Source organism: Ruminococcus sp., from assembly GCF_024684275.1.
Genome location: NZ_JAIKXF010000133.1, coordinates 1 through 57,332 on the forward strand (window position 1 = coordinate 1; position 57,332 = coordinate 57,332).

General features: G+C 47.5%; 60 protein-coding genes, 1 pseudogene and 1 other annotated feature (1 of these 62 running past the window's edge). Of the genes and pseudogenes, 24 read left to right on the plus strand and 37 right to left on the minus strand.

The features are described 5' to 3' along the window. From K5677_RS13870 to K5677_RS14485, 11 genes and pseudogenes are all read left to right on the plus strand, one after another. A partial coding sequence (locus K5677_RS13870) for a hypothetical protein (protein WP_296729133.1) occupies positions 1 to 187 on the plus strand: 187 nt, incomplete at its 5' end. A gap of 20 nt (positions 188 to 207) precedes the next feature. Beyond that, positions 208 to 1,005: a class I SAM-dependent methyltransferase gene (locus K5677_RS13875; RefSeq protein WP_296729135.1), complete on the plus strand. Its 798-nt coding sequence runs from the start codon at positions 208 to 210 to the stop codon at positions 1,003 to 1,005. 317 nt (positions 1,006 to 1,322) lie between these two features. After that, positions 1,323 to 1,480 (plus strand): annotated as a pseudogene (locus tag K5677_RS13880) (ZIP family metal transporter); the annotation flags it as partial. Positions 1,481 to 1,512: 32 nt separating this feature from the next. Then, positions 1,513 to 1,818, plus strand: coding sequence for a DUF6796 family protein (locus K5677_RS13885; protein ID WP_296729138.1), 306 nt, complete (start codon positions 1,513 to 1,515; stop codon positions 1,816 to 1,818). A gap of 287 nt (positions 1,819 to 2,105) precedes the next feature. Further along, entirely contained in the window at positions 2,106 to 2,870 is a 765-nt protein-coding gene (locus K5677_RS13890; protein ID WP_296729141.1) for a nitrogenase iron protein NifH, read from the plus strand. Then, entirely contained in the window at positions 2,867 to 4,141 is a 1,275-nt protein-coding gene (locus K5677_RS13895; RefSeq protein WP_296729144.1) for a nitrogenase component 1, read from the plus strand. Before K5677_RS13890 ends, K5677_RS13895 begins: the two co-directional genes overlap by 4 nt. Further along, positions 4,138 to 5,271 (plus strand): nitrogenase component 1, encoded by a 1,134-nt coding sequence (locus K5677_RS13900; protein WP_296729147.1) that lies wholly within the window; start codon positions 4,138 to 4,140, stop codon positions 5,269 to 5,271. Before K5677_RS13895 ends, K5677_RS13900 begins: the two co-directional genes overlap by 4 nt. Before the next feature lie 24 nt (positions 5,272 to 5,295). Continuing rightward, the gene (locus tag K5677_RS13905) at positions 5,296 to 6,504 is read left to right on the plus strand and encodes an ABC transporter substrate-binding protein (protein WP_296729149.1); all 1,209 of its coding nucleotides are present in this window, start codon (positions 5,296 to 5,298) and stop codon (positions 6,502 to 6,504) included. A 1-nt stretch (position 6,505) separates the two neighbouring features. Then, on the plus strand, positions 6,506 to 7,525 hold the full coding sequence (locus tag K5677_RS13910; RefSeq protein ID WP_296729152.1) for an iron ABC transporter permease: 1,020 nt from the start codon (positions 6,506 to 6,508) through the stop codon (positions 7,523 to 7,525). Continuing rightward, the gene (locus K5677_RS13915; RefSeq protein ID WP_296729155.1) at positions 7,522 to 8,307 is read left to right on the plus strand and encodes an ABC transporter ATP-binding protein; all 786 of its coding nucleotides are present in this window, start codon (positions 7,522 to 7,524) and stop codon (positions 8,305 to 8,307) included. The genes K5677_RS13910 and K5677_RS13915 overlap by 4 nt, the downstream gene beginning before the upstream one ends. 375 nt (positions 8,308 to 8,682) lie before the next feature. Continuing rightward, entirely contained in the window at positions 8,683 to 8,832 is a 150-nt protein-coding gene (locus K5677_RS14485; protein WP_366849503.1) for a YgjV family protein, read from the plus strand. Here K5677_RS14485 and K5677_RS13920 read toward each other — a convergent pair. From K5677_RS13920 to K5677_RS13935, 4 genes are all read right to left on the minus strand, one after another. Next, a complete protein-coding gene (locus tag K5677_RS13920) occupies positions 8,769 to 8,975 on the minus strand; it encodes a hypothetical protein (protein ID WP_296729157.1) in 207 nt (68 codons plus the stop codon). The genes K5677_RS14485 and K5677_RS13920 overlap by 64 nt on opposite strands. 66 nt (positions 8,976 to 9,041) lie before the next feature. Next, complete coding sequence (locus K5677_RS13925; protein ID WP_296729160.1) at positions 9,042 to 9,221, minus strand: hypothetical protein; 180 nt, start codon at positions 9,219 to 9,221, stop codon at positions 9,042 to 9,044. 274 nt (positions 9,222 to 9,495) lie between these two features. After that, positions 9,496 to 10,377 (minus strand): hypothetical protein, encoded by an 882-nt coding sequence (locus K5677_RS13930; RefSeq protein ID WP_296729164.1) that lies wholly within the window; start codon positions 10,375 to 10,377, stop codon positions 9,496 to 9,498. A gap of 15 nt (positions 10,378 to 10,392) precedes the next feature. Beyond that, the gene (locus K5677_RS13935) at positions 10,393 to 12,156 is read right to left on the minus strand and encodes an AAA family ATPase (protein WP_296729166.1); all 1,764 of its coding nucleotides are present in this window, start codon (positions 12,154 to 12,156) and stop codon (positions 10,393 to 10,395) included. Between the two features lie 190 nt (positions 12,157 to 12,346). Between K5677_RS13935 and K5677_RS13940 the strand changes: the two genes are divergently transcribed. The 11 genes from K5677_RS13940 (at position 12,347) to K5677_RS13990 (ending at position 24,660) form a co-directional block, all read left to right on the plus strand. Beyond that, positions 12,347 to 12,781 carry a hypothetical protein gene (locus K5677_RS13940; protein WP_296729169.1) on the plus strand — a complete coding sequence of 145 codons (435 nt, stop codon included), beginning with the start codon at positions 12,347 to 12,349 and terminating at the stop codon, positions 12,779 to 12,781. Positions 12,782 to 12,930: 149 nt separating this feature from the next. Beyond that, positions 12,931 to 13,530 (plus strand): helix-turn-helix domain-containing protein, encoded by a 600-nt coding sequence (locus tag K5677_RS13945; RefSeq protein ID WP_296729171.1) that lies wholly within the window; start codon positions 12,931 to 12,933, stop codon positions 13,528 to 13,530. A 529-nt stretch (positions 13,531 to 14,059) separates the two neighbouring features. Further along, a complete protein-coding gene (locus K5677_RS13950; protein ID WP_296729173.1) occupies positions 14,060 to 15,142 on the plus strand; it encodes a GntR family transcriptional regulator in 1,083 nt (360 codons plus the stop codon). Positions 15,143 to 15,177: 35 nt separating this feature from the next. After that, the gene (locus K5677_RS13955; protein WP_296729176.1) at positions 15,178 to 15,870 is read left to right on the plus strand and encodes an AraC family transcriptional regulator; all 693 of its coding nucleotides are present in this window, start codon (positions 15,178 to 15,180) and stop codon (positions 15,868 to 15,870) included. A gap of 152 nt (positions 15,871 to 16,022) precedes the next feature. Then, complete coding sequence (locus K5677_RS13960) at positions 16,023 to 17,063, plus strand: ABC transporter substrate-binding protein (RefSeq protein ID WP_296729178.1); 1,041 nt, start codon at positions 16,023 to 16,025, stop codon at positions 17,061 to 17,063. A 156-nt stretch (positions 17,064 to 17,219) separates the two neighbouring features. Then, on the plus strand, positions 17,220 to 18,731 hold the full coding sequence (locus tag K5677_RS13965) for a sugar ABC transporter ATP-binding protein (RefSeq protein WP_296729181.1): 1,512 nt from the start codon (positions 17,220 to 17,222) through the stop codon (positions 18,729 to 18,731). Beyond that, positions 18,731 to 19,828, plus strand: a complete 1,098-nt coding sequence (locus K5677_RS13970; RefSeq protein ID WP_296729183.1) for an ABC transporter permease — start codon at positions 18,731 to 18,733, stop codon at positions 19,826 to 19,828. The genes K5677_RS13965 and K5677_RS13970 overlap by 1 nt, the downstream gene beginning before the upstream one ends. Before the next feature lie 29 nt (positions 19,829 to 19,857). Continuing rightward, entirely contained in the window at positions 19,858 to 20,949 is a 1,092-nt protein-coding gene (locus K5677_RS13975) for a sugar ABC transporter permease YjfF (RefSeq protein WP_296729186.1), read from the plus strand. Beyond that, positions 20,946 to 22,535 carry an FGGY-family carbohydrate kinase gene (locus K5677_RS13980; RefSeq protein WP_296729188.1) on the plus strand — a complete coding sequence of 530 codons (1,590 nt, stop codon included), beginning with the start codon at positions 20,946 to 20,948 and terminating at the stop codon, positions 22,533 to 22,535. Before K5677_RS13975 ends, K5677_RS13980 begins: the two co-directional genes overlap by 4 nt. Before the next feature lie 15 nt (positions 22,536 to 22,550). After that, positions 22,551 to 23,984 carry an L-arabinose isomerase gene (gene araA, locus K5677_RS13985; protein WP_296729191.1) on the plus strand — a complete coding sequence of 478 codons (1,434 nt, stop codon included), beginning with the start codon at positions 22,551 to 22,553 and terminating at the stop codon, positions 23,982 to 23,984. Further along, positions 23,974 to 24,660, plus strand: coding sequence for an L-ribulose-5-phosphate 4-epimerase (locus tag K5677_RS13990; protein ID WP_296729193.1), 687 nt, complete (start codon positions 23,974 to 23,976; stop codon positions 24,658 to 24,660). The genes araA and K5677_RS13990 overlap by 11 nt, the downstream gene beginning before the upstream one ends. Positions 24,661 to 24,746: 86 nt before the next feature. Here K5677_RS13990 and K5677_RS13995 read toward each other — a convergent pair whose 3' ends face one another. The 21 genes from K5677_RS13995 to K5677_RS14095 all read right to left on the minus strand — a co-directional run bounded on the left by K5677_RS13995 (position 24,747) and on the right by K5677_RS14095 (position 45,988). Then, the gene (locus K5677_RS13995; protein ID WP_296729195.1) at positions 24,747 to 25,517 is read right to left on the minus strand and encodes a type III pantothenate kinase; all 771 of its coding nucleotides are present in this window, start codon (positions 25,515 to 25,517) and stop codon (positions 24,747 to 24,749) included. 17 nt (positions 25,518 to 25,534) lie between these two features. Further along, positions 25,535 to 27,052, minus strand: coding sequence for a sialate O-acetylesterase (locus K5677_RS14000; RefSeq protein ID WP_296729197.1), 1,518 nt, complete (start codon positions 27,050 to 27,052; stop codon positions 25,535 to 25,537). A 36-nt stretch (positions 27,053 to 27,088) separates the two neighbouring features. Further along, a complete protein-coding gene (locus K5677_RS14005) occupies positions 27,089 to 28,033 on the minus strand; it encodes a hypothetical protein (protein WP_296729199.1) in 945 nt (314 codons plus the stop codon). Positions 28,034 to 28,230: 197 nt separating this feature from the next. Further along, positions 28,231 to 29,268 carry a [FeFe] hydrogenase H-cluster radical SAM maturase HydE gene (gene hydE / locus K5677_RS14010; RefSeq protein WP_296729201.1) on the minus strand — a complete coding sequence of 346 codons (1,038 nt, stop codon included), beginning with the start codon at positions 29,266 to 29,268 and terminating at the stop codon, positions 28,231 to 28,233. Position 29,269: 1 nt separating this feature from the next. Then, positions 29,270 to 30,202: a quinolinate synthase NadA gene (nadA, locus tag K5677_RS14015; RefSeq protein ID WP_296729202.1), complete on the minus strand. Its 933-nt coding sequence runs from the start codon at positions 30,200 to 30,202 to the stop codon at positions 29,270 to 29,272. A 103-nt stretch (positions 30,203 to 30,305) separates the two neighbouring features. After that, a complete protein-coding gene (gene tsaD, locus K5677_RS14020; protein ID WP_296729204.1) occupies positions 30,306 to 31,316 on the minus strand; it encodes a tRNA (adenosine(37)-N6)-threonylcarbamoyltransferase complex transferase subunit TsaD in 1,011 nt (336 codons plus the stop codon). A 16-nt stretch (positions 31,317 to 31,332) separates the two neighbouring features. Further along, positions 31,333 to 31,791: a ribosomal protein S18-alanine N-acetyltransferase gene (rimI, locus tag K5677_RS14025; protein WP_296729206.1), complete on the minus strand. Its 459-nt coding sequence runs from the start codon at positions 31,789 to 31,791 to the stop codon at positions 31,333 to 31,335. A gap of 106 nt (positions 31,792 to 31,897) precedes the next feature. Further along, on the minus strand, positions 31,898 to 34,435 hold the full coding sequence (gene polA, locus K5677_RS14030) for a DNA polymerase I (RefSeq protein ID WP_296729208.1): 2,538 nt from the start codon (positions 34,433 to 34,435) through the stop codon (positions 31,898 to 31,900). 281 nt (positions 34,436 to 34,716) lie between these two features. Beyond that, positions 34,717 to 35,094: a RidA family protein gene (locus K5677_RS14035; RefSeq protein WP_296729209.1), complete on the minus strand. Its 378-nt coding sequence runs from the start codon at positions 35,092 to 35,094 to the stop codon at positions 34,717 to 34,719. A gap of 12 nt (positions 35,095 to 35,106) precedes the next feature. Continuing rightward, positions 35,107 to 36,180 (minus strand): 3-isopropylmalate dehydrogenase, encoded by a 1,074-nt coding sequence (gene leuB / locus K5677_RS14040; protein ID WP_296729211.1) that lies wholly within the window; start codon positions 36,178 to 36,180, stop codon positions 35,107 to 35,109. A 144-nt stretch (positions 36,181 to 36,324) separates the two neighbouring features. Further along, the gene (ilvN, locus tag K5677_RS14045; protein ID WP_296729212.1) at positions 36,325 to 36,828 is read right to left on the minus strand and encodes an acetolactate synthase small subunit; all 504 of its coding nucleotides are present in this window, start codon (positions 36,826 to 36,828) and stop codon (positions 36,325 to 36,327) included. Positions 36,829 to 36,838: 10 nt separating this feature from the next. Continuing rightward, positions 36,839 to 38,548 carry a biosynthetic-type acetolactate synthase large subunit gene (gene ilvB / locus K5677_RS14050; protein ID WP_296729214.1) on the minus strand — a complete coding sequence of 570 codons (1,710 nt, stop codon included), beginning with the start codon at positions 38,546 to 38,548 and terminating at the stop codon, positions 36,839 to 36,841. Between the two features lie 55 nt (positions 38,549 to 38,603). After that, positions 38,604 to 38,984: a hypothetical protein gene (locus K5677_RS14055; protein ID WP_296729216.1), complete on the minus strand. Its 381-nt coding sequence runs from the start codon at positions 38,982 to 38,984 to the stop codon at positions 38,604 to 38,606. A 75-nt stretch (positions 38,985 to 39,059) separates the two neighbouring features. Beyond that, positions 39,060 to 39,551, minus strand: coding sequence for a 3-isopropylmalate dehydratase small subunit (gene leuD / locus K5677_RS14060; RefSeq protein WP_296729218.1), 492 nt, complete (start codon positions 39,549 to 39,551; stop codon positions 39,060 to 39,062). After that, positions 39,548 to 40,816 carry a 3-isopropylmalate dehydratase large subunit gene (leuC, locus tag K5677_RS14065; protein WP_296729220.1) on the minus strand — a complete coding sequence of 423 codons (1,269 nt, stop codon included), beginning with the start codon at positions 40,814 to 40,816 and terminating at the stop codon, positions 39,548 to 39,550. The genes leuD and leuC overlap by 4 nt, the downstream gene beginning before the upstream one ends. A gap of 20 nt (positions 40,817 to 40,836) precedes the next feature. After that, on the minus strand, positions 40,837 to 42,501 hold the full coding sequence (locus tag K5677_RS14070) for a 2-isopropylmalate synthase (protein WP_296729222.1): 1,665 nt from the start codon (positions 42,499 to 42,501) through the stop codon (positions 40,837 to 40,839). 70 nt (positions 42,502 to 42,571) lie between these two features. Continuing rightward, positions 42,572 to 42,821 (minus strand) — a binding site (T-box leader). Between the two features lie 207 nt (positions 42,822 to 43,028). Continuing rightward, positions 43,029 to 43,289, minus strand: a complete 261-nt coding sequence (locus K5677_RS14075) for a hypothetical protein (RefSeq protein ID WP_296729224.1) — start codon at positions 43,287 to 43,289, stop codon at positions 43,029 to 43,031. 10 nt (positions 43,290 to 43,299) lie between these two features. After that, positions 43,300 to 43,443 carry a hypothetical protein gene (locus K5677_RS14080; protein WP_296729226.1) on the minus strand — a complete coding sequence of 48 codons (144 nt, stop codon included), beginning with the start codon at positions 43,441 to 43,443 and terminating at the stop codon, positions 43,300 to 43,302. Positions 43,444 to 43,446: 3 nt separating this feature from the next. Next, a complete protein-coding gene (locus K5677_RS14085; RefSeq protein WP_296729227.1) occupies positions 43,447 to 44,121 on the minus strand; it encodes a TIGR00266 family protein in 675 nt (224 codons plus the stop codon). 49 nt (positions 44,122 to 44,170) lie between these two features. Then, positions 44,171 to 45,157, minus strand: a complete 987-nt coding sequence (locus K5677_RS14090; RefSeq protein WP_296729230.1) for a biotin--[acetyl-CoA-carboxylase] ligase — start codon at positions 45,155 to 45,157, stop codon at positions 44,171 to 44,173. A 369-nt stretch (positions 45,158 to 45,526) separates the two neighbouring features. Then, positions 45,527 to 45,988, minus strand: coding sequence for a hypothetical protein (locus K5677_RS14095; RefSeq protein WP_296729231.1), 462 nt, complete (start codon positions 45,986 to 45,988; stop codon positions 45,527 to 45,529). 130 nt (positions 45,989 to 46,118) lie between these two features. Between K5677_RS14095 and spoIVB the strand changes: the two genes are divergently transcribed. Then, a complete protein-coding gene (gene spoIVB, locus K5677_RS14100) occupies positions 46,119 to 47,342 on the plus strand; it encodes a SpoIVB peptidase (RefSeq protein ID WP_296729234.1) in 1,224 nt (407 codons plus the stop codon). A 49-nt stretch (positions 47,343 to 47,391) separates the two neighbouring features. On the opposite strand, the gene K5677_RS14105 is transcribed toward spoIVB, so the two are convergent. The 12 genes from K5677_RS14105 to K5677_RS14160 form a co-directional block, all read right to left on the minus strand. Then, positions 47,392 to 47,664 (minus strand): HPr family phosphocarrier protein, encoded by a 273-nt coding sequence (locus tag K5677_RS14105; RefSeq protein WP_019679940.1) that lies wholly within the window; start codon positions 47,662 to 47,664, stop codon positions 47,392 to 47,394. Positions 47,665 to 48,044: 380 nt separating this feature from the next. Beyond that, a complete protein-coding gene (gene trmD / locus K5677_RS14110) occupies positions 48,045 to 48,743 on the minus strand; it encodes a tRNA (guanosine(37)-N1)-methyltransferase TrmD (RefSeq protein WP_296729236.1) in 699 nt (232 codons plus the stop codon). A 55-nt stretch (positions 48,744 to 48,798) separates the two neighbouring features. Continuing rightward, a complete protein-coding gene (locus K5677_RS14115; RefSeq protein ID WP_296729239.1) occupies positions 48,799 to 49,518 on the minus strand; it encodes a hypothetical protein in 720 nt (239 codons plus the stop codon). A 51-nt stretch (positions 49,519 to 49,569) separates the two neighbouring features. Beyond that, a complete protein-coding gene (locus K5677_RS14120) occupies positions 49,570 to 50,154 on the minus strand; it encodes a hypothetical protein (protein WP_366849518.1) in 585 nt (194 codons plus the stop codon). Between the two features lies 1 nt (position 50,155). Then, positions 50,156 to 50,659 (minus strand): ribosome maturation factor RimM, encoded by a 504-nt coding sequence (gene rimM, locus K5677_RS14125; RefSeq protein ID WP_296729241.1) that lies wholly within the window; start codon positions 50,657 to 50,659, stop codon positions 50,156 to 50,158. Positions 50,660 to 50,706: 47 nt separating this feature from the next. Next, complete coding sequence (locus K5677_RS14130; protein WP_296729244.1) at positions 50,707 to 51,312, minus strand: helix-turn-helix transcriptional regulator; 606 nt, start codon at positions 51,310 to 51,312, stop codon at positions 50,707 to 50,709. A 152-nt stretch (positions 51,313 to 51,464) separates the two neighbouring features. Further along, positions 51,465 to 52,904 (minus strand): adenylosuccinate lyase, encoded by a 1,440-nt coding sequence (purB, locus tag K5677_RS14135; RefSeq protein WP_296729246.1) that lies wholly within the window; start codon positions 52,902 to 52,904, stop codon positions 51,465 to 51,467. A 156-nt stretch (positions 52,905 to 53,060) separates the two neighbouring features. After that, entirely contained in the window at positions 53,061 to 53,723 is a 663-nt protein-coding gene (locus tag K5677_RS14140) for a hypothetical protein (RefSeq protein ID WP_296729249.1), read from the minus strand. A gap of 34 nt (positions 53,724 to 53,757) precedes the next feature. After that, complete coding sequence (locus K5677_RS14145; protein ID WP_296729250.1) at positions 53,758 to 54,129, minus strand: hypothetical protein; 372 nt, start codon at positions 54,127 to 54,129, stop codon at positions 53,758 to 53,760. 65 nt (positions 54,130 to 54,194) lie between these two features. After that, the gene (locus K5677_RS14150; protein WP_296729252.1) at positions 54,195 to 54,431 is read right to left on the minus strand and encodes a hypothetical protein; all 237 of its coding nucleotides are present in this window, start codon (positions 54,429 to 54,431) and stop codon (positions 54,195 to 54,197) included. Positions 54,432 to 54,447: 16 nt separating this feature from the next. Further along, positions 54,448 to 55,215, minus strand: coding sequence for a serine/threonine-protein phosphatase (locus K5677_RS14155; protein WP_296729253.1), 768 nt, complete (start codon positions 55,213 to 55,215; stop codon positions 54,448 to 54,450). 21 nt (positions 55,216 to 55,236) lie between these two features. Beyond that, positions 55,237 to 56,331 (minus strand): FHA domain-containing protein, encoded by a 1,095-nt coding sequence (locus K5677_RS14160; protein ID WP_296729256.1) that lies wholly within the window; start codon positions 56,329 to 56,331, stop codon positions 55,237 to 55,239. 317 nt (positions 56,332 to 56,648) lie between these two features. On the opposite strand from K5677_RS14160, the gene K5677_RS14165 reads away from it, so the two are divergent. Continuing rightward, on the plus strand, positions 56,649 to 57,332 hold the 5' portion of the coding sequence (locus tag K5677_RS14165; protein WP_366849524.1) for a SecD/SecF family protein translocase subunit. It continues 747 nt past the right edge of the window; the window shows 684 of its 1,431 coding nt (coding positions 1-684); it begins with the start codon at positions 56,649 to 56,651; its stop codon lies beyond the right edge, outside the window.

The window sequence follows — 57,332 nt, forward strand, 5'->3', positions numbered from 1 at the left end:
ACGTGTACCATTGCAGGCAATGATGGACTCCAACGGCGACGCAGTTGACTGGCCGTGCTATATTGCACCGACAACATATATAATTGCGGCAATATTTGTAATGACTGTATCCGTACTTGTCAGCTTTATGTTCTCGCGCAGAATAAAGAAAATAGACATGGTAGAAGTGCTGAAAGGCATGGAATAAATATTAAAGGAGTAATTATTATGGAATTAAGATTAGGCGATGTGCAGACTACTGCACTTATTCCCCTTGCTGTGAAGGCTAATGAAACACTCAGAAAAAACGCTCGTATCAAAGACAGGAAAGCAGTGGAGATCATAAAGGCGCTGAATATAGATACAACTCCGTATGATAAGTTCATGTCTCATGAAGGAGTAATTGCGCGAACGATCATGCTTGACCGTCAGCTGAAAGAAATAATAAAAAACGCGCCTGATACTGTAATTGTAAATGTAGGCGCAGGTTTTGACAACCGATTTGAAAGAGTAGATAACGGCAAGATAGAGTGGTTTGATCTGGACCTTCCGGATTCTATTGCTGCAAGAAGAAAGGCTTTTCCTGAACGTGAACGTGTAACTATGATTGCAGGAAATGCACTGGAAAGCGACTGGTGTAAAACGGTACAGGCAGTGCTTGCGGTCAGAAGATCCAAGCCTGTTTTTATCGCTGAGGGCTTATTTATGTACCTGACACTTGATCAGATCCGTATTTTTCTTGAAGTTCTGAAGAATAACTTTCCTGACGGCGGTATACTGATCGCTGAGCAGAACTGCAAGGCAATGCAGAAAAGCGAAAAGCATCACGATACAGTAAAAAATACAAATGCGCACTTCATGTCCGGCACTGATTCGGGACAGGAGATCGCTGATCTGACAGACGGTATACGGTTTGTGGAAGAACACAGCTTCAATGAAGAGATGAAGAAATACAGCATACGAGCAAAGCTTTTTGCACTGTTATTGCCTAAGATGAATGATCGCTGGGCAACTTTCAGATGGTAACGTTACGAGTATTTCAGAGAATGACCATACACAGAGGAAAGGAACAGTAATGAAAAAAGTACGCTCATTATCAAAAGAGAAAATAGATGAAATATCCGCGCTAATCGGAGCTTCGTTCTGAAATTTTCCCTATGAACCCAATGAAGGCGGATTGAAGCCTTTCTTTCCGTCAAAAGCAGCGATGACCGAATACATGAAGTCATTTGTTATTGCAGGTATCGAAAGCGGAACGTTTTACTGTACCGATAACGGAGAGGGCTATATCCTCATCACCGATATGAAAGGCAATCACACGAATTTCCGAAGCATTGTCAAAATGGTACGGCGAATTCTTTTTCTTTTGCTGCTTGATAGTCTGATACCACATCTGCACATGAATGAAGAAAAAGCGGAGGGGGTGCCGTCAAAGCTGACACGTACAACGATGATGGTACTTGCAGTTACGTTACATAATATCCCCGAAGGAATGCTTTTGTTTGCCTGCAGGCGCTTATTTACAAAGGTGCAATGATACACGGTAATCTGCAAATCGCCGATGATATTCTTGAAAAGCTCTATAAACAGATAACACCTACATTCTTCACAGGCTATATTTCATTGTTAGTACCGACAGTTCTTGTGATAATCGCTATTCTGAACGGCGCACTTGATGTACCAAAGATATGTGTACTGCTGAATCCAATTGTATTCCTGATATTTGGCGTGACCTGCCGAAAAATTGATCCGGTTAAATTTCAGGATCTCCCCGGAATCATCATGCCGAGCTTAGGGCTCTCTATGTTCGGACTAATCGGGATACTCAATCTGATCTGATAAAAGCAGCAGGATACGACAAAAAATGATATATCTCCAAAAATCAGATTCAAAACAGGCGCATACGAGATGGATAGAGGTTTCTCCATTTGTCATAAGCAATTTGAATATAAATTTTTAGGACGAAAAAGATTAAACTGTTTCTGCATACAAAGTTTTCAGATAATAAATGACTATTTATTGACAAATCAGTTTTTAAATGTTAGTATATACTTACAAAGTTTGCTTCAACAGCAAACTTATATTTTTGATATTGAGTTAGTAATATATAACAAGAAGGGTATTAAATGAGAAAAATAGCAATATATGGAAAAGGCGGTATAGGAAAGTCTACAACGACTTCAAACCTGTCCGCAGCTTTTTCTGCTCTCGGATATAGCGTTTTGCAGATAGGGTGCGATCCGAAAGCAGATTCCACCAAAAACCTCACCGACGGAAAAAGGATAAGCTCTGTACTCGACGCTATTCGTGAAAAAGGTGAGAACAATATCACCGCCGAGGATGTCCTTTTCCGCAGTCCAAGCGGAGTATGGTGTGTTGAGGCAGGTGGTCCGACTCCCGGTATCGGCTGTGCAGGACGCGGTATAATAACAGCTCTTGAAAAGCTTGAAGAACTTGGTGCTTATGATATATGCAAGCCTGATATAATTCTCTATGATGTTCTCGGAGATGTAGTCTGCGGCGGTTTCGCAATGCCTATACGTGACGGCTATGCAAAAAATGTTTTTATCGTCACTTCAGGGGAGATGATGTCGTTGTATGCGGCTTCAAATATTGCTTCTGCTGTCAGAAATTTCGGCAAGCGCGGCTATGCAAGCTATTCGGGAGTTATACTGAATTCGAGAAATGTTCCTGATGAAGTTGAGATAGTACAAAAAGCACTTGACGATATAGGCGGGGATATAGTATCGGTGATACCGCGTGACAGTGCGGTACAGGAAGCTGAAAATCAGGGCAAAACAGTCATTGAAGCCCTTCCGCATTCAGAAATGGCGTCATGCTACAGGGAACTTGCAAGTCGGATAATCAAACTTACGGAGGACGAACAATGAGCAAATGCAGTAAAATAAACTTTAACTGTCCTTCTGCGCCGAGTCTTCATTATGTTTCTCCTGCGCACGGCGGTTGGGGAGTTGTAAGGATAGCCGCACTTGTCCCTGAAAGCCACCAGCTTTTTGTATGTCCCTTTGCCTGCGGCAGACACGGAGCGCTCGGAGGCGCTCAGAACGGTATAAAGGACCGTATCTCCTATCTTTTTATTAACGAAGCAGATATAATTTCGGGTGATTTCGAGCAGCTTATAATCAACAGTGTAGGAGAACTTTTTGAAGCTCTGTCGAAAGTACCAAAGGTTCTGTTTATATTTACATCGTGCCTTGACGATCTTCTTGGCACAGACCATGAAGCCATACTCGCAGAGCTTGACAGTAAGTATCCAGACGTTAAGTTCAGGCACTGCACCATGAACCCGATATCCCTTGATACTCCTTATCCGCCGGGCGTTACTATTGAGATGAATATGTACGGACTTCTTGAAAAAAGCAATGTCAAGCGCAGTCAGATCAATATTCTCGGCAGCAATGTTTCGTTCAGTGAGGAATGTGAGCTGAAAAAGCTTCTTCATTCAAAGGGCTGGAGCGTCTCTCACATTTCCGACCACAAGGACTTTAAGAGCTTTCAGACCATGTCGGAAGCAAAGCTGAATATCGTGACAGCTCCCATAGCGCTCAAAGCGGCACAGCAAATGGAAAAAGAGCTTGTCATACCGTACATGACAGCCTACGTAAACCACACTCCCGAAGTGATAGAGCAGTTTTACGAAGACCTGTCGGAATTTATAGGAGAGGATATTGTTACGCCTTCAAAGGAATACCGTATAAAAGCCGAAGAAAAGCTGGAACAGGCTCGTTCTTTGATAGGAGATTATCCCATAGCAGTGGACTTTCAGGCTGTAATAAAGCCCTTTTCTCTTGCGCTTACCCTTTCGGAATACGGCTTCAATATTGGCATGATAGCTTCAAACGGTATACCGGCACATGAAAAAGGAGCTTTTGAGCTTCTTTCAAAAAAATACCCTGATATACTTGTGGAAGATCCGCTCTGCCACGAAGCTGTTACTTTTCCGTTTGAGGGCAGGCAGTACCTTTGCATAGGATTTGACTGCGGCTATATGACAGGTTCTGACAAGGTCGTGAATATCATGGAAGACGAAGGTCTTTTCGGCTACGACGGCATAGTCCGCCTCATGGATATGCTTGTTGAAGCATACACGGAAAAAGCAGATGTACAGGAAATGATAAAGGAGGCAGGACTTATAATATGAGCAGACTTTGTATTGATCTTCCACCTCTTGCACCTGATTATTCGGGAGCTGCTTCTGCATTGTTCGACCTCGGCGGGATTGTTGTAATGCATGATGCTTCGGGCTGTACAGGCAATTACACAAGCTATGACGAACCGCGCTGGCTGGGCTCACGCTCGGCTGTGTTCTGTTCGGGGCTTCGCCGTATGGACGCTGTCATGGGAAATGACGATAAGTATATAAATAAGACGATAGCCGCTGCAAAATATCTTTCCCCTACTGTCATTGCATATCTCGGAAGTCCTGTACCAATGGTGATAGGCACCGACCTGAAAGGCATGGCAGCGGAAACGGAATACTCCACAGGAATACCGTCATTCGGATTCAACACTACAGGTCAGCGATTCTATGACAGAGGTGCCTCCGATGTCTTTACAGTACTTATAAAGCGCTTTACAAAGGAACGGAGCAAGGAGCGCGCTTTTGGGAAAAAAGTGAATATACTCGGACTTCTTCCAATAGACTTCGGCAGCAAAGGAAACTGTGAAAGAATATGCGAACATATATTATCACTGGGATATGAAATAGTATCCCGTTTCGCAGTCGGACTTACAGTTGAACAGATCGAAAGCTGTTCTGATGCCGACCTGAGCATAGTGGTATCGCGTTCGGGGCTTGCCGCCGCAAAACTGCTGCATAAGCTGTACGGAATACCATATATCTGCGGAGTTCCTATAAAAGGTGCTAACGGCTTTGAAAAGAAGCTCAACAGGGAATATGTTTCTGTCGGTTGTCCGTATTCCGATGTCGGTATACTCATCATACACGAACAGATATTTGCAAATTCACTTCGTGACATGATACATCAAAGCAGAGATATATCCGTAACCATTGGCAGTATGTTCGGGCTTGAAAATGAGCTGTCGCTCCCCTATGATAAGGAGCTCCCCGACGAGAGTGCGGTCAGAAGCGAAGTAAACAGCGGCAGATACTCTGTCATTATTGCCGATCCTATGGTGAAAAAGCTGATAAAGGACGAAAATGTCAGATTTGTCGGACTTCCGCACCCTGCTGTATCAAGCAAGCTTCACTGGGATGAGGTACCCGATTATCTCAGTGATGATATAAAAAACATAATATCCTGTCTGTGACATGGAAACGAAAGGACTAAAAATATGAGTTTAAAAAAGATACTGACAAGTACGCTGTCGGCAATGCTGATGCTGTCATGCTTTACAGGCTGCGGAAGTACGGCTGGCAACGGATCAGAAAACAGTGACGGCAAGCAGGAAGCAACAACTGCAAGCGTCACTGACGCAGCTTATAACGAAGCTGCAAAAGACGAAAAAGCAGATACCGAAAGTGATGAAACAAGAACTATCATCGACCATACAGGCGTCGAGGTTACTCTGCCGAAGGAAATGCACAGGATCGTTATCTCCTCCATACTTCCGCTGCCGTCAGTATACTGTCTGTTCAGAGGCTCTGCGGAGGATATAATCGGTATTCATCCAAGTTCTATGGCTGCTGCAAAGAATTCATACCTTATAAACGTATTCCCCGAGCTTGCAAACGCTGATACAAGCTTTGTGGAGAACGGCGAGGTAAATGTGGAACAGCTTCTCTCCATGAAGCCTGATGTAGTGTTTTATTCTGCCGCAAACACAGAGGAACGCGCTATGTATGACAATGCAGGCATTCCAGCGGTGGGCTTTTCAACAACTATCGCAGACTACGACTGCGTTGAGACTTATGCTGCATGGATCAAGCTTTTCGGTGAGATATACGGTGAGAGCGATACTGCAAATGAGATAATCGCTGACGGAAGGAAAACAGCTGAGGAGATAAAGGCTGTAACAGATAAGATACCCACAGACGAGCGTCCGGACGTGCTGATACTGTTCAGCTATGATGACGGAGTAATAAAGGCAGGCGGTTCTGATTTCTTTGCTAAGTACTGGATAGAAACAGCAGGCGGAAACAATGTTGCGGCTGCGCTCAAAGGCAGTGCGGAAGTAAATATGGAGCAGATATATGAGTGGGATCCCGATATCATACTCATCACGAATTTCAGCTCACATCTGCCTGAAGATCTCATAAATAACACTGTCGAGGGCAATGACTGGAGCAATGTCAAGGCTGTCAGGGATGGCAAGGTATACAAGTTCCCTCTCGGTATGTACCGCTGGTTCCCGCCTGCGTCTGATACTCCTCTTGTGCTGAAATGGCTTGCCAAGACCATACAGCCCGAGCTCTTTGCGGATATGGACATGGACGAGGAGATGAGGAACTTCTACAGCGAGCACTACGGCGTAGAACTTACAGACGAGGATATACAGAAGATATACCACCCTGCAAGGGCTGCTTCGGGCAAGAAATCGTAATATGACAAATGAAAAAAAGCGGCTGCCGTCATTTCTGACGGCAGTCATACTGATAATACTTCCTGTTATCGCAGCCATAGTATGCCTCGGAATAGGACGCTATTCCCTGAGCGTAAAAGAAACGGTCGATATACTTTTTTCGGGATTTACAGGCAAGACAGTTGACAAAACGGGATATACCGTAATTTTCAGCGTAAGACTGCCGCGTATTATTCTTGCGGCGGTTGTAGGCGCAGGGCTTTCCTGTGCAGGAGCTGCCTTTCAGGGACTTTTCTCCAATCCGCTGGCAACTCCCGATACTCTCGGAGTAGCAAGCGGAGCTTCATTCGGTGCAGTTCTGGCGCTTCTTATAGGCGGAGGACTTATAAGCGTACAGCTTTCGGCTCTTGCATTCGGACTTCTGTCATGCTTCATAACCTATTCTCTCAGCCGACGCAACGGCAAGAACAGTATCGTTATGATAGTTCTTGCAGGTATGGTCATATCAGCAGTATTTGAAGCACTTGTCTCGCTGCTGAAATACATCGCGGATCCTGAAGAAGAGCTGCCTGTAATAACTTACTGGCTCATGGGAAGTATGTCAAGAGCAACATACAATAATCTCATAATGGGAGTACCTTTCATCCTTGTGGGGACAATTGTGATCTATGCACTTCGCTGGAGACTTAATATACTTTCACTGAACGATGATGAAGCAAGCTCTCTTGGTATGAACGTGCAGATAATGCGTATCGTATTTATTGCGGCGGCTTCTATGATAACCGCCTCATGCGTATCAATGTGCGGACAGGTTGGCTGGATGGGGCTTCTTGTTCCTCATATAGCACGAATGATCGGAGGGAACAACAACCGCTCCGTAATACCGATAAGCGCGGGTGCAGGAGCATTTCTGATGATAGTTATGGACACCTTTGCAAGAAGCGCAACTTCCGCAGAGATACCTATATCCATACTTACCGCAATAATCGGTGCTCCCGTATTTATAATACTTCTTAGAAAAACAGGAGGTTCCTGGACATGAAATTCGAGGTAAAAAACGGCTGCTTCGGCTATAAAAATACAAAAATACTCAGAAATATCAATTTTGAAGTCAGGAACGGTGAAGTTTTATCCGTACTTGGTTCAAACGGTGTTGGAAAGACTACTATGCTGAAATGCATGATGGGACTTTTAAAATGGGAAAGCGGAGAATCACTCATTGACGGTATAAGTATAAAAAATATTAAAAACCGTGATTTCTGGCAGAAAATAGCATACGTTCCACAGGCAAAAGGCTCTGCTTTCGGATATTCCGCAATAGACATGGTAACGCTTGGAAGGAGTGCTCACCTCGGTACGTTCTCACAACCCAAAGCTGAGGACCGCGATGCAGCTGAACGTGCAATGGAGGATATGGGAATAACCTATCTTGCAGACAAACTCTGCACTGAAATGAGCGGCGGTGAGCTGCAGATGGTACTTATTGCAAGAGCTCTTACCATAGATCCTTCTATGCTTGTTCTTGATGAACCTGAGTCAAATCTTGACTTCAAAAATCAGTTGATAATACTGGAAACTATAAGAAAGTTATCAGAAAAAAGAAGTATATCTGCAATTGTTAACACTCATTATCCCGAACACGCCTTGAAAATATCAGATAAAGCACTCATCCTTAACAGGGACGGCACAAATATTTTCGGTAACGCTGAAGATATTGTAAACGAGGACAATATGAAAAGATCGTTTTCTGTTCAGGTATTCATTGATAATTTCAGTTATATGGGAAAGGAATACAAAAGCGTTACACCGCTTTATCTTGTTTAAATACCGCAATCTGGTCAAAAACTCTCCATATAAAAAACAGCCGATCTGTATTATTATGAGCGACTGTTTTTTACATTCAATTCCAGATTATTTATCATAATTTGGACTACTTTGCTTAAAAAGCAGTATGAAAATACGACGTAAGGAAGAATAATTACACAGAAATAAACAAGGCAGGGAAGAAAAATCCCTGCCTTGTTTTGTATATACGGAAGTATCAAGATGAGGTTATCTTTTTTATGAGCGGTATCATCATGCCTCCTATTGCATTACCTGCTGCAACTGTCAGTATGTACGGCATATCAATTGGAAAAGTTCCTGCCATAAACATATAAAATGTATCTGCGATTGAATGATTGAAGCCGCAGATTAGCCGTGCTGTTCACGGCTGTACTGATACTCACATGGAACGGACCTGTCAGCCTGCTTGCGTTTACTGCTTCGGTCACAAGCACCTTTGCTTACTGGTCAAACAGTCCGCGAAAGATACGAATGGTAAATCTGGTCTGCGCTTCGCCGTGCTGACTGGCGTATGATGTTATCGTATATTCGCTGGGAGGCATTGTAAGCGAGTCTATAACTATCATTTCGATACTTGTATCCTTTGTCCGTTTCGGCTGGAAGGGACTTGAACGTGATGCAAGTGCCGAGTCATAGAGAAATAACAAAAAATCAAGCCGCAGGGTAATTCCTGCGGCTATATTAAATGCCTTACGGCGGTTATTGAGGACACATTATTTATTATCATCATCTTCTACCCAGGGAGATGTATAGTGAAACTTGCCTGAATCCATATCAAGGGCGACATACTCATCTAATCGCCGCATAAGATTGCCTTTTGAATCAACGCCGATCTTATTGTTGAACGGTGTGATGAAATCATTATCATTATAATCAAAAATAGCTGCACACATAACAGATCCTCCTTATTATAGGCTTGAAATTGCCGTGTTCGGGGAGCTTGCACACTAATATCAGACTTTGTTATTCAAAGAACATCAGGATCACCTCTTTTAAGCTGAAAGCGTTATTTACTATACATTTATTATATCATATTTCAACACATTTGTCAACATATAGTTGAAAACATACAAAAGAATTTTGAGAGCATTTTATTTCAGGCGATAACAGTTGGCGGCTGAAATGATGTAACAAGAAAGCCGCAGGATTAAACTGCGGCTTTAAATATCATTTCCGTTTTCTCACTGCTTTCGCTCTCTTTTTCTGCGGAGCAGTTGTCTGAGCCTTATCAGCAGCAGCTTCTGTCGCTTCCATTTTATAGAGCTGAGCACACAGCACGTATTTTCCCGAAAAGGCGGTGCCCTCTTTTTTATCAAATAGCATTCTGCAAATATCAAGTACAGTGTTGTACTTTTTGGTATTTCGGGTGTTGATGCACTTGCTGAACTCCGCATTTATATCGTGAGGCATACGCGCATCTTCAAGATAAGACAGCGACTCCTTGAGAAGATGTGAGCTGTTAGGATTTGCAGTAAGCTTGATGAGCTTTGCTGCTGCTGCTTTGATAATACGGTTTTCGGCGCGGTCGGGAGTAAACACCTCATGCCGCACGAAAACGCGCTCGCGGTGAACAAGATTGCGGCGGATATTCTCAGAGAACAGGATAGTTCCCTGAACTGAGCTGAGATTTTCCTCGCGGCTTGCATAGGCAGAGAGAACTCCGCTTTTGATTATCTTCATTGTTTCCCCTGCAAACACAGAAACGAAATATTCCAGAAAATTCATATGGGGATCGAAGCTCATGGGGCGGAATTCATATCCGCACCTGTCGCAGAACTCCTCACAGAGGGCTTTTCTCGCGTTTTCAGCGCTGTTCCCGAGCTTGGGGAGTATCTCTGCAAGAGTTCCGTCGGCAAGGCAAATAAAGCCGCAGTATGAGCCTGCTGATATGTATTTCTTTCCGCCTTTTTCGCTGACAGAGACAGCCCTTCTGCCGTCAGCCTCGCAGACCTCTGCAAACTCGCTCAGCATCATGGCGAGCTCGCTGTTTTTTTCGGCAGAGTCCGCGATAATTTCATTGGCTGATACGCAAATATGTCTGGTATACATTATATTCTCCGTTCATCATGAAATATCCTTGTATATCCTTATGAAGTGCTCAGCATCCCAGTTTTCGGGCTTGCCGAGGCGGTAAAGCTTCTGTCCCGAATCGAATTTCCTGATATATTTCGGTGTAATGCATTCGATGAAGTAATTATCGTCGTTCAGTACAAGCTTTATCCTTTCGTAGTCATCGAAGAAGTACTCCTGAAGCAGTGGTATTATCTTTGCAGCAAAGACCTCTCTCAGCTCATCGAGAGTTTTTATGCAGCCGTCTGCGTTCATGAAATATGCGTGACCGATAGCGTGTTCGCGGTCATAGTAATACTCGATACGCTCATTCAGCGCTGTGAGCAGCTCGCACAGGTCTACGCCGCCGCAGTCGCCCAGCAGTGATGGCATAGGCATCATCTCAACGAAGTCAAAACGTCTTCTCAGAGCAGTGTCAAGCATAGCTATAGAGCGGTCTGCGGTATTCATAGTGCCCAGTATGTAAACATTTGACGGCACGAAAAAGTCAGACTGCGAATATGGCAGAATGACTGAGCTGCCGCGTTTGGTGTTCTCGATAAGGGTTATCAGCTCTCCGAATATCCTTGAAATGTTGCCGCGGTTTATTTCGTCGATGATAGAAACGAATTTCATATGAGGGCTCTTAGAAGCCTTTTCACAAAGAGACTTGAAAACGCCGTTGAAAGGTCTGTATACCACGGTGGTATCCTCATGAGCAACAGATGTATCGTTTCCGTATCTGTCAACTACAACGGGGCGGATACCCTCGACAAATTCCTCATAGCTGTAAGCCTGATGAAATGTGGTGAACTTTATCTGACCTGAATTGGTATACTTTTCAAATCTTGCCTTTATATCGGAATAGGGCTCATCGTCGTTCTTTTTGCCCTCGATGAGCTGTACAGCGTATTTTATCACATTATAGGTCTTACCTGTTCCGGGAGGTCCGTATAGTATCTGATTCAGCGAAGCCTCTGCCTTTGAGTGCTTTCCCTTTGTAAGGTCCTCCTCGGCAGAGCTTTCAGCCTCGGCTTTTTTCAGCTCAGCCAGCAGCTGCCATGACATGACGTCGAATACTCTCATATTCTTGAACTTGAAATGAGAATTGCGGAAGTCGATTATCTTGCGGCAGTTGAAGATATAATGTGAAATATCATCTACATTTTTTATTCCTATACCGAGCTCCTTGAAAACTATGGAATCTGTCATGCTTTCGCCGAGTATGGGGAAGGTCGCAGGCTTTAAGCAGTGAAGTATCCTTGAAAAGGCAAATACAGGCATTCCCGAATCCTTTACCAGCGGATTGAGCATTTTATGGGCAGTATCAAGTACCTTGCCGTCGTTTTCAAGTGCTGAAAGGTTTATGCACATCTTGAAAAAGAACTGTATAGCCTCGGGCTTTTCGGCAATGAGTGCTCCCTTGAAAGAAAGAGGCTTTGTAAGGAAATTCATCTCATTTTTGTCCACAAGGTGAGTGAACAGCATTTTTGCGCCCTTGTTCCATATTTTTTCTACAGCCTCGTAAAGAATATGCTTGTCAATATGGAGCAGGTGGCTGTTCTGGATACGCTGTTTAAGTTCATTTTTGTCATTTGTCCAGAGTCCCAGCGAAAGATAATACAGCAGATCAAGGTCCTTATAGTCGATAAGAGCGGTCTTTTTCAGCTTTGCATAGCACTCTACGGTTTCGTACACCGATTTGTATGTTCCGTCAAATTCTGTAGGTTGTATTTCGTTTTTTTGCTTGAGTTCTTCAATAATTTTAGTTTTCTCCATATTATTACAACCTTTCCGATAATATCCTTATTTAATTGTATCATGCTGACAAACGTATGTCAACTGTATCAAAAATTTTTACACATTATTCACAAAACCATAAGCTTTTTAGCTATACCTCGGAAGTGTTGAAATATTATGGATATTAGAGTATAATAATATCTAAAAGCAGGAAAAAAGGAGCATAAAAATGGATATTTTTTCATTGATCGAAGAGCTTTTGGATAAAAAACCACACATTATAGATATTTTTCCGCGTAAAATCTCCGAGAGAGCCGGCGGCAGATATTTCGCTGCAGAAAAATATTTTCAGCGAAACAGAGCGTATCTTGACCGCAGACTCACAAATATTGTTCTTAAACTGTACTGTTACTATGATATGACCGCAGTTACGGCGGAGGGAACTTCGGAAAATCCCGATACAGAGGAGCTTCTTTCGCTCCTTGATGGCTGTTTCTGCGGAGATATGGGCTATTTGAATATACTTCTTCCCGAACCTGAAGTGCTGCTTACATTTTACAAGGATGACCTGTATATGGCGGTATATAATGCACATGGCGAAGCCGCAGAGCTTATCTCACAGCTTGCCTGCGCCGAGGGACTTTTCTTCCGCAATGCTGAATAATTATGCGTATAAAAGCTGAAAGTTTATGTGTTCGCTAAGCTCACAATTAAAATAATGCCGCCGTCCCGTCTACGGAGCGTAGATTGACTTTTCCCTGATTTTAAGCTACAATTAAGTCACGGAGCAAATTTGTATCAGAGGTGATCGATATGGATCAGGTAAAGACAGGTGCCCTTATCAGACAGCTTCGTCTGGATTCGGGAATGACACAAAAGCAGCTTGCTGAGGCTCTCAGCGTCAGCGACAAGGCTGTATCAAAGTGGGAGTGCGGCAGCGGCTGTCCCGACGTGTCGCTGCTTTCAGAGCTCGCTGCGGTATTCGGAACGGACGTGCAGACTCTGCTGACAGGCAGTATAATTAAAAACGAAAGTGAGAAAGGCGATATGAAAAAGCTGAAATTTTACGTGTGCAGGGAATGCGGAAATATCATCACAGCTACATCTGAGGCGGCTGTTACCTGCTGCGGAAGCAGACTCACTGCACTTGAGCCTGTAAAAGCTGAGGAAGCCGATATGCTTTCGGCTGAGGACTTAGGCGGCGAGTGGTTCATTTCCTCGGACCATGAGATGAAAAAGGAGCATTACATCTCCTTTGTGGCGTATGTGACGGACAGCTCTGCAATGGTATTCAAGCAGTATCCCGAGTGGAATCTACAGGTAACACTGCCGTTTTACCGTTCGGGAAGACTGGTGTGGTACTGTACACAGCATGGACTTTTCTATCAGGATATAAGAAGAGCCAAGAGCTAAGGACGAAGGGCGGACGGTCCTGTCCGCTCGCTGAATTACTGTTTGATCTGATTTTTTTATAATGACTTGGGACGCGCATTAGTCGCCTTCTCTTAACGGAAAAATATGGTTACCGAGCCTGAAATTACATTCTCATAGATGTAACCTGCGTTCCGTCATAGGAGGCTCTATTTGCGCGTCCTTTTTGTGTAATATCTCCGATCATGATACTATGATTTTGTGCACATCAGAGAAGCTTGAAAAAATTTTTCTGAAATTCAACCTGTTCACGTTGAATCATGCCTCTTTTGGGGGTATATATGAAAGGAGCTTTTGGCGCCTCGGGTTACTGAAACGCGAATATGCCGGAGGGAGTTCCAGTGGGGAAGTTGTATTCAAATAGTTGTCGTGTTGCACAAAGAGGGAGAGAATGTTTTGGCTGTACATACAAATTTGTATGTATATTTCAAAAGTTGTATTTACAAATACAGACTATTGTGCTATCATGAAGAAAAATCCGAATGAAATCGGAATCCCTTCGGAGGAATCTATGGAAGACTATAAATATATGACGATAGTGGAGTGGTCCAAGAACTTTATAAGCTCACATAAGCTGAAGCCAAAGGACCGTTTTCTCACCGAAAAGGAGCTCTGCGAGATACACGGTGTCAGCCGACAGACCGTCAGACAGGCACTGATGTGTCTCGAAAACGAGAACGTTATCAGCCGCGTCAGGGGCAGCGGCGCATTTGTATCATCTGGCTATGCGCAGGGCGATACAGTCGGTCAGATAAGGAATATCGGCGTAATATCCACATATTTCACGGATTACATCTTTCCTCATATAGTAACGGGTATCGAGAGCGTCCTCAATGATTCGGGCTTTTCCATGCAGCTTGCCATTACTCATAATAAGGTGGCTGAGGAGCAGCAGGCTCTGCAAAGCATGATATCCGGCGGAGTTCACGGGCTTATCGTAGAGCCTTCCAAGAGCGCACTGCCGAATCCCAATACAGCGCTGTATGAGGAGCTGAGAAGGAAGAATATCCCCGTGGTGTTCTTCAACGCGAAGTACCCGTGGTCGGACTGCCCCTGTGTTGCTATGGACGATGAGGCGGCAGGCAGGATAGCTGCGGATCATCTCTTTTCTCAGGGACACAGACGTGTTGCAGGAATATTCGCACTTGACGATATACAGGGACATAAGCGCTACAGCGGCTTTACAAAGAGCTGTATCGCCCACGGACAGCGAAATGCAGAGGATAACGTGCTCTGGTTCGCAACATCGGACAAAAGTCTGCTGTTTACCGCAGGAAGCAACAGGCTTTTAGAGCTTATCAGCGAATCTACGGCGTTTGTCTGCTACAATGACAATATAGCCATAAAGCTCCTCCAGTTCTGCAAGGAGCATGATATAAGCGTCCCCGATGACTTATCGGTTGTCGGCATAGACGATTCAAAATACGCTTCCATATGCGATGTGCCGCTGACCTCTGTGGCACACCCTCAGCGCAGACTCGGCGAAGCGGCGGCAGAAAAGCTCATAGATATGATAAACTCCTATTCTTCGGACAACGGAGACATCATATTTACTCCCGAGCTAAAGCTGCGTGATTCTGTAAAAAGCATCTGACATAGTTTGGGTTATCATTACAGCGGGGTATTAAAATGAATAACGAGTCGAAGATAATGCAGGACGTCAAGCGTCTTGACATCAAGAAAACAGAAGAGCTGTTACAGAGCGGAAGCCTCGAAAACTGCGATGCTATGCTGGATTCTGTACTCGGCGAGGTTGGCTTTGCAGAGATACAGTCGCTTATGCTGAGGCTTTACGTCTGTATGGACATCTATGTAGCTGCCCATGCCTTTGCCCAGAAAATAGGTATCAGCAGTGAGAAGTTCTTTGAGTGCTTCGGAACTGCCGACGAGATAGGCGCGGAGCTGATGACAGCTGAGGACACAGGGAAATTCCTCCACGATCTTGTTCGCGGCTGTATCAGATGGCGCATAGAATCGGCAAAGGAGAGCGGCAGGAGCATAATCGCAAAGGCAAAGGACTACATTGACCGAAACTATATGAACGATGAGCTTTCGCTTCTTGTAGTTGCCGATGCAGTGGGGCTGAGCCCGTCTTATCTTAGTACACAGTTCAAAAAGGAGTACGGACAGAATCTGTTCGAGTATCTTGCAGTAGCACGTATATCTCACGCACGGGAGCTTCTTTGCTGTACATCGAAAATGGTGTACGAGGTAGCCTATGACGTAGGATTCAGGGATTATCGGTATTTCAGCCAGATATTCAAGAAATATACGGGGCAGACACCCAGACAATTTCAGAACAGTGCAAATATTTGTCCGTAAAATTGTATACTGTAAATAATATTCAAAATATAATAAACATTTTGTGAAATAATTTCGGTAGCAATGTATGTACAAATTGATTATAATGTAAGTACAAGTTGACGGCTCAGACGTTAATGGGATAAGTAAATTTGGATGGAGGAATCATAATTATGAGAATCAAAAAAATCTTAGCAATGGCAGCAAGCACAGTACTCTGCGGCGCAATGTTCGTTGGCTGCGGAGCTTCGGGCTCATCATCAGGCAATGAAGCAAAACAGCCTGACTCATCATCAAAGTCAGAACCTGCAAACGATAACGGAAGTTCATCGGGTTCACTTATCAAGGTAGGTATCATCAACAACGATCCTAACGAGTCGGGTTATCGTACAGCAAACGTAAACGACCTTAAAGCTACATTCACAAAGGAAAACGGCTTTGACGCTTCCTTTGCATACAGCCTCAAGAACGAGGAGCAGATCAACTACGCTCAGAAGTTCATTCAGGACGAGGTCGATTATCTTCTCCTCTCAGCAGCTGATACAGCAGGCTGGGATTCAGTTCTCAAGGACGCTAAGGACGCAGGCGTAAGAGTTATCCTCTTCGACCGTACCATTGATGCAGACGAGAGCCTCTATGACGCTTCTATCGTTTCCGATATGGACAAGGAAGGCGAGCAGGCTGTTGAGTGGCTCAAGGATCAGGATCTCAAGGCTTACGATATTATCCACCTTCAGGGCGTAATGGGCACAGCTGCTCAGAAGGGACGTTCGGGAGCTCTTGACAAGACAGCAAAGGAGCTTGGCTGGAACATCGTTACACAGCAGACAGCTGAATGGAATGCTGAAAAGGCACAGCAGATCGTTCAGTCCGCTATCGACGCTAACAAGAAGTTCAATGTTATCTACGCTGAGAACGACGATATGGCAAAGGGCGCTGTTGCAGCTCTCGACAGAGCAAATATCTCTCACGGTGTTGACAAGGATGTAGTCGTTATAGGCTTCGACTGCAACAAGTGGGCACTTGAGGAGCTCAAGAAGGGCAACTGGAACTACGACGGACAGTGCAATCCTTTCCAGTCATCATATATCAAGGACATCATCGACAAGCTCGAAAATGGTGAGACTCTTCCCGAAAAGACTATCATCATGGACGAAAAGGGCTTTGACGCAAAGACCATCACCGACGCTGATGTTGAGCAGTACGGTATCTGATAGTTAGTATACAGGACACTAAACTATAAAGATTAATAAGTGCGGTGACGCATTCGTAAATGGTCTGTGTCACCGCATAAATTTTAAGCGATCACAGGAGCTGCTCTTGCGAAACAGAGCATCTCCGAACATTCAACTCACTTAGGAGGAAAAGCAATGCAGGAAAGATCATTGCTGGAAATGCGTGGGATATATAAATCCTTTCCCGGAGTAAAGGCTCTCAGGAATGTTGATTTTACGCTTTGTGAAGGAGAGATACACGCGCTCATGGGCGAAAACGGCGCAGGTAAATCTACTCTTATCAAGGTCCTCACAGGTGTGCATATCAAGGACAGCGGAGACATCTTCGTAAAGGGACATACAGGTCCCGTACAGATACACTCTCCGCAGGAGGCACAGAATTTAGGCATCAGTACGGTTTATCAGGAAATATCCCTCTGCCCGAACCTCTCAGTGGCAGAGAATATCTTCCTCGGCAGAGGCAAAGGTGCATTAGTCAGCTGGCGTACCATGAACAAAAAGGCAGGAGAGCTCCTCAACTCTCTCGGCATAGCTGTAAAGCCGACACAGCAGCTTGCAAGCTGTTCTATCGCTGTACAGCAGATGGTAGCCATAGCAAGAGCCGTTGACATGGATTGCAGCGTGCTCATACTTGACGAGCCTACCTCATCCCTCGACGAATCAGAGGTAGAAAAGCTCTTTGGACTTATGCGTCAGCTCAAGGCCCGCGGTGTTGGTATAATCTTCGTTACCCACTTCCTCGATCAGGTGTACGAGGTCTGCGATAAGATAACCGTTCTCCGTGACGGACAGCTTGTGGGAGAGTATGAGATCGAAAATCTCCCCCGTGTTCAGCTGGTATCGAAAATGCTGGGCAAGGAGCTTGACGATATGGCTGACATCAAGAACGATATCCCCGTATTCAACGACAAGAGCAAAGAATACGTTTATGAAGCCTCACAGCTTTGCAGCTCTGAGGGCATCAAGCCCTTCAATTTCTATATCCGCAAGGGTGAGGTCAACGGATTTACAGGACTTCTCGGCTCAGGAAGAAGCGAGTGCGTAAGAGCTATCTTCGGCGCTGATAAGGTCACTGGTGGAATAGTAAGGGTAGACGGCAGGGAAGTTAAGATAAACAAGCCAATGGACGCTATGAAGAACGGTATTGCTTATCTCCCCGAGGACCGTAAGCGCGACGGAATCGTAGGCGACCTTTCCGTTAAGGATAATATAATCCTTGCATTACAGGTCAAAAAGGGCTTCTTCAAGCCGTTTTCAAAGGCAGAGGCAAATAAGTTCGCAGAGGAGTATATCAAGCTTCTTGATATCAAGACAGCCTCGGTGAATACACCGATAAAATCACTTTCGGGCGGAAACCAGCAGAAGGTAATTCTCGGACGCTGGCTACTTACTCACCCGAAATACCTCATTCTCGACGAGCCCACCAGAGGTATCGACGTAGGTACAAAGGTGGATATCCAGAAGCTGGTATTAAAGCTTGCTTCCGAGGGAATGAGTATCACCTTTATCTCATCTGAAACAGATGAGATGCTCCGTACCTGTTCAAGACTTCTCGTTATGCGCGACCGTAAGCTTGTAGGCGAGCTTACAGGCGATGAGCTCACACAGAATAACATTATGAATACAATAGCAGGAGGTGAGCATTAATGACAGCCGCACCAAAGACTGCACAGAAGGGCTCATTTCTTTCGGGCATAGTCAGAAATCAGATATTTATCCCTATAGCTGCACTGCTCATTATTGCGATATTCAATTTTATCATGGATCCTTCGTTCTTTAAGATAACTCTTGGATATAACAGCGAGGGTGATCCCGTGCTTTCGGGAAATATCATATCTATCATCGACTATGGCTCAGAGCTTGCTATCCTTGCTATCGGAATGACGCTGGTAACAGCTGCTTCACGAGGACAGGACATAAGTGTGGGAGCTGCCATAGCTATCAGCGGAAGTGTAGTCCTGCGAGTTCTCTGCGGAACGAATTCCCGTCCCGAGACCTTACAGGCTCCTATAATAGTTGCATTCCTTATAAGCTGTCTTGTTGCAATGGCTTTCGGAGCATTCAACGGTGCTCTCGTATCTGTGTTCAAGATACAGCCGATGGTAGCAACTCTCATACTTTTCACAGCCGGACGTTCCATAGCTGCATGGATAAACAACAACGAGCTTCCTGTTGTTAGTGACAGGACATTCACATATTTCGGGGGATATATACCGGGCATTCCGATACCGACGCCTTTTTTCATTGCCATTGCCTGCTTCATTCTGATATGGCTGGCACTGAAGTTCACCAACCTCGGGTTGTATGTTCAGTCCGTCGGTATCAACGAAAAGACTTCGCGTCTGAATGGTCTTAATCCTGCCCTCATCAAGTTCGTTACATATGTAATACTTGGTCTCTGCGTAGCAATAGCAGGATTCATCAAGGTCAGCCGACTGTCCACTATCAACTACTCGGTAGTTGCAAAGGACATCGAAATGGACGCTATTTTAGCAGTCGCTCTCGGAGGAAACTCTCTCAGCGGCGGTAAATTCAACATATCTGCTTCCATTCTCGGAGCATATGTTATCCAGTTCCTTACCACAACGCTTTACAAGTTTCAGGTACAATCGGACGCTCTGCCTGCATACAAGGCTGTAGTAGTTATCGCGCTGGTAATACTGAGCGCACCGATAGTAAGAGAAAAACTTGCAGCTGTCTTCAAGAAGCTGCGTTCTCCTGCAAAAGCAGAGAGTAAAAGCTGAAAACCAAAGCGTGGAATGGAGGAATTAATATGCCGAAAACAGATATGGCTGTCGGCAGACCACGCCGACATCTGTTAAAGGGTATCTCAGATACCAATCTTCTCATGTCCATAACCATAGTGGTTTTCATACTGATGTATGTTTTCGCTGTATTCGGACTTGGACAGGGATTTCTCAAGGCACAGACATTTTTCAATATGCTGAATGCAAATGCCGCGCTTATAATACTTGCCTGCGGAATGACACTGGTCATGATAACAGGCGGTATAGATATTTCTCTCGGTGGTATGGCTGCACTGGTAAGCATGTGCTCAGCCGTCTACCTTGATATGCACAGCGGCAGCGTCTTTGGCGCACTGATGATATCGCTCGGTATCGGACTTGCATTCGGACTTGTACAGGGCTTCCTTGTAGCCTATCTTGATATACAGCCCTTCATAGTAACACTGGCAGGTATGTTCTTTGCAAGAGGTATGACCACCATTGTAAATACAAACCCATTCAATGTTCAGAACGAAGCGTTTGTAAAGCTCAAGGAAACAAGAATTATAATCCCCGGAATGGGCTCAATAAATAAAAGAGGCGACTATATCGACGCTTATATAGAGATAGGCGTTGTTATAGCACTTATCATTGTTGCCGCACTTTTCCTTTTCCTTAAATGGACCAAGACAGGACGCAGCTTCTACGCAGTAGGCGGCAACAAGCAGAGCGCACTTATGCTGGGAATAAACGTAAAGAGAACCACATTCCTTGCATATCTCATGTGCGGGATATTAGGCGGAATTGGCGGATTTGTTTACTTTATGCACGTTGGCTCGGGTTCAGCTTCTCATGCAACGGGTGCTGAGATGAACGCCATAGCTTCGTCCATCATCGGCGGAACTATGCTGACGGGCGGCGTCGGAAATATTATCGGAACATTTTTCGGCGTACTTTCACTTGCTCTTATCCAGAATATCGTATCATCAGTAGGACTTGACCAGGCATGGTGGACAGGAATCACAAACGCATCTATGCTTTGTATATTCCTTATCATTCAGAGTATCATCATCGCGCGCCGCAAAAAGGCTAATCTTGCGGCAGCAAAGCCTACAACAGCAAAAGGAGTTAAAACATGAGCAGTGCAGATGAGATCAGAAACGGCAAAGCGGTAATAGGTATAGAATTCGGTTCGACACGTATCAAAGCGGTCCTCATCGGAGAGGACCACTCACCGCTGGCTTCGGGAGTTCACGACTGGCAGAACGAAATGCTTGACGGTGTATGGACATATTCTCTTGATAACGTCAGAAAAGGACTTCGGGAATGCTTTGCCGACCTTATGAAAAATGTTGAGGAAGCATACGGAACAAAGCTTGAGACAGCCGCTGCCATAGGCGTATCAGCAATGATGCACGGCTATCTCGCATTTGACGGAAATGACGAGCAGCTCGTACCATTCAGAACATGGCGCAATACCATGACTGAGGAGGCTGCCGACAGACTCACAGAGGAGTTCAGCTTCAATATCCCGCAGCGCTGGAGCATAGCTCACCTGTATCAGGCGATGCTGAACAAAGAACCTCACATTGGCAGACTTGCCTTTATGACTACCCTTGCAGGATATGTACACTATATCCTCACAGGCGAAAAGGTCATCGGCGCAGGTGACGCTTCGGGCATTTTCCCCATAGACTCAAAGACCTGCGGCTATAACACCACAATGATGTCGAAGTTCGACAAGCTTGCGGAGGGTACTGCTCTCAACAAGAAGCTTGCTGATATTCTTCCCCGTATAGTCCCCGCAGGCGAGTGCGCAGGCAGGCTTACAGCTGAGGGCGCAAAGCTCCTTGATCCTACGGGAACATTCGGCGGCGATATACCCTTCTGTCCGCCCGAGGGCGACGCACAGACAGGCATGGCAGCCACAAACAGCATTACTCCCAGAACAGGAAATGTATCCGCAGGTACGTCGATATTCTCCATGATAGTTCTTGAAAAGGACCTCTCTGCGGTACACCGCGAAATAGATATAGTCACCACTCCCTGCGGAGATCCCGTGGCTATGGTACACTGCAACAGCTGTACCTCAGACCTTGACGCATGGTTCGGTATATTCGGCGGCTTCCTGAAGGAGATAGGCGTGGATATGCCGAAGGGACAGCTATACGACAAGCTTTATAGTCTGGCAGCAGAGGGCGCTCCCGACTGCAGCGGCGTTATCTCCTACAATTACTATGCAGGTGAGCCCGTTACAGGTGTAAAGAACGGACTTCCGCTGCTTATGCGCAGCCCTGATACTGCATTCAATATCAGAGACTTTATGCGCAGTCTTGTGTATTCATGCGTAGCCGCATTAAAGGCAGGCAATGATATACTCACCGAACAGGAGCACGTAAGCCTTGAAAGGATATATGCTCACGGCGGATTCTTCAAGACGCCCGTACCTACACAGAAATTCCTTGCAGCTGCACTGGGAGCAGATGTTACTCTCATGCAGACAGCAGGCGAGGGCGGCGCATGGGGAATAGCGCTTCTTGCTTCATATATGGTTAAAAAGAGCAGCGGCGAAAAGCTGACCGACTATCTCAGCAGCAGAGTATTTGCTGATATGAAGGGCAGCACAGTTTCTCCCGATAAGGAGGACATTGACGGTCTCAATGCATATATGAAGAAATATCTCTCGGGACTTTCAGCTGTCAGAGCAGCAGTCTCCGAGAATTGAAAGGATTGATAGAGGATGAAATTTTGGTTTATTACCGGCTCGCAGTTCTTATACGGCGAGGAAACTCTCAGACAGGTCGATGAAGACTCTAAGAAGATAGTTGCAGGACTAAAGCTGCCTTTCCCTGTTGAGTATAAGCTCACAGTAAAGACAGAGTCCGAGATACAGCGTATCATCAAGGAGGCTAACTATGATGACGAGTGTGCAGGCATTATTACCTTCTGCCATACATTCTCGCCCTCAAAGATGTGGATAAACGGACTTGCGCTTCTCCAGAAGCCGTGGCTCCACTTCCATACACAGTTCAATGAGACTATTCCAAATGAAGCAATAGATATGGACTATATGAATCTCCACCAGTCTGCTCACGGCGACAGAGAGCACGGCTTTATCGGAGCAAGGCTCCGCACACCGAGAGCTGTTGTGGCAGGTCACTGGCAGGATCCCGAGGTACAGGCCAAGATAGCTGAGTGGCAGCGAGCTGCTGTAGGCGTAATGTTCAGCAGGAACCTCAAAATAGTTCGCTTCGGCGATAATATGCGCGAGGTAGCAGTTACCGAGGGCGACAAGATCGAAGCACAGATCAAGCTGGGCTGGCAGGTAAATACCTTTGCTGTAGGCGATCTTGTTGAGATAATGAATGATGTTACAGACGCAGAGATCGACGCTCTTATGAAGGAGTATGCTGAGCTCTACGACTATAAAAAGGAAGACGAGGAAACTATCAGGTATCAGGCTCGTGAGGAGATCGCTATTGAGAAGATACTCGTCCGCGAGGGTGCAAAGGCGTTCTCTAATACCTTCGAGGACCTCCACGGTATGCGTCAGCTCCCAGGTCTTGCTACACAGCACCTCATGCACAAGGGCTACGGCTTCGGCGCTGAGGGCGACTGGAAGACCGCAGGCATGACAGCTATCGTAAAGGCAATGTATCCCGAGGGAAATACCTCTTTCATGGAGGACTATACATACGATTACAAGCAGCAGCTCATTCTGGGCTCACATATGCTGGAGGTTTGCCCCTCTATCGCAGCTGACAAGCCTCGCATAGAGGTTCACAAGCTGGGTATCGGCGGCAAGGAACCCCCTGCAAGAATTGTTTTCGAGGGCAAGGCAGGCTCTGCAAAGGCACTCTCCCTTATCGACATCGGCGGAAGGCTCAGACTTATCTCACAGGACGTTGAGTGCGTAAAGCCGTTCCAGTCTATGCCGAATCTCCCTGTTGCAAGAACTATGTGGAGACCTGCGCCGTCATTCCTTGAAGGGCTTGAATGCTGGATAGTTGCAGGCGGAGCTCATCATACAGTGCTTTCCTACGACATATCCGATGAGGCTGTCAGAAGCTTTGCCCGTATCATGGGTATCGAGCTCGTGGTCATCAACAAGGATACCACAGTAAACGGTCTTGAACGCGATATCATGATCGGAGATGTTATCTATGGACGTTAAGGAGCTGAAGGAACGTGTCCTGAGAGCAAATCTGCTTCTCCCCAAGTACGGGCTTGTTACCTTTACATGGGGCAACGTCAGCGAATACGACCGCGAATCGGGACTTATCGCCATTAAGCCCAGCGGTGTCGAGTACGACACCATGACGGCTGATGATATAGTTGTCCTGACGCTTGACGGCAAAAAGGTAGAGGGAAAGCTCTCTCCGTCAAGTGATACACCCACACATCTTGAGATATACAGGAATTTCGACGGAATATGCGGAGTAGTTCATACCCACAGCCGATATGCTACCTCATTTGCGCAGGCTTGTATGGGCATACCGCCTCTCGGTACTACCCACGGCGACTACTTCTACGGCGAGATACCCTGTACACGCGAGATGACAGACGCAGAGGTCGGCGGTGAATACGAGCTTGAAACAGGCAAGGTCATCGTTGAGTGCTGCAAAAACTATGAAAATATCCCTGCGGCTCTTGTTGCCAATCACGGTCCCTTCGTGTGGGGCAAGGACTGCATGGAGGCTGTGCATAATTCAGTAGTGCTGGAGGAGTTATCCGCTATGGCGTGGATAACAAAGACTCTCCGCTCCGACACACCGAATATGCCCCAGCGGCTGCTGGATAAGCATTTTTTCCGTAAGCATGGTGATAATGCATATTACGGACAAAAATAAATTTAAAGACCTCACTTTTAAAAAGGATTTTTCTCTCCAATTACCGAAAAAAGCTCTGTTTTGTAATGAAACAGAGCTTTTCTCGTTTATTTCTTATTCTTCTTGTAAATAATAGCAAGTCCCTTGATGAGAAGATTGCTGTCGAGGATTATTTCCCTCTTGCACAGCGGCACAACCAGCTCTGAGAGACCGCCTGTGGCAACGGCGGTGCATTTCTCGCCAAGCTCTTCCTCGATACGGTCGATTATACCGTCAAGAGCGCTTGCATTTGAGTAGAGGATACCGCTCTTTAAGCAGTCGATGGTATTTGTTCCGATAACGTGAGGCGGCACTTCAAAGTTTACCTTCGGGAGCTGTGCTGTACGGGCTGTAAGAGCGTCAGCCGCCACCTTCATGCCTGTGAGGATAAGTCCGCCGCGGTAATTCTTCTTGCTGTCAACTACTGAAAGAGTAGTCGCAGTTCCCATGTCGATGATTATCATAGGCACAGGGTACTGATTTATAGCCGCAACAGCGTCTACTGCCTGATCGCTTCCCAGTTGTGCAGGATTGTCGATGAGGATATTGAGCCCTGTCTTTACGCCGGGACCTGCTATCATTACGTCAACGCCGAAGAGCTTGCGGACAGCCTCCTTTACGGTAGCTGTAACCGAGGGAACGACAGATGACATGATAGCGTCGTGTATATCAGAGATGTTGAAGCTGTTCATTTCAAGAATGGTCTTGATAAGTACAGCGTATTCAGCGGCTGTAGCGTTGTGGTCGGTGCTGATGCGCTCGAAAAGCCGAACCTCGTCATTGTCGTCAACGCAGCCGAAAACGATATTGGTATTTCCGATGTCTACTGCTAAAAGCATATTTATCTCCTTTAAAATTAGTATTTGTCTGTGCGGAAAGGCGGTAAGGGCAGGTCGTTTATGCCGAAAAGCCCCACGTCCGCGTAATTTGTCCACTTGTAGCGGGCTGCGGCAGGAAGCTTGACCTTATCGCTGCGCAGCTCGATATACGGCAGTCTCACTGTTGCCTGTGCAGGGTAATAAACGCCGTCATCACCTGCTATTTCAAAGCCGTCGAGGCATTGCTCGTCCTTGCCTCCGAGTCCCATTTCGCAGTTTGTAAGGTGTATCACCATAGTTTCGCCGATGACCTCAAAGTTATCATACATAGGTGGCAGGGAATCGCGGCGTGTGATGACGCCGTAGACCTCGCTCATTGCCTGTAGGTAGAGCCTGTGGGCTACCTGAGACTTATCTACAGGGTGGATATTGTTAAATTCTCCGCAGTCCAGACAGACTGCAAGACCTGTATGCTTCACGGTTTTGAAAACATTTTCCTGAGCCTCGCGTATAAGTGCCCAGCTCTTTGTATCGGGGTCGTCGATGAACCTGAACATAGGCAGCTGTACTATCATAAACGGCAGCTCCTTGTCCTTCCATAGATCCCGCCAGTTCTCGATAAGTAGCTTGAGCAGTATCTCATAGGTGTTCGGACGGTGTTCGTCGGATTCGCCCTGATACCACAGTACACCTGCGAGAGTATAGGGAGCGATACGCTTTGTCATTGTTTCATAGAGACCGCAGGGACGCATTGGATTCTTTATTCCGGCAGGTCCCGGATAGCGGTCCTCGCCGCAGTTTTTCTGTACCTCGCTTCGTGTCGCACCGGGATGCTCGGCATAGAACGCCCTTTTGCGCAGCTCCCAAGCCCACTGATAGGCGCTGTATTCGTCGTACTCGGCTATCATTTCCTCGTCTGACTTGCCCTTGACAGCTTCATCGTATTCGTCAAGGTAGGGGCTAAGGCGCTTGTCACAGCTGAGATAGTCACGGCTTATCCACGCAGAAGCGGAGGAGCCGCCCCAGTTGCAGCCGATAATGCCTACTGTAACGCCCAGTCTGCGGCTCAGTTCCTTTGCAAAGTAGTAGCCTACAGCAGACCATGAACGAGAATTGTCGGGAGAGGGGGTACACCAGCAGCTCTCCTTTTCAGCCTGTTCAAGCTCGTCGTCAAGCATTGCGTATTTTGGAGTATAGTAAAATCTCACGTTCTCGCTGTAGCAGCCTGCCAGCGCCGCAGCGCCCCTGCGCTCATCCTTGAGCTCGAACTCCATATTTGACTGACCGCCTGCCAGCCATACCTCACCTATGGCAACGTTGCGGAACACCTTTTTCACAGCACCGCAGGTTATCTCAAGAGTACAGGAGCTGTACTCCTTTCGGGGCGGAAGCACCGCCTCCCACCTGCCGTCCTTTACAACGGCACGGGCAAAGCTTTCAAGCTCGGGTATGCGGACGGTTATTATCTTTTCGTTTTTGCTGCAAGTGCCGAAAATACGGATATTCTTGTTTCTTTGCAGCACCATGTTATCGCTGAAAACAGCAGCAGCCTTCATAGTGATTCACCTCAGTTCATTAAAGATCGCAGTGGTTTATTTGAATGAGAGCGCACCCGAATTCTCCATAGCCTTCAGGAGCATGAAGCGTGTTTCGTCGCGGTATTCGGGCTTAGCCATATAATACATATATGTTTCAAGGACGTTCAGCGGACTTGCTGTGCGTCCCTCTATCTTGAACTGCTCAAATCCCATAGGCACGTACTTCTCCCAGATATCATCGGGGGAGATATGTGTGCGGAGTTTTTTTATCTCAAAGAGACCTCTCTGGGAATAAGGACAGTCGCGGAAGTTATCGGGATCGTATTTTGATGAGTCAAAGGGGAGATTGGGGTATTTCTTGATGTGCTCGTTATAGGCTATCTGCTGGACGCCGATAGAGTGATAATGAGCTGAGCGGCGTGGACAGCCTGGCTCACAGCAGGCATTTGACAGGAACTCGATACGCGGTCTGTCAGCCATTGGTATCTGCTCAAGCAGGTCGAACCTGTTGTTAAGGTCGTAGTCCATAACCACTATGTGGTAGTCCTTTTTCAGCTCGTCAAGAAGTCCCTCAAGAGTGTTGAGGCGTTTGCAGGTAGAGCTTGTAAGCTTGTATTTCGGGAAATTCCTGCGGATATAGTCCTCCAGTATGGGTGACATAACGATAGCCTCGTTTAGCCCGTTATTGGCTAAATTCAGCACCATATTGCAGAACTGGTCGCTGAGATGCTTTTTTTCGAGGGCAGGATTTGTAAAGGTAAAGCGCAGAGGTATGCTCTTTTCGTTGAAGGTCTTGATGACGCTTTTCACGAAGGTCTTGTCACAGACGCCGCCCTGTGTTCTGCCGCCGTTCCAGATAGACGGCGGAAATACGCCGTAGAACGAAGCTATCTCAACGCCCTCGCGGAAGAGGTCGGGACGGCGCTCCAGAAGTTCTGCAAAGAGCAGATTGAGCTTGAAATTGCCTGAAAAGTCGGGAAGATGAAAACGTACTCGCATAGTATTCTCCTTAAATTATGATAAGTTGAAAGTTTAGAGTGTAGAGTTGAGAGTTATGGTGTCGCCTGCGGCGACGGATTCAAATTGTAGGGGCTGATGCCCATATCAGCCCGTGATTTATTAAACGGGGCGATGTAGGCATCGCCCCCTACAGGCTAATGGCTAACGGCTTCAAATTTTGCCTTGCAAAATTTGATTTAATCTATGCAGTCTCCGCGCTCTTGGGCTATCTCGTAACCTGCTGACTCGATACGTCTTTGCAGACAGCCCCTGCACTCTGCGGCTTCCTCGCCTGTGCATATCTTATTATCGTAGAGGTCGTACTTCTTACGTACTCTGACAGGGGAAAGATTAGGCATTACTACATTACAGCCCGTCTGTAATCCCAGCTCTCTGCCGTTGGGAGCGATAGTGCCTAAAGCCGTTGTGGCTGGCAGAAGCACCTTCGGGAACATAAGTCTGAGTATACCGAGCAGTCTCAGCGTCAGTGACAGTGTACCGCCATTTTCTTCGGCAAACTGTGTGTTGTGGTGAGGTATGAACGGTCCTATGCCTATCATTTGCGGCTGAAGCTCCTGCAAAAAGCGCAGGTCTGCGATGATATGCTCTGTGGTCTGATATGGAGCTCCAACCATGAAGCCCGAGCCTACCTGATAGCCCAGCTCTTTCAGCTGAAAAAGGCAGTCCTTGCGGTTTTGCAGGCTCATTTCCTCAGGGTGGAGCTTTGAATACAGCTCCTGTGAAGCGGCTTCATGACGGAGCAGGTAACGGTCTGCACCTGCCTCCTTCAGCCGTTTATAGCTTTCATATGAGCGCTCTCCGAGAGACAGTGTTACCGCACAGTCGGGGTACTTCGCCTTTATTTCCGAGATGAGGGGACAGAGAAATTCATCGGTGAAGAATGCGTCCTCGCCGCCCTGCATTACAAAGGTGCGGAAGCCAAGCTCATAGCCGTTTTCACAGCATTGAAGTATGTCCTCACGGGACAGGCGGTAGCGGTCAGCCTCGGTATTTCCGCGGCGTATACCGCAGTAAAGGCAGTTGTTCTTACAGTAGCTCGACACCTCGATAAGTCCGCGGAGAAAGACCTTTTTCCCATAGCTTTTCTGCCTTGTCTCGTCGGCGTATTTTTTCAGAAGCTCTGCCGCTTCTTTGTCATCTGTCTCAATAAGTGCGGCAAGCTCATTGTCGCTGAGGTCGCCTGTATAGTAAAGCTTTTCGACTAAGTCTATCATATCAGCCGCCCAGCCTTATCATTTCATCTATGCATTTTCTCGCCTGTGCGATAAGCTCGTCGTTCATGAGTATCTCAAAGGCTTCGCCGCCATTGCCGCTTATAGCGAGGAGAGTATTGTAAATGTCGGGCAGAGTTGTCAGCTTCATGTTGTGACAGACAAGGTCACGGCTCACGGGGTAGAATTTCTTGTCGGGACAGTCATACTGCAAATGCTCTACGATAGAATTCTCAGTTCCGATGATAAATTCGGTCTTGTCGGACTTCTTTGCATAGTCCATGATGCCTGTCGTTGAGCCGACGTAATCGGCAAGCTCCACTACCTTCGGAGTACATTCGGGGTGTACAAGGAAAAGTGCGTCGGGGTGCTCCTCCTTAGCGGCGAGAACCTCCTTGACGGTTATCCTTGCATGAGTGGGACAGCCGCCGCTCAGGAGCTTTATATCCTTTTCGGGGCACTGCCTGCTGATATAGTCGCCGAGGTTGCAGTCAGGGATAAAGAGTATCTTGTCGTTTTCGAGAGCCCTGACGATACGCAGAGCGCTTGACGAGGTAACGCATACGTCGCAGACGGTCTTGAGAGCGGCAGTTGTATTTACGTATGCAACTACAGTGCGGTCAGGCTCCTTTGCGCGTATAGCGCTGATAAGGTCTTTGTCCATCTGCTCAGCCATTGGACAGCCTGCGTGTTTGTTGGAGAGGTAAACGTGCTTCTGGGGTGAGAGCATTTTTGCAGTCTCTGCCATGAAGTGAACTCCGCAGAAGAGGATATTTTCCTGTGATACGCTTTTTGCGTCAACGCTGAGCTTGTAGCTGTCACCGACGAGGTCGGCTATCTCGCATATCTCACGTGCCTGATAGCAGTGCGCGAGGATCGCGGTGTTAGTCTCTTTTTTGAGCTGGATTATCTTATCCTGTAATTCATGAACAGTCATAGTTTTTTCCTTTCGTCTTTGCTTATATGGGGCGATATACACGCTGCCCCGTTTGGAAACGAATGATATTTATGTGGTCGGGCGGATAATATCCGCTCCTGCGTCAGATGTCTTCCATTGATAATGTCGCTATAGCATTGAGACTTTCGTCGGCGGTTATGCCTGCAAGGAGATTATAGCTGCCCTGACAGGCTATCATAGCGCCGTTGTCGCCGCAGAGCTTCTTTTCGGGCATATAGAACTCATAGCCGTGCTTTCTGCAAGCCTCTGATAAAGTCTCACGTACTCCCGTATTGGCGGAAACTCCGCCTGCAAGTGCTACCTTTTTGTAGCCGAGGGCTTCTGCGGCACGGATAGTCTTGTCCGTGAGTATCTCTGCAATAGTTGATTGCAGACTTGCCGCAAGGTCATTGCGGTTTATCTCTGTGCCCTTCTGCTCGGCGTTGTGGAGCAGATTTATCACGTTGGTCTTCAGTCCCGAAAAGCTGAAATCGAATTCGCTTCCCGCAACAGCAGGGTGTGGCAGCTTAAATGCACTTTTATCGCCTGTTTTTGCGGCGTTGTCGATATGTACTCCGCCGGGATAGGGGAATCCCATAGCCCTTGCGCACTTGTCGAAGCACTCGCCTGCCGCGTCGTCGTGAGTTCTTCCCACTACGCGGAATCTGGTATAGCTCAGAACCTCGATTATATGGCTGTGACCGCCGCTTGCCACAAGACAGAGGTAAGGCGGTTCGAGGTCGGGAAAGGTCAGATAATTTGTGGCGATATGACCTGCGATATGATGTACGGGTATGAGGGGCTTTCCCGAGGACATTGCAAGAGCCTTTGCAAAGCTTACTCCCACAAGGAGAGCGCCGATAAGTCCGGGGGCGTATGTAACGGCGATACCGTCAAGGTCTGAGAGCTTGACCTGAGCCTCGTCAAGCGCCTGACTTACTACCCCGAGGATATTCTCGCAGTGTCGGCGTGAGGCTATTTCGGGAACGACTCCGCCGTATTTTCTGTGCTCCTCTATCTGCGTGGATATGACAGACGAGAGTATCTCACGCCGGTCGCGCACTACACTTGCGGCGGTCTCGTCGCAGGAGCTTTCTATTCCGAGTATAAGCATACTATATCTTCTTTCGTTATTTATTGTCTTTCAGTCGGCAGACCATAACGTCTGCGTCTTCAACAGGGTTATTGTAGAACCGTTTCCGCACGCCTGCCTTTTCAAAGCCGAAGCTCTTGTACAGCTCGATTGCGGCGGTATTGGACTGCCGCACTTCAAGGGCTATACTTTCAACATCTTTGGGCACGGCTGTTAAAAAAGCCTCCATGAGCATTCTTGCAACGCCCTGTCTGCGATACTGCGGAGCTGTTCCCACAGTGAGTATCTCGCCTGTATCTGCGGCTGTGAAGCCTGCAATAAGACCTGCAAGGGTATCTCCGTCATATGCGGCAAGGATAATGCTCTCAGGACGTGCGGCTTCCTCGCGGAAAGCCTCTGCCGACCAGCCGTCAGCACCTACGCAGAGCTTGTCAAGTGCAGAAAGCTCATCGCAGTTGAATTGAGAATTGAGGATTGAGAATTGAGAATTATTCATTGTTTTTTCTTTTTACACCTGATTTGTAGGGGAGAACAGTGTTCGCCCGTTATTATTTGTGCATTATTCCACGGGCGCACAATGTGCGCCCCTACAGGCTAATGGCTTAGCCCTTTGCATCATACCATGAGTGACCGGTGTGTACGTCAACTGCAAGGGGCACTCTCATATCATATACGCCCTGCATTTCCTCCTTGAGAAGCTCTGCGCACTTCTCGGCACAGGCGGTATCCGACTCGATGATAAGCTCGTCGTGTACCTGCAAAATGAGCTTTGCATTGAGCTTTTCGGCTTTCAGGCGGTTGTAAACGTTTATCATGGCTATTTTGATAAGGTCAGCGGCAGTTCCCTGTACGGGAGTGTTCATGGCTATGCGCTTTCCTGCCGCCTGTAACATCTTGTTTGACGAGGAAAGCTCGGGGATACGGCGCTTTCTGCCGAACATTGTGGTGACATAGCCCTCTTTTATGGCATTGTCAACCGTATCTTCCATAAATTGATTTACCTTCGGGTACTTCGCAAGGTAATCCGCAATGTATTTCTTTGCCTTTTGCACGGACGTGCCTATATCCTTTGCAAGGGAGAATGCTCCGATACCGTAGATGATACCGAAGTTTACCGCCTTGGCGGCGCTTCTCATCTCGGGAGTTACCATGAACAGCGGCATATCGAATACCTGAGCCGCAGTTGAGGTGTGTATATCCTCGCCTGAGGTGAAAGCCTCGGTCATATTTTCGTCGCCGCAGAGGTGAGCCATAACTCTCAGCTCTATCTGGCTGTAGTCGGCGTCGATAAGAGTTTTCCCCTCGTCTGCGGTAAAGAACTTTCTCATCTGCGCACCCAGCTCCGTGCGGACGGGAATATTCTGCATATTCGGCTCTGTAGAGCTTATGCGTCCCGTTCTTGTCTCAGTCTGTCTGAACCATGTATGGATACGTCCGTCGGGAGCTATCTTGTCAAGAAGTCCCACGACGTAGGTGGAATTGAGCTTTGTGTACTGGCGGTATTTCAGCACATTATCCACGATAGGAGCATAATTGCGGAGCTCCTCAAGCACCTCTGCATTGGTGGAATAGCCGCTCTTTGTCTTTTTCTTTGCAGGCAGTCCCATTTCCTCGAAAAGGACGGTGCCGAGCTGTTTCGGCGAGGAGATATTGAACTCGTGACCTGCCTCGTCGTATATCATCTGCTGTGTTTCCTCTATCATTTCCGACAGGTACACGCCGAAGTCCTCAACGCCCTTTTTGTCGATGAGTACGCCTGTGTCCTCCATTGAGGCGAGTACCTCTGTCAGGGGCATTTCAACTGTTTCGAGAAGCTCTGTCATGCCCTCTTTTTCTATCTCGGCGCGGAGCTTTGCAATGAGCCCTTTAAGGGACAGAAGCTCTGCTAAATCGCCGTTTTCACTGTAGAAATGCACTCCGTATTCTGCACAGAGCTTATCCACGGCATAATCCGAAGCGGAGGTGTTAAGCAGGTATCCGCATATCGCCGCGTCGCTTTTCAGATTTTTCAGCTCGCCGCCCTGCGCCATAGCCCAGCGGTAGTGTGCCTTTGCATCGTCGGTGGACTTTTCGCAGTCCGAGGCAAAAAACGCCTTGATAACAGCCTCATCTTCTGAGGTGTATACGTTATCGCCGTCACGGACAGAGAGCTTTTCATCGCGGAAAAGATATTCACATTCACTGAGGTCTCTGATAATATCCGCAGTCAGCTCGCTGACCTTAGCGTCGATGACGGGAGCTTCCTCAGCCTTGACCTCGGGGGCGGAATTGGTGCTCTCCGCCGCGCTGATACCCAGCTTGTCAAGGAGCTTGAACATCTCCAGCTCGCTGAGCATACGTCCGACAGCAGCGTTGTCAGGAGCTGTGGGTTTATAGCTGTCAAGGTCTGTATCGATGGGAGCGCTGCGGACGATAGTTGCCAGCCATTTGCTCTCCTTAGCAGCCTCCGCACCTGCGGCAAGCTTGGCTTTTACGCCCTTTGTGAGGGTGGAATTCTCGTAATTGGCATATAGATTCTCGACGCTTCCGTACTCCTTGATAAGAGCGGAGGCGGTCTTTTCACCGATACCGGCAACTCCGCTTATGTTGTCGGAGCTGTCACCCATGAGGGCTTTCAGGTCGATGAGCTTTATTGGCTCGAAGCCGTAATCCTCGGTAAATCGCTGAGGTGTGTAGTATATATTTTCCTTGTTTGTGGCAAGTATAACAGTTACCTTGTCGTCTATGAGCTGTAGACTGTCACGGTCGCCCGTCAGTACGTAGCACTCGTTTCCGCTGTCGGAGCAGAGCTTTGATAATGTGCCCAGTACGTCATCAGCCTCGAAGCCCTCGCATTCGACCACTTTTATGCCCATAAGCGTCAGGAGCTCCTTTACACGGGGAAGCTGCTCTGCAAGCTCGGGCGGCATACCCTTTCGGTTTGCCTTGTAGCTCGCCACAGCCTTGTGGCGGAAGGTAGGAGTGCGCAGGTCAAAGGCTACAGCCACAGCGTCGGGCTTAACGTCACTGATATTGCGGAGATATATATTCATAAAGCCAAAAATGGCGTTGGTGAACTGACCTTTTTTATTGGAAAGCAGCTTTATGCCGTAAAAAGCACGGTTAAGTATGCTGTTTCCGTCGATTGCGAGAAGTTTCATAGCGGTCTCCTTAGTACGAATTGATGCATGAGCCTATAATTTACCCATTTTAATCAATTATACCACATATGATATAAAAATACAACCCTTTGTACCGAGCTGCTAACTTGTATTGCGGACGCCCGAGGGGAGTCCCCTCGGGCGGATCGCAGATTATATTTACGAGACTGTAATTTCAGACTCGGTAACCATATTTTCCGCTAAGGGGAGCAGCCTAAAGCGCGCCCTATAATTGTGAATTATGAATTAAAAAGGGCGGATAACCGCCCTTAAATCACATATTAAAGTGAGCTCTCTGCAATGACCTCTACTTCGGCAAGAACTCCCTTTGGCAGAGTCTTTACCGCAACACAGCTTCTTGCAGGCAGAGATGTGAAATATTTGCCGTATATCTCGTTGAATGCGGCAAAATCGTTCATATCCGCAAGAAAGCAGGTGGTCTTTACAGCCTTGTCAAAGCCTGAGCCTGCTGTTGTAAGAACAGCTCCGAGATTGCGCATTATCTGCTCGGTCTGCTCCTCGATAGTATTTCCCGTAACTGTGTTTGTAACGGGGTCAATAGCTATCTGACCGCTTGTGTAGACCATTCCGTTTGAAACTATAGCCTGTGAGTAAGGTCCTACTGCCGCAGGTGCCTTTTCTGTGTGTATTTTTATCATAGTTTATTCCTCCTAAATATTTTTCAGTATTGCTTCTGTCATTTCCGTGCAGGTAAGTGGCGTACCCTTATCGGTACCCATAAGGTCAGCGGTTCTGAAGCCGTCATTCAGTGCCTTGTCCACCGCAGTCTCTATGGTATCTGCTTCTTTGCCAAGTCCGAAGGAGTACCTGAGCATCATAGCTCCCGAAAGTATGGTGGCTATAGGGTTTGCCATATTCTTCCCTGCGATGTCGGGAGCAGAGCCGTGGATAGGCTCGTAAAGTCCGCGCTTTGAAGCTCCGAGTGAAGCCGAAGCCAGCATACCGATAGAGCCTGTTATCTGTGAGGCTTCATCTGACAGTATATCGCCGAACATATTGGACGTAACTATAACGTCGAACTGCTTCGGATCGCGTACAAGCTGCATTGCGGCGTTGTCCACGAACATATCCCTGTATTCCACCTCGGGGTATTCCTCTGCAAGCTCGTGCATTGTCTTTCTCCAGAGCCTTGATGTTTCAAGCACATTTGCCTTATCTACGCTGCAAAGCCGTTTATTGCGCTTCATGGCAGCTTCAAAGGCAGCCTTGCCTATGCGCTGTATTTCGGTTACGCTGTAAGCCTCGGTGTCGTAGGCTTCCTGTCCGTACTTTCCCTCGCGGTAGCCGCGGTCACCGAAGTATATACCGCCTGTAAGCTCTCTTACTATGAGTATATCAAAGCCATCGCCCACTATCCCGTCCTTCAGCGGAGAAGCATTTCTCAGCGCAGGATAGAGCTTTGCAGGGCGGAGGTTTGTATAAAGTCCCATAGCAGAGCGTATGCCGAGGAGAGCCCTTTCGGGGCGTACATCACCTGCGAGACCGTCCCACTTCGGACCGCCTACAGCTCCGAGGAGTACGCTGTCGGAAGCAAGACAGCCGTCAACAGTCTCCTGCGGCAGGGGCATACCTGTTTCGTCAATGGCACAGCCTCCTATGAGGTATGGTGTGAAGTTGAATTTATGCCCGAACTTAGATGCAGTTTTTTCAAGTACCGCAACGGCGCTGTCCACTATTTCAGGACCTATGCCGTCGCCCTTGAGAATTGCGATATTTAGTTCCATAAAAGTTCTCCTTTTTTAGTAGAGAGTAGTGAGTAGAAATTAGAGTAGGGGTGCACATTGTGCGCCCGCAAACACACAACATAAGCCGCGACACGGGCGAACACTGTTCGCCCCCTACATTACTCTCTGATTTATTCTCACTAATCATTTGACGGTTTTAAGACAGTTCTCACCGCGCTCGATAGCTACGATACCCGTGCGGCACATCTCCATTATGCCGAAGGGCTTTAAAAGCTCGATAAATGCGTCTATTTTTGAGGTCTCGCCCGTGAGCTCGCAGGTGAGAGATGTAGGGGAGTAGTCTACAATCTTTGAGCGGAAAATCTCGACTGCGGTCATGATGTCCTGACGTATCTCAGCCTTGTTTCTGACCTTTATGAGAAGGAGCTCGCGGATAACGGTGTCCTTGTTGTCGAGGACTTCGACTTCTCTGACATCATGGAGCTTCTGGAGCTGCTGTAAGATACGCTCCTTCATATCCTCATCGCCGTGAAAGGCAATGGTTATTCGTGAAAAGCCGCTGGACTCGGTCTCACCAACGGTAAGGCTGTCGATATTGAAGCCGCGGCGTGTGAACATTCCCGAAACTCGTGAAAGAACACCCGAAACATTGGCAACTATAACTCCTATTACGTACTGCTGTTCCATAAATGTCACCTCACTTTATTGCTGTGATTATATCGTCTGCTGATCCGCCCTGCGGAAGCATCGGCAGTACAAGCTCGTCGCAGTCTACTGCGCAGTCTATAACGTATGGCACATTTCCCGAAAAAGCTTCATCAGCCAGTCTTTTAAGCTCCTCAGCCGTTGAAGCGTGACCGCCTTTTGCGCCGAAGGCTTCTGCTGCTTTGGCAAAATCTGTTTTGCGGTCGAGAGTGGTATTTGAATAGTGCTTATTGTAGAAAAGAGTTTGCTGCTGACGAACCATTCCAAGAACACCGTTGTTCATAACGACGATGACTACAGGGATATTCTGTGATACAGCAGTTGCCAGCTCACCTAAATTCATGCCGAAGCTGCCGTCGCCTGTAAATAGTACAACACGCTTTCCTGTTGCAGTTGAAGCTCCTACAGCCGCACCCAGTCCGTAGCCCATAGCTCCAAGACCGCCGCTTGTCAGCAGTGTACGGGGCTTTCTCAGGGGATAGCGCTGAGCCGTCCACATCTGGTGCTGACCTACGTCTGTAGCGATGATAACGTCCTCGCCTGCACGGGCGCTGATGATGTCGATTATCTCATAGGGGCTGAGCTTTGGCGAGCCGCCCTTTGCCGCTGTTTTTTCCCTTGCAGAAGCAAGTGCTTCCTCGGTGCGTGATTTTTCCTGTGTTCTCAGCTCAGATATACGCTTCTCCCAGTCGGGGCGCTTTTTCTCCTCGACCATAGCAATAAGGCGCTCTACTGAGTCGCGGAGGTCTCCCCGTATGGACAGGTCGGCAGGGATATTCTTGTTGAGCTCCGCACCGTCGATATCTATGTGGATAATGCTGAAATTCTTTGAGTATCGGCTGTTTTCGCCTGTTGACCTGTCGCTGAAACGAACTCCCAGAGCGATGACGAGGTCAGATTCATATTCGGCAACAGTTGAAGCAAAATGTCCGTGCATACCCTGCATACCGAGAAATCTTGGGTGGTCGCAGGGAACTGCGGAAAGTCCCATAAGCGAGCAGCCCATAGGCGCGTCTATCTTATCAGCAAGTGTTGTGACCTGCTGTGAAGCCTTGCCGCTGATGACTCCGCCGCCAAAGTAGATATATGGTCTTTCACTGCTGTTTATAAGGTCTGCTGCCTTTCTCAGTTTAGTTTCAGAAGCAAAGGTCAGGGGATAAGGGATAATGGGCTGAGCATTGGACTCATACTCGCAGAGGGCTGTCTGAACGTCCTTCGGTATGTCCACGAGAACAGGTCCCTGTCTGCCTGATTTGGCTATTTTGAAGGCTGTGCGGAGGGTGTCCGCAAGCTCATTTATATCCTTTACGATGAAATTATGCTTGGTGATAGGCATGGTCACGCCGACTATATCGACCTCCTGAAAGCTGTCACGTCCTATCTGGTCACAGGAAACGTTTCCTGTGATAGCTACCATTGGCACTGAATCCAGATATGCCGCAGCTATGCCTGTTACAAGGTTCGTAGCCCCAGGACCTGAGGTTGCAATTACAACGCCCACCTTGCCTGTTGAACGGGCATAGCCGTCCGCAGCATGGGCAGCTCCCTGCTCGTGGGCAGTGAGTATGTGCTTTATGCGGTCGCGGGCGATATACAGCTCGTCGAAGAGGTCGATGACCTGACCTCCGGGGTAGCCGAATATAGTGTCGCAGCCCTGTTCGATGAGAGTTTCTACGACGATTTTTGCACCTGATATTTTCATATTAATAACGTCCTTTTTTTAGCCTTTAGCCGTTCCCTACAGTGAGGAATACGCTTTATGTTTCGTCCATATAGATATCTATTTTTTCAAATCTGTCAGACATGGCATATCCATATGCCTTTGAACTGCGGATATGGTCGAATATATTTCCGTTGATATCCGTATCCCAAACAGTATCTGAAAACTCTTTGTTCACATCGTTTGGCTTAAACATTATATCCGCATGGAGCTGATAATACTCGCCGTCATCATTCGGGAACTGTCTTACCAATGAGAAATAAAACATCGGCTCGCCCGTAAATGAAAATGTTCCTGTTTCAAATAATATCATATCATTATCTATTGGTTCTTCACACATTTTTTCAAATGCATTTACAATATCAGGCAATGTCATATTATCATCTATCGTGTTTTTCAGTATATCAATATAGTCCATATAATTTCCTTTCGGGCGGATAATATCCGCCCCTACATTCTCAATTCGGGACGTCGAGGACGCCGTCCCCTACAATTATATCATGCCATTGGCGATAGCCTGCATTAGTCCGCCGTTTTCGATTATTTTCTGTACGAATTCGGGGAAAGGCGCTGTTTTGTACTCCTTGCCTGTTGTGAGGTCGCGGATAATTCCGTTATCGAGGTCAGCTTCCACATTATCTCCCTCGGAGATACTCTCGGCAGCTTCGGGACATTCCACGATAGCAAGTCCGATATTGATAGCGTTGCGGTAGAAGATTCGGGCGAAGCTCTTGGCGATAACAACGGAGATTCCGCTTGCCTTTATAGCTATGGGAGCGTGTTCACGGGACGAGCCGCAGCCGAAATTCTCGCCTGCAACTATTATGTCGCCCTGTTTTACGCGGCTGACAAAAGTCTTGTCGAGGTCCTCCATGCAGTGGCTTGCAAGCTCGGCGTGGTCACTGGTGTTGAGGTAACGTGCAGGGATAATTACGTCGGTATCTATATTGTCGCCGTATTTTATGACATTTCCTGTGTATTTCATAGTTCCATTACCTCCCACGGGCTTGTTATCCTGCCTGTTACAGCGCTTGCCGCCGCAGTTGCAGGGCTTGCAAGATATACTTCTGATTCGGGGTGTCCCATACGTCCCACGAAGTTGCGGTTTGTAGTGGTGACAGCTCTTTCGCCTGCGGCAAGGATACCCATATATCCGCCGAGGCATGGTCCGCAGGTAGGTGTGGAGACTACTGCGCCGAACTCGATAAAGGTGCGGATAAGTCCCATTTCCATAGCGTCAAGGTATATCTGCTGAGTTGCGGGTATCACGATAACGCGGACGTGCTTTGCGGCTTTGCGCCCTTTCATTATCTCAGCGGCGGCAATAAGGTCCTCAAGTCTGCCGTTGGTGCATGAGCCAATTACTGCCTGATCTATTTTTATGTCGCCTATTTCAGCGAAGGTACGTGCGTTTTCGGGAAGATGCGGAAAAGCCACTGTAGGCTCTATCTCCGAAAGGTCAATGGTGAGGACCTCGTCGTAGTCTGCGTCCTCGTCAGCTTTGTATACAACAGGCTCTGCGCCACCGTGTGCGCGGATATAGTCAAGGGTAATGTCGTCCACCTCGAAGATACCGTTCTTTGCGCCTGCCTCTATAGCCATATTTGCCATGCAGAGGCGGTCAGCCATAGTGAGAGAAGCAAGTCCCTCGCCTGTGAACTCCATAGACTTGTACAGAGCTCCGTCAACGCCTATCTCTCCGATAATATGGAGTATAACGTCCTTGCCCGATACGAATCTGCGGAGCTCTCCTGTGAGAACTATCCTGACAGCCTCGGGCACCTTGAACCACGCCTTGCCTGTAGCCATTCCGCAAGCCATATCCGTTGAGCCCACGCCTGTTGAGAAGGCTCCCAGAGCGCCGTAGGTGCAGGTGTGGGAATCGGCGCCTATGACCACATTTCCTGCGGTAACAAGACCTTTTTCGGGGAGCAGGGCGTGTTCTATGCCCATTTCTCCCACGTCATAGAAGTGTGATATTTCCTTTTCTGTGCAGAAATCGCGGCACATTTTGCACTGCTCTGCCGCCTTTATGTCCTTGTTTGGTGCAAAGTGATCCATGACCATTGTGACCTTGTTTCTGTCAAACACGCTGTCCTTGCCCAGCTTTGCGAACTCCTTGATAGCGACGGGAGAGGTTATATCGTTTCCGAGAACGAGGTCAAGGTCTGCGAGGATAAGCTCCCCTGCACTGACCGATTCTCTGCCCGAATGAGCCGCAAGTATCTTCTGAGTCATTGTCATTGCCATATTTCCACACTTCCTTATCATTACTGCTTGTTGAGCATATTATTTACTGCGCTGACAAGAGCCTTTACCGATGAGGTGATGATATCGTTGTCGATACCCGTACCCCAGAAGCTTTTGCCGTTCTTGGCAACTATTTCAACGTAAGAGACAGCCTTTGAAGCCGAACCCACTTCAAGGGCGTGTTCGGTATAGCTGTTTAGGCTGTAGTCTGTGCCTGTATATGAGCGTATAGCGTTGCTTACGGCGTCAAGACGACCGTTACCCATATCGGTGACAGTCACACGTCTGCCGTTGTAATCGAAGCTTACAGTTGCTTCGATACCGTTGCGCTGTACGAAGTGAGTTTCCGTTATGCTGATAGGTGAGGTTATATCCACATAGTTGGTCTTGAATATCTGGTATACCTCGTCGGGGAGAAGCTCCTTGTGCTTTTTGTCCGAAATGCCCTTGACGAGATAGCCCACGCTCTCACGCATTTTCTTAGGCAGGTCGTAGCCGAAGCGAGTTTCAAGTATGTATCCGATACCGCCCTTGCCTGACTGGCTGTTGATACGTATAACGTCGGATTCGTATTCTCTGCCGATATCCTTAGGATCAAGGGGCAGATAGGGTACGTTCCAGATAGTTTCGCCGCGTTTCTCGCGCCATTTCATACCCTTTGCGATAGCGTCCTGATGAGAGCCGCTGAATGCCGCAAATACAAGCTTTCCCGAATAGGGCTGGCGCTCGTAGATGCCCATTCGCGTCAGACGTGAGTAAGCCTCGGAGAGAGATGGTATATCACTGAGATCAAGCTGAGGATCAACGCCCTGCGAATACATATTCATAGCAAGGGTGATGATGTCAACATTGCCTGTGCGCTCACCGTTTCCGAAGAGAGTCCCCTCGACGCGGTCTGCACCTGCAAGAAGTCCCATTTCCGTATCAGCCACCGCACAGCCGCGGTCGTTGTGGGGATGGAGGGAAACTATGACGTTTTCGCGGTATTTCAGATTTTCGCACATATACTCTATCTGATTTGCGTAAACGTGAGGCATTGAGAGCTGTACTGTTACGGGGAGATTGATTATTACCTTGTCATCAGGAGCAGGCTGCCACACGTCAAGAACGGCGTTGCATATCTCCAGCGCGAATTCGGGCTCTGTACCCGTGAAGCTCTCGGGTGAGTACTCAAAGCGGAAATTGCCCTCGTACTTTTCGCGGTATTCCTTGCAGAGCTTTGCTCCGCTGACGGCGATGTCTATTATTTCATCCTTGCTCTTGCGGAAGACCTGCTCGCGCTGAGCCACAGAGGTGGAGTTATAAAGGTGAACTATGGCGTTTTTGCAGCCCTTGAGCGCCTCAAATGTTTTTTCGATGATGTGCTCTCTTGACTGTGTGAGGACCTGTATCGCCACATCATCGGGAATGAGATCCTGCTCGATAAGAGTGCGGCAGAAGTCATACTCTGTCTCGGAAGCGGCAGGGAAGCCGATCTCTATCTCCTTGAAGCCTATATCCACAAGTCTGCGGAAAAATTCCAGCTTTTCACCGAGACTCATGGGTATTATAAGAGCCTGATTTCCGTCGCGGAGATCAACGCTGCACCATTGGGGCGCCTTGTCGATATAGGACCTTTCCGTCCATTTCATGGCAGTTTTCGGTGCTTCAAAGAATTGTCTTGTGTACTTGTTTACGTTATTCATGTCAAAACCTCCATTCCGATCCGTTCTGCCTCGCAGGAGGGTAATAAAAAATCTCCTCCATGCATGGCATGGAAGAGACGAAGCTGCAATATACTCCGTGGTACCACTCTTCTTGATGTAAGAATACACCCACTCATCTGCGTCGGATCAACGCATATCTCTGTAACGGGAGAGCCCGTCCGTGCCTACTTGACGCGGTCTGCGCCTTTGGGACGGCTGCTCGGGGAGGAGTTATGACCTGCATTTGTCTGCCGACTTTCACCAGCCGTCGGCTCTCTGTGAAAACTCATACAAGCTTTGTTTCCCTTCATAGCATTTTTGATTTATAACTGTATTATACAATGAAAAACAGCGTTTGTCAAGCCTTTGCTGTAATTTTACCTGTATTTGCAGGGAACGGCGCCTCGGCGTTTTCTTGACAACACCAAATGGCAGCTGCATGGAACGGCGAGGGCACCTTTCTCTGCATTAATTGGTTTTTTGAGCATTTACGGGCTGATGAAGACATCAGCTCCTGCAAGCAATGGTTAAAGGCTATTGGCTTTCTTGCCGCAGTCGGGGCAGAAATTTGTGGTGCAGTCCCTGCCGCAGCTGCATTTCCACGGCTTTACAGGAGCTTTGGTTCCGCATTCGGGACAGAAATTGGTACTGTTTTCCTGTCCGCATATGCAGCGCCACTTTTCGCCGTTCCATGCAGGTACAGTTTTGTTTTCGGCAGCCATGCGGAAAAGCGCCTCGCCGTTTGCCATATACTGCAGCCCCACAACGGGAAATCCGAATATAAACATACACTTCACCTTACTGTTGAGACTTGATATAATCAGCTATCCTGTATATTGCGTAGAATACCCATATTATCCATGATATTGCCCATAGTCCCGTAAATACGCTGAAAAGCAGGTATATTACGGCAACTGCGGCAGCGATGAGCCAGTGCTTCATGATTTACTTCTTTGCACCGAGAGAAAGTATCCTGCCTGCAAAGTCGTTGAAGTTCTGTGTCTGGAGTATTACCTTTCCGGGACCTACAAGCTTTGTGAGGAAAAGTCCCTCGCCGCCGAGGAAGATGTTTCCGATTCCCTTTACAGTCTCAATTTCATACTGGACTGTTGGCTCGAATGCAACGACGTTTCCTGTATCCACCTTGAGGATCTCACCGGGAGCAAGTGTTCTTTCGACCATATCGCCGTCTACCTCGAGGAAAGCCATACCGCTTCCGAAGAGCTGCTGGAGTATGAATCCCTCACCGCCGAAGAGTCCCGAAAGGATCTTCTTTGTGAAAACTGCCTTGAGGTCTACTGTCTGCTCAGCGCAGAGAAATGCGCCCTTCTGGCAGATAAGACCGCCGTTGGATATATTTACGGGAACTAAAGAACCCGGGACTGTAGCGCCGAAGGCTACTTTGGCACCCTGGATCTCTGCTGTGTAATTAGCCATGAATATGGATTCGCCTGTGAACATTCTTCCGAGGCTTCTTCCGATACCGCCTCTGGCATTTGTGTTCATCTTGATGCCCTGTGACTGCCAGATCATTCCCCCTGACTGTGTAAACATTGATTCTCCTGCGTTTAGCTCACATTCTACTGCCGGTACTGTTTGACCGATAATTGTATATCTCATACAGACATACCTCCTGACATTTTATTATATTCAAGCGGAAGCACCGCTTTTAAACATTTTTTATCCTGCAAAGATTAGCCTCTCCCGAGTTGAGATGGATAGTCTCTCCCGACTGAAGCTGAACTATGAGGTTGGCGTTATCGTCTATGCCCATAGCTTCGCCGATGATCTGCTTATTCCACACGTTTGCGGTTATTATATTTCCTGTGAGAAGCTCGCGCTCTCTGTATGCGGAAAGAAAGCTGCGGTTCTCTATTTTATGCATATATATTTCAAGGCGGTTGAGCACCTCTGCGCATAGTCTGTTCCTGTTTACGGCGACACCTGTTTCGTCCTCAATGGAGGTAGCTTTTTTGCGGAGCTCCTCATCGAAGCTGTCGCCGATACTGCGGACATTTATTCCGATACCGATAACGGCGCAGTCAAGGGTGCGCATTTCGAGTCCGAAAGAAGCCTCAGTGAGTATGCCGCATATCTTTTTGCCGTTCATATAAAGGTCATTGACCCATTTTATCATAACGGGCTGACCGCAGCAGTATTCTACAGCCTCTGCGACTGCGCAGGCTGCCGCACCCGTTATCATGGGGGCGTATTCAAGGCTGAACTCGGGGCGCACAAGGGTGCTCATGTAAAGTCCCTTGCCGGCAGGAGAAACGAAGTTTCTGCCGATACGTCCTCTGCCTGCGGTCTGACGGTCGGCAACTGATGTAGTACCGTTCGGAACGTTGTTTGAATCCTGTTCCTTGGTGATATTATTAGTTGACTCTACTGTATCATATACGCTGAGATTCCGTCCCAGCTCCTTTGTTTTTAGAAACGGAGCGATAAGGTCTGCCGAAAGTCTGTTGTTGTCGTCGTTGAGTTTATAGCCCTTTGATGTCACGGAGCTGATAGAAAATCCCTCGGTTTCAAGCGCTTTTACGGCTTTCCATACAGCGTTGCGGCTCACGCCCAGCTTTTCTGCAAGGGCAGCTCCCGAGATATAATCGTCCTCTGCGCTTGCAAGAGAGGCGAGCAATTCGGATTTTACATTCATGGTTGAGAATTCCTTTCGGTAATATTGATAACATTGTATCACAAAAAAATAGTTTTTGCAAGAGAAATCACGGAAAATTGGTGAAAATGACGTTTAGCTGCATGATGTTTTCAGTCGGACGCAAAAAAGGACGGCTTTCGCGTCCTTGGAATTGTATAATTATTATTTGCCGAGCCTATGAACGGGATTCCAAAGGGACTGTGTTCCTTTGGCCAGGTCAAGGGCTGACAGCCCTTGTGGGGTGTGGGGCAAGCTTAACAAGCCCGTCCCCTTTGTCGCTGTGCGACAGAGGGGACGGACCCGATTAGGGGGCCCTGCAAGTGAGGGCGTCCCTTAACGGGCTGTCGAGGACGCCAGCCCCTACAATATTCATTTTTTACAGCGCTTCAGCTGTACTGCGGCTATGGCTGCCGTAAGCACACAGGGCGCTATACTTGGCAGAATTCTCCGCATATACATATCGCTGACGGGCAGCAATGTATACTTATCTGTCCAGCCGCTGAGGTCAGCATGGTCTGTGAGACGGCTGAGCATGACCAGACACAGCACAAGTCCGGATACAGCAAGGAGTATTGACAGTATATTCGGCAGTTTTTTCCTGAAAAGGCACAGAAATGCTCCCGAAACCATGAGAACAGATGATATTATCAGGAATATTCCCGTATTTTTCAGCTCTGCGCCGTAGCTTTCGCCGTTGTATATCAGCCCTGCTCCCGAAAGAGCGGTCATAGCTCCCGAAAACCATAAGCTCAGAAGCAAGGCGATGCTCTTGCAGGCTGTCATCAGCGGAGAACGTCTTTCAGCCAGATTTTTTGTGGTTTTTTTGCTCATTTTTTACTCCCTAAGCAGTTTTCGGCTGTGTGGAATTCACATATATAAAAAGCACTCAGCCGAAGCATAATATAATCAGCTCCCGTTTTGCGGAGCAATATGTTCCTGAGGAACAGGAAAGGATAACAAAATGTTTTTAAAAAGAAAATTCGTAAAATCTGCTGCGACTCTATTATTTGCAGCTTTTGTTGGTTTATTCGGAACAGCAGGCTATTATTCGACACAGCTGCCTGCGGTGATAAGTGCTTCGTCGGTAGATGACCTGAAAATCGCAGGTTTTCCGCAGCTTAGCTGCTCGGCTGCGCCTGAGTCGGCTGTACCTGCCGCAGATACCTGTTCAGACGGTCAGCAGGTGACATTTTCGCTTTTTGGTGCAATTCCCGTTAAAAATGTGGAGGTACGCAGGGCGGAGGCTCCCGTATTTGCCGTGGGAGGGCGTCCTTTTGGCATAAAGCTGCTCATGGAGGGCGTCATGGTCACGGGACTCGGCGGTGTTGAAGGGCAGAACGGTTCGCTGACCTGTCCTGCTGAGGAAGCAGGCTTGCGAAAGGGCGATATAATCCGCCTTGTGAACGGCGAGGTACTGACCTCAAATGACAGGCTGCAGCAGCTGATAGCTGATTCCGGCGGAAAAGCTATTGAGCTTTCGGTGCGCCGCGGCGATGAGGATATAGATATGGAGCTCAAGCCTGTTCTCTCGTGCAGAAGCGGCGGCTGGAAAGGCGGTATGTGGGTGCGCGACAGCATTGCGGGCATAGGTACCATGTCGTTTTTTGATACGGAAACGGGCTGCTTTGCAGGTCTTGGTCACCCTATCTGCGATTCCGATACGGGCAGAATGGTACCTGTTCACAGCGGAGAGGCTGTACCTGTTGAGATCACTGAGGTAAAGCGCGGCGCAAGGGGCTTGGCAGGAGAGCTTCGCGGAAAATTCGCCATGTCAGACAGCTTCGGCACCCTTGAACAGAACAAGCCGAGCGGTATCTACGGGCGGCTCAATGATGAGGTCCTTGCTGAGATGACCGCGGACTGTGAAGAATTTCCAATGGCTTTCCGTCAGGAGATAACCGAGGGCGAAGCAGAGATATACACCACGGTTTCGGGGGATACTCCCGAGAGATATTCCGCCGAGATAGTCAGCGTTGACTACAGCAGCGGTACAAGCTCGAAAAATATGGTCATACGCATAACCGACCAGAGGCTTATTGACGCGGCAGGAGGCATAGTTCAGGGAATGAGCGGCAGTCCTATTATCCAGAACGGCAAGCTCATAGGTGCGGTGACTCATGTTTTTGTGGGGGATCCGTCTAAGGGTTACGGGATATTTGCTGAAAATATGGCTTGTGAGCTGTAAAAAAATAAATGGGCGTTACTTTTGGTAACGCCCCGAGTTTTGTGTCTGATTATCTGTTTTCCTCGCTGAAACCGCTGTCAACAAGCTCGATAAGAGCGTCAACTGCTGCCTTCTCATCAGCGCCGTCAGCGATGACCTTTACATTTGTACCGCCAACAATACCGAGCGAAAGAATGCCAAGCAGACTCTTTGCATTTACTCTGCGCTCTTCCTTTTCGATCCAGATCGATGACTTGAACTCGTTAGCCTTCTGAATAAAGAAGGTTGCGGGTCTTGCGTGAAGTCCAACCTGATTCTTAACCATTACTTCTCTGACAAACATAAACAACTCTCCTATTCTCGTAAGTTACAGCCCCTCTAATTCTTTTTAAGGACTGTGTTGCCGTTTGCAAATTTGTTTCACTTGCTGATTTTATTATACAGTCTATTTTTTGCTTAGTCAACGGATTTTTATGATTATAGGTCATGTTTCCGCTAAATTCTACATTTAGATTAAATGTGGCTGAAATTTTATCAACTTGCTTGTTTATTATCACTACAAAAAAATGTTGATAGTGATTGTTGAAAGTGCATATTTATCAACATGATATTATGGTATTTTTTTCTAAAGGGAGAATGTTTTTTTGTCTATACAGCCAGTTATGTGTGGAACACTTTGTGGAACAATGCCTTTTTTTGTGGAACAAATTGTTGGAGAATTGGTCAGCCAATTTTTCCTTTATATTTTTCTAAAAGGTCAGGGCGGCGCTCCTCTGTGAGCTTTAAGCTCTGCTCGCGGCGCCATGTCTCGATATTTTTGTGATGTCCTGTGAGGAGAACGGGCGGAACAGCTTCACCCTCCCATATTTCGGGGCGTGTGTACTGAGGATACTCAAGGAGTCCGCTGTAAATGCTCTCGTCGGTGAAGCATACCTCGTCGGAGAGGACTCCCTCACACATACGGGCAACAGTGTCGGCAACTACCATTGCAGGGAGCTCGCCGCCTGTGAGCACATAATCGCCTATGGATATTTCCTCATCGACGATTTTGTCGATAACGCGCTGGTCAACGCCCTCATAGTGTCCGCAGAGAATGAGGATATTGTCCATTTTTGAGAGCTCAATGGCTTTCTGCTGGTCAAAGATACTGCCCTTTGGCGACATATATATAGTATGAGGCTTTTCGCCGAGTTCCTCGCAGACTGCCTTATAGCAGTTATATATGGGCTCGCACTGCATGACCATGCCCATTCCGCCGCCGTATGGAGTATCGTCTACGCGGCGGTGCTTATCCTGTGTATACTCGCGTATCTGGCGGCAGTGAAGGCTTATTTTCCCTGCCTTGCGGGCTCTGCCAATAATGCTCTCGCCAAGTACAGCCTCGCACATCTCGGGAAACAGTGTGGCTATTTCAATATGCATTGTTTTGCTCCTTAATTATATGATTTGAGACCGCGTGAAGCGGTCTCGGATATTCTTATGTAAGCTTGATACTGTTGGCTATTGTGAACATCTCGTTGAAATCCTCAGCGCTAATCTTTATGAGATATTTTGTGCGCTTGTCTCTTTCGGGATAAAGGTTGATATTTGCCATATATCCGTCGGGAGTCTGAGAGGTGATGAGATAGCCGCGGAAGCCTACTCCGTCAACGGAATAGTATCTTATTGGATTTCCCTCGTCGATATAGGATTCATTTTTGCACTTCATCAGCAGATAGAAGGTCTTTGAGTTCTTGAAGTTGTGAATGTCGAAATCCTCCATATTCAGCGACGTTACCAGCTTTGTGAACTCATACTCGCTTTCGGGAGTTGTCTTTTCCACGGCTCTGCAATACTTGTCGAGAGCTTCGTGGGAAATACCCGTTCTGTCGAGAAAATCCTCGCTTTCGCTGAGGTGCTCCTCAGTAATTTTTATACGATGTATCTCGTCGCCGTTCTGCCACATTGCCGAATCCTTGCTGTCGGTGCGGACGGGCTTCATGTCGTCCCATGCAGTGAGCTTCAGACCAAAATTCGAGTAATCGGCTGTGTCACTTGAAATGGGCTGAAGGTTTTCGGGAGTATCATTCCAGAGACTGTCAGTGGTCTGCAATTCGTTGGTGCACTTGTATTTATAGGGTATTCCGGGGAAGAAGTAGGCGCAGACTACTGCTGCGGCGATGACAAGTAAAAACAGTATGCCTAAGAATCTTTTCATGGTAAGTGCCTCCTTTTTGGCGTGTTTACGCCGTATTTTCTTTTGTTCTTTTTATTTTTCTATCTCTTTTTTATGCATAAGGTGTATGCCGATGTGTCCGATCCCAAGTATTATTGACGCCGCCGTAAGAAAGACATTGCAGGCGTAAACTCCCAGCAGAAATACCGCAAATACAGGCAGTGTAGCGCCTGCAAGCGGAAAGCCGCAGTAATCCGAATACATATCCGCAAGAGTGCGGCTGCTTCGGAAATATTTTATCCAGTAGAGTTCATAGAGTATCATCAGTATGAGCGCGAGTATAAGATAGCCCAGTCTCGGTGAGAGTGAGAAGCTGTCAAGTCTTCTGTCGATAAGCACAAATACCGATACCAGTGCCTCGCCTGCTCGTTCAAGTGCAAGGAGGAGCTTGTTTTCGCGTTTTGCGGACTCCTCATAGTTCTGCGGCTGTTTTTTGCTCCATATTATATTGGGGATAAACAGCATGAGCAGGAAAACTATACCCACCGCTGAAATACCCCATTTGGGCAGTCTGAACCAGCTTTCGGGAAGACTGCCGCTAACTGACAGCACCCATGCTGCCACAGCTGCAAAAGCCGCGCACAGCGCTGACAGGGCAAGGAAATTGCTCTTTTTCATATCAGTCGAAAAGCCCGTCAAGAGGGCGGATAGTCATTACTCCGCCGTCAACATCAGTGGAAATAACAACGTCTGCGATAGCAGGTACGAGATATTCCTTATCATCGCCCTTTATGACGTAGACGTCGTTGGCTCCTGTCTGCATGACGTCGGCTATTTTGCCGTAAACGGTGTCATTATCGGCGTCGCGTACTTCAAGACCGATGAGATCCTGTATGAAGTAAGTATCGTCGTCAAGCTCTAAGTCGTCACGGTGCATATACAGCACCTTGTTGCGGAGCTTTTCAGCCGCCTCGGGAGTGTCGATCCCCTCTATCTTGGCGATTACCGTATTCTTGAATACTCGGGAGCGCTCAATGAGCACTTCCTCGTGATTTTTTCCTATGAACAGTCTGTCGAACTCCGCAAGGAGGTCGGGGCTGTCGGTATAAGGCATTATCTTCACCTCACCCCGTATACCGTGGGTAGTGACTATCTTGCCTGCTTCCAGATATTCTTTTTTCATTGTGTTTCCTTATATTCTGTAGGGGCGGATACTATCCGCCCGATAATTCAGTGAGTAAGTCTGCGCTTGCAGTATGAACGTTTGCCGCACTTGGGGCAGGTGAGCTTTCTCTTTGTGAGAGTATGAATGCCGAAAACATAGCTCTTTGCAGACGGTACGAAGCGTGTTCCGCAGTGCCTGCACTCATATGTGCCTGCGCTCAGATCTGCCATGCAGGCAACAGCGATACCGCCTGCCATAACGATCACGGCTATTGCGATAAGCAGAATCCTCTGCCACGTTTCCATCTTCAGTGTGCCTGCCACTAATATGATCGTAACGCTTGCAAGTACTGCGATAGCGGCTGAAATAGCCGAAATGATTATTTTTCTTATGCTTTCCTCTTTTTCACGCATGATATTCATAATATTTTCCTCCGCTTTTTTCTTGTAGTCCTCGTCGGGGATACGCTCGCCCGTGAGGAGCTCATTTACGTTGATACCCAGCTTTTCACAGAGAGGGAGCATAAGGGACACCTCGGGCATACCTTTGCCTGTCTCCCACTTGGAAACTGTCTTATCACTGATAAGAAGTTCTTCGCCAAGCTGTTTCTGTGTAAGTCCTTTTTCTTTTCTCATCTGAGAGATGAATTTACCGATCTTTACCTGATCCATTCATGTGTCCTCCTTTCTGAGAAAAGTGTATCATGCGGCGGAGAAAAAGTACACCCATGAGCCGTAGAATTATGATATAAAGCGGAGTCTACGCTTCGTAGAGTGCGTGAAATAGCCGATTTGCAGGTGGCAAGGATACAGTGTTACGCTGCTTAGTTTTTCATTTCAAAGCTTTCGCCGAGAATGTCCTTGTTGGCTTCAAGGATAGGATTGATGCATTCAGCAAGAAACTCATCGACCTGCTGTGAGCTTCTTCCTGTGTAGTTCTCGGGCTTGAGAACAGCGTCAAGCTCTTCCTTAGTTACCATAAACATAGGATCGGCTTCGATAAGTTCGCAGAGATTGTTGTCGAGACCGCGAACCTTTACATTTGCGCCTGCTTCCATTGAATAGTCCATGATACGGTCGTGGAGCTCCTGACGGTTTCCGCCCTTCTTAACAGCGTCCATCATGATATTCTCGCTTGCCATGAATGGGAGCTCTGCCATAACGCGGCGGCGTATCATCTCCGGGTATACCACGATACCGTTTGTGACGTTCATCATGATGTTGAGGATAGCGTCAACGCCGAGGAATGCCTCTGCAACGCTGATACGCTTGTTTGCCGAGTCATCGAGAGTTCTCTCGAACCACTGTGTACCTGCTGTGAATGCAGGGTTAAGGCTGTCTATCATTACGTAACGTGCAAGAGAAGTGATTCTCTCACAGCGCATAGGATTGCGCTTGTAAGCCATTGCAGATGAGCCTATCTGCTTCTTCTCTCTTGGCTCTTCCATTTCCTTGAATGACTGAAGGATACGCATATCGTTTGAGAACTTGCTTGCAGACTGAGCAATGTCGCTGAGGACTTCAAGCACCTTTGAATCCACCTTGCGTGAATAGGTCTGTCCCGATACGGGAACTACAGCGTCAAATCCCATTTCCTCGGCTATCATCTTTTCAAGCTGCTTTATCTTGTCGGTATCGCCCTCGAAAAGCTCCATGAATGAAGCCTGTGTGCCTGTTGTACCCTTTGAGCCGAGAAGCTTTAATGTGGACATACGGTACTCTAAGTCCTCAAAATCCATGAGAAGCTCGTTGAGCCAGAGTGTAGCTCTCTTGCCCACAGTTGTGAGCTGAGCAGGCTGTAAATGGGTATAAGCAAGGCAGGGGAGGTTCTTGTACTCGTCTGCGAACTTTGCAAGGTTGTTCATGACGTTGAGAAGCTTTCTGCGGACTACCTTGAGGGCGTCGCGCATGATGATAACGTCTGTGTTGTCGCCTACATAGCATGATGTAGCACCCAGGTGTATGATGCCTGCGGCGTCGGGACAAGCCTGTCCGTATGTGAAAACGTGAGCCATAACATCGTGGCGTGTTATCTTTTCGCGCTCTGCTGCCATTTCGTAGTCTACATCGTTGATATGCTCCTCAAGCTGTTTCACCTGTGCCTCTGTAACAGGGAGACCGAGCTTCATTTCGGCTCTTGCAAGAGCCACCCAGAGCTTTCTCCATGTAGTGAACTTTTTATCCGCAGAGAAAATATACTGCATTTCCTCGCTTGCATAACGTGTGCAGAATGGGCTTTCATAGCTTTTGATATTACCGCTCATGTTGATTTACTCCTTTTATATCAATTGTCGTACTTCGACAGTACATCAATTCAATTATATCATTATACGCCTTTCATGTCAATAAAAAAGGCGGCACTGAGCCGCCTTAGTTTTGATGAAATTTTGCTTTATTTCTGTGTAAAATATACATTGACATCACAGCTCGTCCATGCTGCTCGGCTTGTGCTCCCCGATATAGCCCTCAGGAGCTTCCGCAGGGAGTGAAACGTCTGACATTGAGTCAGAGGCAGTCTTTTTGCGGTCGTCTATCATCTGCTGATAGGGATTCTTTATACCGTACTGTCTGATGTCCATTTCCTGCTCGAAAAAGCGCTCGTTGAACTGCGGAAAACCGTCGGCTTCTTCAAGCTTATGATAGGTAATGTTTATTTTCAGGTTGATAACTGCTGCTGTGCCCACTATTGCCAGCAAAACCAGATGCATAAGCGAGGATTTGCCGAAGATATTGAAATCATAGAACAGCTTGTTCTCGTACGGACTCAGGAACATCAGCAGAAGCTGATTCATTACCAGAACGCCTAAAAGCGATAAAAGCGAAAAGTCGTGATACCTGTAGCAGCCCTTCCACGCTAAATAAGCAGCAAGCGGTATCACTATCAACGCATCAAGCGCACCTGCAACTACATATGAGATGATGCCCATAAATATCGCAGCGACCAGATATACTGCGAGAGGTGCTGCATAAAAGTATATCAGCTTTGAGCGGATACTCTGTACTCTGTTGTAAAGTGTTCGGTTATGAGCGAATTCCTGTGCTCTGACATTTCGGTTATAGCCTAATTCTTCTGTGTTTATCATATACTGCTCCTCCCTGTGTATAATAAGATATAGCTTAATATGCGCCGTTGTCCAGCTTTTTTGCCATAAAGCAGTATGCTATTGAGAATACAAGTCCGACAATAGCAGAGCCCTTGTTGTCTGAGGCTATGAATGATATGATGTTGAGCACCATAAGTACAGCCGCCAGCTTGAAGCACATACCGTAGTTTTCCTTTACGCCGTAGAAAGCCATAAACAGAGCTATTGCAGTTGGTATGAGTGCAAGAAGCAGAATGAGTATAGCTACTCCGCCGAAAGCAGCCTCTCCGCCTGTTTTTCCGGTGGTCGAGGCACCTACGCCTGCTATGCCGAGTATTCCGATGATGGCGATGATGCCGTAATAGACGAGCAGTAATATGCTCATTACCTTGAATGCGATCTTCATTTTGATTTTCCTCCTATATCATGTACAAAAATATATTAAACCGAAGCCTGCGTGGGAGCTCGGGTCTAATCGCCGATAATGTCATCAGTGTGGACTAATACTGTATTTTCCATAAGCTCAAAGCCTGCTGCGGTAGCAGCCGCGGAAACCTCGTTAAGCTGCACAGCTGTCATTTTGCTCTCAGGAGAGCTTTTTTTATTGGTTCTGCGCTCTTTTTTAGCGATAATGCTCCACATTATGATGTTTATTATGATGAATACCGCAGCCGCAGCTGCAATAATCAGTATTTCTCCAGTAGTCATAGGTATCTCCTTTGCGTTACAGCTCGGGATGGAACAGTGCGGCGGTGATATTGTCGGTCTCCTCCCTGTCCTTGACGGTGTCGATGAGCTGTCGGAGCTTATTCTGCATATCCGTTTTTGTTTTGAGAGCTTTCGGTGAAAGCTCCTCGAAAAGCTCCTTTTCTGCGAGCACATGGCGGAATCCGTCGGAGCATATCATGTAGTTCACGCCGCTTTCAAGGTCTCCCAGCTTTACCTCGGGGAAAACGTCGCCGGTAACGCCTATACACTGAACAAGAGCGTTCCTGCGCGGATCGGTGAGAGCCTCCTCGGGAGTCATATTCCCCAGCTTGACCTCGCGGTTGACAAAGGTATGGTCATCGGTGAGCTGACTCAGCTTATCCGAGACCTTGTATATCCGTGTATCACCTACGTGGAAGGTCATGAAATGGGAATCCACGGCAATAATGCCTGTAGCCGTAGTGCCCAGCTGTATACACTCATGTCTGCCGTAGTCAACAAGCCTTGCGTTGAGGCGGCGGAGCCTGCTTATTACGTTGTGTGCGGCAGTCTGCCAGTCCCATTCGGGCAGCTCAAAGGGCAGCTCTCTGTCGAACCATTCGGCAAAGCTGCGGACTACCTCGGCACTTGCAAGCTCTCCCCGTGAGAGACCGCCCATGCCGTCACATACAAGTATCAGAGCTGCTCTGCCTGTGCTTGTTTTTGCAGTTTTAACGCAGACGCTGTCCTGATTTATTTTTTTGGTGATACCCACATCGGTATCACAGGCTGCAATATATTCCATAATTTCCCCTTGTGACACATATTATGCGTCTGTGAAATCGAATTCTTCGTTTGAAAGTGTGAGTACGTCGCCGCTTTTAAGCTTTATCTCCCTTTCGGGGAGCAGGGGCGTACCGTTTATATATGTCTTGTTGGTAGAGTTGTTGTCCTCAATGAAGCATGAGCCGTCACGGGTGTAGATAGTGGCGTGGACACGGCTCACTGTCCTGTTTTCGGTGACGCAGAAGTCGACGCGGTCACGCTCCTTGCCTATCCTGAACACAGGCTTGCTGATATTCACGGTAACTCCCGTAGAGCGCCTTGTGAGGGTGGGATAACGCACCTCTGTGTGGGGGCTTTTCTGCTTTATCAGCTCGGGGAGGGGACGGTGCTTCTCTTCATTTATAGAGGGAAGAACCTTCGGCTCGGGCTTATGTACTGCGGATACGTGAGGCTTTACGGGCTTGGGGATATTGAACTGATGAGTATCGCCGCTGTGCTGAACAGGAGGAATGACTCTCGGTGTGCGGACAGGCTGCTCCTGCTGAGCAGGTCTGCTGAACTGTCTGTGGTCGTATGACTGACCGAATATCTCAGGACAGGTCTCGCGGATATACTCTTTAGTCTGGTGTATGCTGAAAACACGCATACCGATGACATGATTCATGAAGCTGTCTATGTGAGCGTAGGTGTTCTGGTCTGCGTATTTTGCATAGGTGGATATTTTGCGCAGGCAGTTCACTATGCCGTCGTTGAAGCTCTCGTTGTACCATAGCGGCAGATAAAAAAGATGTATATCGCAGCTTTCGGGAGAGACCGTGATAAAATCAGGGTCAAGGACTATATTCTGCATATTAAAGCCGCAGCTTTCGGCTACTTCGAGTATATTCAGCAGATTTGAAACTATTCTGAAATATTTTTTTGTGTCAACGCCGCTTTTCAGCAGATGCATGAGGGGGATACCCCTTGCCCCTGTGAATTCAAGCTTGTCGGCAGCTGTGGAGCGCGGTACGAGCCAGCCGTCTATACGGTTGTCTATGAAGTAATTATATTCGGCTTCATTGAGCATTTCACTGCCCACGAATTTGCAGTGTATGCATACCTCGCCGTTTTTTTCGGAAAATCTCAGCTTTGCCACGTTACCGCTCCTTTCGGTTTACTGCAATATATTATACATTATTTTACATATAAAGTCAAGATTCTGCTGTAGTGAGGAGCTTTGCCGCGGTCAGGAGCCGGTCATCATGCAGGCAAGGCTGTAATTTGTTCATAATCCCGAATTTAAGCCGCTGTAATTGTGCATATTTTTGAAATGGGAATATTTTCAGCTTATATGCTTGACTTTTTTACAAAAATATAGTACAATAATTGTAATTGTCAAAGAGACAGGAAATATGGGCTTAAAGGCTTATCTGCGCACTGGCAGACCTGTAAAAAAGCCCAAAAACAGGAGGCATGACTGTGAAAAAGACAGGCAAAAAAACTTTCTTCATTGTCGTTGCTTTTATCGCTATTTTTGCCGTAACAGCAGTATTTGGTATTGATAAGCTCTACGGCGACACCAGGGACACCTACATCAAGGGCGTTGACGATATCCGACTTGGTATAGATATCAAGGGCGGTGTTGATGTTACCTTTGGTCCCGCAGGTGACTTTGATGCTGACGAAGGTCAGCTGGATTCCGCTACCGAGGTCATAAAGACAAGACTTTCTACACTCGGCATCACGGATAACGAGGTCTACAGCGATACAAAGAGCGACAGAATTATCGTCCGCTTTCCGTGGAAGGTCGGCGAATCAGACTTTGATCCCGAATCTGCCGTTAAGGAGCTCGGCGAAATGGCTGAGCTGACATTCCGTAAGGGCACTGATACAACTACTGACGCAGAGGGAAATACCGTTCCTTCAGGTGAGATAGTCCTCACAGGTGACGATATCGCTTCTGCAAAGAGCCAGTACCTGCCTACAGAGGATGGCAAGGATCTGGAATATGTAGTTTCTCTTGAGCTCAAGTCGGGCGGCGAAAACTCAGGAAAAGAGAAATTCGCTGCGGCTACAGGCGAGCTTTCAGGTACTGAAACACCTATCTCTATCTGGATGGATAACACTATGATATCCGCTCCGAGAGTAAACAGCACT

Coding starts and splice junctions, on each gene's coding strand:
- K5677_RS14055 (WP_296729216.1), bottom strand. CDS start 38,984: ATGGACTATATTGATATACTGAAAAACACGATAGATGATAATATGACA.
- hydE (WP_296729201.1), bottom strand. CDS start 29,268: ATGATAGACTTAGTCGAAAAGCTTTACTATACAGGCGACCTCAGCGAC.
- rimI (WP_296729206.1), bottom strand. CDS start 31,791: ATGAATAATTCTCAATTCTCAATCCTCAATTCTCAATTCAACTGCGAT.
- purB (WP_296729246.1), bottom strand. CDS start 52,904: ATGAGCGGTAATATCAAAAGCTATGAAAGCCCATTCTGCACACGTTAT.
- K5677_RS14145 (WP_296729250.1), bottom strand. CDS start 54,129: ATGAAGATCGCATTCAAGGTAATGAGCATATTACTGCTCGTCTATTAC.
- K5677_RS14005 (WP_296729199.1), bottom strand. CDS start 28,033: ATGCGAGTACGTTTTCATCTTCCCGACTTTTCAGGCAATTTCAAGCTC.
- K5677_RS13930 (WP_296729164.1), bottom strand. CDS start 10,377: ATGTATACCAGACATATTTGCGTATCAGCCAATGAAATTATCGCGGAC.
- K5677_RS13925 (WP_296729160.1), bottom strand. CDS start 9,221: ATGTGTGCAGCTATTTTTGATTATAATGATAATGATTTCATCACACCG.
- K5677_RS13940 (WP_296729169.1), top strand. CDS start 12,347: ATGGATATTTTTTCATTGATCGAAGAGCTTTTGGATAAAAAACCACAC.
- K5677_RS13875 (WP_296729135.1), top strand. CDS start 208: ATGGAATTAAGATTAGGCGATGTGCAGACTACTGCACTTATTCCCCTT.
- ilvN (WP_296729212.1), bottom strand. CDS start 36,828: ATGGAACAGCAGTACGTAATAGGAGTTATAGTTGCCAATGTTTCGGGT.
- K5677_RS13890 (WP_296729141.1), top strand. CDS start 2,106: ATGAGAAAAATAGCAATATATGGAAAAGGCGGTATAGGAAAGTCTACA.
- spoIVB (WP_296729234.1), top strand. CDS start 46,119: ATGTTTTTAAAAAGAAAATTCGTAAAATCTGCTGCGACTCTATTATTT.
- K5677_RS13935 (WP_296729166.1), bottom strand. CDS start 12,156: ATGGAGAAAACTAAAATTATTGAAGAACTCAAGCAAAAAAACGAAATA.
- K5677_RS13900 (WP_296729147.1), top strand. CDS start 4,138: ATGAGCAGACTTTGTATTGATCTTCCACCTCTTGCACCTGATTATTCG.
- K5677_RS14075 (WP_296729224.1), bottom strand. CDS start 43,289: ATGTTTATATTCGGATTTCCCGTTGTGGGGCTGCAGTATATGGCAAAC.
- leuB (WP_296729211.1), bottom strand. CDS start 36,180: ATGGAACTAAATATCGCAATTCTCAAGGGCGACGGCATAGGTCCTGAA.
- K5677_RS13975 (WP_296729186.1), top strand. CDS start 19,858: ATGCCGAAAACAGATATGGCTGTCGGCAGACCACGCCGACATCTGTTA.
- K5677_RS13990 (WP_296729193.1), top strand. CDS start 23,974: ATGGACGTTAAGGAGCTGAAGGAACGTGTCCTGAGAGCAAATCTGCTT.
- K5677_RS13945 (WP_296729171.1), top strand. CDS start 12,931: ATGGATCAGGTAAAGACAGGTGCCCTTATCAGACAGCTTCGTCTGGAT.
- K5677_RS14140 (WP_296729249.1), bottom strand. CDS start 53,723: ATGATAAACACAGAAGAATTAGGCTATAACCGAAATGTCAGAGCACAG.
- K5677_RS14090 (WP_296729230.1), bottom strand. CDS start 45,157: ATGAATGTAAAATCCGAATTGCTCGCCTCTCTTGCAAGCGCAGAGGAC.
- K5677_RS14080 (WP_296729226.1), bottom strand. CDS start 43,443: ATGAAGCACTGGCTCATCGCTGCCGCAGTTGCCGTAATATACCTGCTT.
- K5677_RS14105 (WP_019679940.1), bottom strand. CDS start 47,664: ATGTTTGTCAGAGAAGTAATGGTTAAGAATCAGGTTGGACTTCACGCA.
- K5677_RS13915 (WP_296729155.1), top strand. CDS start 7,522: ATGAAATTCGAGGTAAAAAACGGCTGCTTCGGCTATAAAAATACAAAA.
- K5677_RS14155 (WP_296729253.1), bottom strand. CDS start 55,215: ATGGAATATATTGCAGCCTGTGATACCGATGTGGGTATCACCAAAAAA.
- K5677_RS14130 (WP_296729244.1), bottom strand. CDS start 51,312: ATGGATCAGGTAAAGATCGGTAAATTCATCTCTCAGATGAGAAAAGAA.
- K5677_RS14120 (WP_366849518.1), bottom strand. CDS start 50,154: ATGAAAAAGAGCAATTTCCTTGCCCTGTCAGCGCTGTGCGCGGCTTTT.
- K5677_RS13960 (WP_296729178.1), top strand. CDS start 16,023: ATGAGAATCAAAAAAATCTTAGCAATGGCAGCAAGCACAGTACTCTGC.
- nadA (WP_296729202.1), bottom strand. CDS start 30,202: ATGACTGTTCATGAATTACAGGATAAGATAATCCAGCTCAAAAAAGAG.
- K5677_RS13905 (WP_296729149.1), top strand. CDS start 5,296: ATGAGTTTAAAAAAGATACTGACAAGTACGCTGTCGGCAATGCTGATG.
- K5677_RS14150 (WP_296729252.1), bottom strand. CDS start 54,431: ATGACTACTGGAGAAATACTGATTATTGCAGCTGCGGCTGCGGTATTC.
- leuC (WP_296729220.1), bottom strand. CDS start 40,816: ATGGCAATGACAATGACTCAGAAGATACTTGCGGCTCATTCGGGCAGA.
- K5677_RS13955 (WP_296729176.1), top strand. CDS start 15,178: ATGAATAACGAGTCGAAGATAATGCAGGACGTCAAGCGTCTTGACATC.
- trmD (WP_296729236.1), bottom strand. CDS start 48,743: ATGCATATTGAAATAGCCACACTGTTTCCCGAGATGTGCGAGGCTGTA.
- K5677_RS13910 (WP_296729152.1), top strand. CDS start 6,506: ATGACAAATGAAAAAAAGCGGCTGCCGTCATTTCTGACGGCAGTCATA.
- K5677_RS14035 (WP_296729209.1), bottom strand. CDS start 35,094: ATGATAAAAATACACACAGAAAAGGCACCTGCGGCAGTAGGACCTTAC.
- tsaD (WP_296729204.1), bottom strand. CDS start 31,316: ATGCTTATACTCGGAATAGAAAGCTCCTGCGACGAGACCGCCGCAAGT.
- ilvB (WP_296729214.1), bottom strand. CDS start 38,548: ATGAAAATATCAGGTGCAAAAATCGTCGTAGAAACTCTCATCGAACAG.
- K5677_RS13980 (WP_296729188.1), top strand. CDS start 20,946: ATGAGCAGTGCAGATGAGATCAGAAACGGCAAAGCGGTAATAGGTATA.
- K5677_RS14070 (WP_296729222.1), bottom strand. CDS start 42,501: ATGAATAACGTAAACAAGTACACAAGACAATTCTTTGAAGCACCGAAA.
- K5677_RS13950 (WP_296729173.1), top strand. CDS start 14,060: ATGGAAGACTATAAATATATGACGATAGTGGAGTGGTCCAAGAACTTT.
- K5677_RS14085 (WP_296729227.1), bottom strand. CDS start 44,121: ATGAGATATACAATTATCGGTCAAACAGTACCGGCAGTAGAATGTGAG.
- rimM (WP_296729241.1), bottom strand. CDS start 50,659: ATGAAAAAAGAATATCTGGAAGCAGGCAAGATAGTCACTACCCACGGT.
- K5677_RS14095 (WP_296729231.1), bottom strand. CDS start 45,988: ATGAGCAAAAAAACCACAAAAAATCTGGCTGAAAGACGTTCTCCGCTG.
- leuD (WP_296729218.1), bottom strand. CDS start 39,551: ATGAAATACACAGGAAATGTCATAAAATACGGCGACAATATAGATACC.
- K5677_RS14000 (WP_296729197.1), bottom strand. CDS start 27,052: ATGAAGGCTGCTGCTGTTTTCAGCGATAACATGGTGCTGCAAAGAAAC.
- polA (WP_296729208.1), bottom strand. CDS start 34,435: ATGAAACTTCTCGCAATCGACGGAAACAGCATACTTAACCGTGCTTTT.
- K5677_RS13885 (WP_296729138.1), top strand. CDS start 1,513: ATGATACACGGTAATCTGCAAATCGCCGATGATATTCTTGAAAAGCTC.
- K5677_RS13895 (WP_296729144.1), top strand. CDS start 2,867: ATGAGCAAATGCAGTAAAATAAACTTTAACTGTCCTTCTGCGCCGAGT.
- K5677_RS13995 (WP_296729195.1), bottom strand. CDS start 25,517: ATGCTTTTAGCAGTAGACATCGGAAATACCAATATCGTTTTCGGCTGC.
- araA (WP_296729191.1), top strand. CDS start 22,551: ATGAAATTTTGGTTTATTACCGGCTCGCAGTTCTTATACGGCGAGGAA.
- K5677_RS13970 (WP_296729183.1), top strand. CDS start 18,731: ATGACAGCCGCACCAAAGACTGCACAGAAGGGCTCATTTCTTTCGGGC.
- K5677_RS14115 (WP_296729239.1), bottom strand. CDS start 49,518: ATGAAAAGATTCTTAGGCATACTGTTTTTACTTGTCATCGCCGCAGCA.
- K5677_RS13965 (WP_296729181.1), top strand. CDS start 17,220: ATGCAGGAAAGATCATTGCTGGAAATGCGTGGGATATATAAATCCTTT.